The organism is Nocardioides sp. J54 (genome assembly GCF_000519005.1).
GTDB lineage: Bacteria > Actinomycetota > Actinomycetes > Propionibacteriales > Nocardioidaceae > Nocardioides.
The window spans coordinates 1-40754 of sequence record NZ_JAER01000040.1 but is presented as its reverse complement, the minus strand read 5'-3'; the positions used below and the strand labels follow the sequence as shown (position 1 = coordinate 40754).

Annotated in this window: 45 protein-coding genes; 29 read left to right on the top strand and 16 right to left on the bottom strand. The window is 72.5% G+C overall.

The genetic code is table 11. The annotated features are described in order from the left end of the window. Positions 1–284, top strand: a 284-nt coding sequence (locus NOCJ54_RS30055) for an HNH endonuclease signature motif containing protein (RefSeq protein WP_028656794.1), incomplete at its 5' end; no start/stop codon positions are given. 707 nt (positions 285–991) lie between these two features. Here NOCJ54_RS30055 and NOCJ54_RS28565 read toward each other — a convergent pair. Beyond that, positions 992–1834, bottom strand: a complete 843-nt coding sequence (locus NOCJ54_RS28565) for a helix-turn-helix domain-containing protein (protein WP_051486115.1) — start codon at positions 1832–1834, stop codon at positions 992–994. 124 nt (positions 1835–1958) lie between these two features. Here NOCJ54_RS28565 and NOCJ54_RS0119235 point away from each other — a divergent pair, with 124 nt between their 5' ends. The 5 genes from NOCJ54_RS0119235 (at position 1959) to NOCJ54_RS0119215 (ending at position 8787) form a co-directional block, all read left to right on the top strand. Beyond that, positions 1959–3053, top strand: coding sequence for a TIGR03857 family LLM class F420-dependent oxidoreductase (locus NOCJ54_RS0119235; RefSeq protein WP_028656793.1), 1095 nt, complete (start codon positions 1959–1961; stop codon positions 3051–3053). Further along, entirely contained in the window at positions 3050–4117 is a 1068-nt protein-coding gene (locus NOCJ54_RS0119230) for a phosphotransferase family protein (RefSeq protein ID WP_028656792.1), read from the top strand. Before NOCJ54_RS0119235 ends, NOCJ54_RS0119230 begins: the two co-directional genes overlap by 4 nt. Positions 4118–4229: 112 nt before the next feature. Next, the gene (locus tag NOCJ54_RS0119225) at positions 4230–6476 is read left to right on the top strand and encodes a chemotaxis protein CheA (RefSeq protein WP_028656791.1); all 2247 of its coding nucleotides are present in this window, start codon (positions 4230–4232) and stop codon (positions 6474–6476) included. Beyond that, the gene (locus tag NOCJ54_RS0119220) at positions 6473–6949 is read left to right on the top strand and encodes a chemotaxis protein CheW (protein ID WP_028656790.1); all 477 of its coding nucleotides are present in this window, start codon (positions 6473–6475) and stop codon (positions 6947–6949) included. Before NOCJ54_RS0119225 ends, NOCJ54_RS0119220 begins: the two co-directional genes overlap by 4 nt. After that, a complete protein-coding gene (locus NOCJ54_RS0119215; protein WP_232221838.1) occupies positions 6946–8787 on the top strand; it encodes a methyl-accepting chemotaxis protein in 1842 nt (613 codons plus the stop codon). The genes NOCJ54_RS0119220 and NOCJ54_RS0119215 overlap by 4 nt, the downstream gene beginning before the upstream one ends. A gap of 170 nt (positions 8788–8957) precedes the next feature. Here the strand turns inward: NOCJ54_RS0119215 and NOCJ54_RS27000 are convergent, their stop codons facing one another. Next, positions 8958–9647, bottom strand: coding sequence for a response regulator (locus NOCJ54_RS27000; RefSeq protein ID WP_232221837.1), 690 nt, complete (start codon positions 9645–9647; stop codon positions 8958–8960). 114 nt (positions 9648–9761) lie between these two features. After that, complete coding sequence (locus NOCJ54_RS0119205; protein WP_028656788.1) at positions 9762–10121, bottom strand: hypothetical protein; 360 nt, start codon at positions 10119–10121, stop codon at positions 9762–9764. Positions 10122–10365: 244 nt separating this feature from the next. On the opposite strand from NOCJ54_RS0119205, the gene NOCJ54_RS26995 reads away from it, so the two are divergent. Further along, on the top strand, positions 10366–11184 hold the full coding sequence (locus NOCJ54_RS26995; protein WP_051486114.1) for a sigma-70 family RNA polymerase sigma factor: 819 nt from the start codon (positions 10366–10368) through the stop codon (positions 11182–11184). A gap of 132 nt (positions 11185–11316) precedes the next feature. On the opposite strand, the gene NOCJ54_RS0119195 is transcribed toward NOCJ54_RS26995, so the two are convergent. From NOCJ54_RS0119195 to NOCJ54_RS0119185, 3 genes are read right to left on the bottom strand one after another with little or no spacing between them, the layout of a single operon-like run. Continuing rightward, positions 11317–12498 carry an alcohol dehydrogenase catalytic domain-containing protein gene (locus NOCJ54_RS0119195; protein WP_028656787.1) on the bottom strand — a complete coding sequence of 394 codons (1182 nt, stop codon included), beginning with the start codon at positions 12496–12498 and terminating at the stop codon, positions 11317–11319. Between the two features lie 12 nt (positions 12499–12510). Continuing rightward, a complete protein-coding gene (locus tag NOCJ54_RS0119190; RefSeq protein WP_028656786.1) occupies positions 12511–12735 on the bottom strand; it encodes a CDGSH iron-sulfur domain-containing protein in 225 nt (74 codons plus the stop codon). Then, entirely contained in the window at positions 12732–13724 is a 993-nt protein-coding gene (locus NOCJ54_RS0119185) for an iron-containing redox enzyme family protein (protein WP_198020273.1), read from the bottom strand. Before NOCJ54_RS0119185 ends, NOCJ54_RS0119190 begins: the two co-directional genes overlap by 4 nt. A gap of 224 nt (positions 13725–13948) precedes the next feature. Here NOCJ54_RS0119185 and NOCJ54_RS0119180 point away from each other — a divergent pair, with 224 nt between their 5' ends. From NOCJ54_RS0119180 to NOCJ54_RS0119140, 8 genes are read left to right on the top strand one after another with little or no spacing between them, the layout of a single operon-like run. Continuing rightward, positions 13949–14605 (top strand): PAS and ANTAR domain-containing protein, encoded by a 657-nt coding sequence (locus tag NOCJ54_RS0119180; RefSeq protein ID WP_051486111.1) that lies wholly within the window; start codon positions 13949–13951, stop codon positions 14603–14605. Between the two features lie 23 nt (positions 14606–14628). Then, positions 14629–15498 (top strand): glucose 1-dehydrogenase, encoded by an 870-nt coding sequence (locus NOCJ54_RS0119175; protein WP_028656783.1) that lies wholly within the window; start codon positions 14629–14631, stop codon positions 15496–15498. Positions 15499–15545: 47 nt separating this feature from the next. Next, a complete protein-coding gene (locus tag NOCJ54_RS0119170) occupies positions 15546–15881 on the top strand; it encodes a hypothetical protein (RefSeq protein ID WP_028656782.1) in 336 nt (111 codons plus the stop codon). After that, the gene (locus NOCJ54_RS0119165) at positions 15878–16360 is read left to right on the top strand and encodes a DUF6328 family protein (RefSeq protein ID WP_051486109.1); all 483 of its coding nucleotides are present in this window, start codon (positions 15878–15880) and stop codon (positions 16358–16360) included. The genes NOCJ54_RS0119170 and NOCJ54_RS0119165 overlap by 4 nt, the downstream gene beginning before the upstream one ends. After that, positions 16357–16812: a hypothetical protein gene (locus NOCJ54_RS0119160; RefSeq protein ID WP_145725358.1), complete on the top strand. Its 456-nt coding sequence runs from the start codon at positions 16357–16359 to the stop codon at positions 16810–16812. The genes NOCJ54_RS0119165 and NOCJ54_RS0119160 overlap by 4 nt, the downstream gene beginning before the upstream one ends. A gap of 15 nt (positions 16813–16827) precedes the next feature. Next, on the top strand, positions 16828–18060 hold the full coding sequence (locus NOCJ54_RS0119155) for an NRAMP family divalent metal transporter (RefSeq protein WP_028656779.1): 1233 nt from the start codon (positions 16828–16830) through the stop codon (positions 18058–18060). Beyond that, complete coding sequence (locus NOCJ54_RS28560; RefSeq protein WP_051486107.1) at positions 18060–18749, top strand: hypothetical protein; 690 nt, start codon at positions 18060–18062, stop codon at positions 18747–18749. The genes NOCJ54_RS0119155 and NOCJ54_RS28560 overlap by 1 nt, the downstream gene beginning before the upstream one ends. A gap of 39 nt (positions 18750–18788) precedes the next feature. Further along, entirely contained in the window at positions 18789–19058 is a 270-nt protein-coding gene (locus NOCJ54_RS0119140) for a DUF7218 family protein (protein WP_028656778.1), read from the top strand. Positions 19059–19206: 148 nt separating this feature from the next. On the opposite strand, the gene NOCJ54_RS26985 is transcribed toward NOCJ54_RS0119140, so the two are convergent. Then, positions 19207–20985, bottom strand: coding sequence for a dolichyl-phosphate-mannose--protein mannosyltransferase (locus NOCJ54_RS26985; RefSeq protein ID WP_051486104.1), 1779 nt, complete (start codon positions 20983–20985; stop codon positions 19207–19209). A gap of 38 nt (positions 20986–21023) precedes the next feature. On the opposite strand from NOCJ54_RS26985, the gene rsmI reads away from it, so the two are divergent. The 8 genes from rsmI to NOCJ54_RS0119090 all read left to right on the top strand — a co-directional run bounded on the left by rsmI (position 21024) and on the right by NOCJ54_RS0119090 (position 29354). Continuing rightward, the gene (gene rsmI / locus NOCJ54_RS0119130; RefSeq protein ID WP_028656777.1) at positions 21024–21860 is read left to right on the top strand and encodes a 16S rRNA (cytidine(1402)-2'-O)-methyltransferase; all 837 of its coding nucleotides are present in this window, start codon (positions 21024–21026) and stop codon (positions 21858–21860) included. A 1-nt stretch (position 21861) separates the two neighbouring features. Further along, complete coding sequence (locus NOCJ54_RS0119125; protein ID WP_028656776.1) at positions 21862–22737, top strand: alpha/beta fold hydrolase; 876 nt, start codon at positions 21862–21864, stop codon at positions 22735–22737. Beyond that, positions 22734–23579, top strand: coding sequence for a TatD family hydrolase (locus NOCJ54_RS0119120; RefSeq protein ID WP_028656775.1), 846 nt, complete (start codon positions 22734–22736; stop codon positions 23577–23579). Before NOCJ54_RS0119125 ends, NOCJ54_RS0119120 begins: the two co-directional genes overlap by 4 nt. Before the next feature lie 276 nt (positions 23580–23855). Continuing rightward, entirely contained in the window at positions 23856–25016 is a 1161-nt protein-coding gene (locus tag NOCJ54_RS30565; protein ID WP_269634549.1) for a resuscitation-promoting factor, read from the top strand. 167 nt (positions 25017–25183) lie between these two features. Next, positions 25184–26062, top strand: coding sequence for a 16S rRNA (adenine(1518)-N(6)/adenine(1519)-N(6))-dimethyltransferase RsmA (rsmA, locus tag NOCJ54_RS0119105; RefSeq protein WP_028656774.1), 879 nt, complete (start codon positions 25184–25186; stop codon positions 26060–26062). Next, the gene (locus tag NOCJ54_RS0119100) at positions 26055–26972 is read left to right on the top strand and encodes a 4-(cytidine 5'-diphospho)-2-C-methyl-D-erythritol kinase (RefSeq protein ID WP_028656773.1); all 918 of its coding nucleotides are present in this window, start codon (positions 26055–26057) and stop codon (positions 26970–26972) included. The genes rsmA and NOCJ54_RS0119100 overlap by 8 nt, the downstream gene beginning before the upstream one ends. Further along, on the top strand, positions 26965–28806 hold the full coding sequence (locus tag NOCJ54_RS0119095) for an ABC-F family ATP-binding cassette domain-containing protein (protein WP_028656772.1): 1842 nt from the start codon (positions 26965–26967) through the stop codon (positions 28804–28806). Before NOCJ54_RS0119100 ends, NOCJ54_RS0119095 begins: the two co-directional genes overlap by 8 nt. Before the next feature lie 2 nt (positions 28807–28808). Next, on the top strand, positions 28809–29354 hold the full coding sequence (locus NOCJ54_RS0119090) for a hypothetical protein (RefSeq protein WP_028656771.1): 546 nt from the start codon (positions 28809–28811) through the stop codon (positions 29352–29354). Here the strand turns inward: NOCJ54_RS0119090 and NOCJ54_RS0119085 are convergent. After that, complete coding sequence (locus NOCJ54_RS0119085) at positions 29351–29845, bottom strand: MarR family winged helix-turn-helix transcriptional regulator (protein WP_028656770.1); 495 nt, start codon at positions 29843–29845, stop codon at positions 29351–29353. The genes NOCJ54_RS0119090 and NOCJ54_RS0119085 overlap by 4 nt on opposite strands. A 65-nt stretch (positions 29846–29910) precedes the next feature. Here NOCJ54_RS0119085 and NOCJ54_RS0119080 point away from each other — a divergent pair, with 65 nt between their 5' ends. The 3 genes from NOCJ54_RS0119080 to NOCJ54_RS0119070 are packed head-to-tail and all read left to right on the top strand — an operon-like array spanning position 29911 to position 32118. After that, positions 29911–30822, top strand: coding sequence for an alpha/beta fold hydrolase (locus NOCJ54_RS0119080; RefSeq protein WP_028656769.1), 912 nt, complete (start codon positions 29911–29913; stop codon positions 30820–30822). Continuing rightward, positions 30819–31598, top strand: a complete 780-nt coding sequence (locus tag NOCJ54_RS0119075; protein WP_028656768.1) for a methyltransferase domain-containing protein — start codon at positions 30819–30821, stop codon at positions 31596–31598. Before NOCJ54_RS0119080 ends, NOCJ54_RS0119075 begins: the two co-directional genes overlap by 4 nt. Before the next feature lie 43 nt (positions 31599–31641). After that, entirely contained in the window at positions 31642–32118 is a 477-nt protein-coding gene (locus NOCJ54_RS0119070) for a hotdog fold domain-containing protein (protein WP_028656767.1), read from the top strand. 12 nt (positions 32119–32130) lie between these two features. Here NOCJ54_RS0119070 and NOCJ54_RS26975 read toward each other — a convergent pair whose 3' ends face one another. From NOCJ54_RS26975 to NOCJ54_RS0119050, 4 genes are all read right to left on the bottom strand, one after another. Then, complete coding sequence (locus NOCJ54_RS26975) at positions 32131–33009, bottom strand: amino acid ABC transporter permease (RefSeq protein ID WP_051486101.1); 879 nt, start codon at positions 33007–33009, stop codon at positions 32131–32133. Further along, the gene (locus tag NOCJ54_RS0119060) at positions 33009–33698 is read right to left on the bottom strand and encodes an amino acid ABC transporter permease (RefSeq protein WP_051486099.1); all 690 of its coding nucleotides are present in this window, start codon (positions 33696–33698) and stop codon (positions 33009–33011) included. Before NOCJ54_RS0119060 ends, NOCJ54_RS26975 begins: the two co-directional genes overlap by 1 nt. 69 nt (positions 33699–33767) lie before the next feature. Beyond that, positions 33768–34658, bottom strand: a complete 891-nt coding sequence (locus NOCJ54_RS0119055) for a glutamate ABC transporter substrate-binding protein (protein ID WP_028656765.1) — start codon at positions 34656–34658, stop codon at positions 33768–33770. A gap of 35 nt (positions 34659–34693) precedes the next feature. Then, positions 34694–35479, bottom strand: coding sequence for an amino acid ABC transporter ATP-binding protein (locus tag NOCJ54_RS0119050; protein WP_028656764.1), 786 nt, complete (start codon positions 35477–35479; stop codon positions 34694–34696). A gap of 120 nt (positions 35480–35599) precedes the next feature. Between NOCJ54_RS0119050 and miaB the strand changes: the two genes are divergently transcribed. Next, entirely contained in the window at positions 35600–37096 is a 1497-nt protein-coding gene (miaB, locus tag NOCJ54_RS0119045; protein WP_028656763.1) for a tRNA (N6-isopentenyl adenosine(37)-C2)-methylthiotransferase MiaB, read from the top strand. A gap of 112 nt (positions 37097–37208) precedes the next feature. Further along, positions 37209–37859: a peptidase E gene (locus NOCJ54_RS0119040; protein WP_232221836.1), complete on the top strand. Its 651-nt coding sequence runs from the start codon at positions 37209–37211 to the stop codon at positions 37857–37859. Between the two features lie 14 nt (positions 37860–37873). On the opposite strand, the gene NOCJ54_RS0119035 is transcribed toward NOCJ54_RS0119040, so the two are convergent. From NOCJ54_RS0119035 to NOCJ54_RS0119025, 3 genes are all read right to left on the bottom strand, one after another. Next, on the bottom strand, positions 37874–38122 hold the full coding sequence (locus tag NOCJ54_RS0119035) for a hypothetical protein (protein ID WP_145725345.1): 249 nt from the start codon (positions 38120–38122) through the stop codon (positions 37874–37876). 72 nt (positions 38123–38194) lie between these two features. After that, complete coding sequence (locus tag NOCJ54_RS0119030; protein WP_028656760.1) at positions 38195–38683, bottom strand: NUDIX domain-containing protein; 489 nt, start codon at positions 38681–38683, stop codon at positions 38195–38197. 11 nt (positions 38684–38694) lie between these two features. After that, a complete protein-coding gene (locus NOCJ54_RS0119025) occupies positions 38695–38898 on the bottom strand; it encodes an antitoxin (protein WP_028656759.1) in 204 nt (67 codons plus the stop codon). Positions 38899–38967: 69 nt separating this feature from the next. Between NOCJ54_RS0119025 and miaA the strand changes: the two genes are divergently transcribed. Continuing rightward, on the top strand, positions 38968–39891 hold the full coding sequence (gene miaA / locus NOCJ54_RS0119020; RefSeq protein ID WP_028656758.1) for a tRNA (adenosine(37)-N6)-dimethylallyltransferase MiaA: 924 nt from the start codon (positions 38968–38970) through the stop codon (positions 39889–39891). A gap of 617 nt (positions 39892–40508) precedes the next feature. On the opposite strand, the gene NOCJ54_RS26970 is transcribed toward miaA, so the two are convergent. After that, positions 40509–40754 (bottom strand): HNH endonuclease (locus tag NOCJ54_RS26970; protein ID WP_198020272.1); only part of this gene is annotated, 246 nt, incomplete at its 5' end.

Here is a 40754-nt window from a genome sequence, read left to right as displayed (position 1 = left end):
TGCGTGACCACACCTGCCGCTTCCCCGGCTGCACCGTCAAGGCGACCCGCTGCGACCTCGACCACACCATCGAGCACAACCGCGGCGGCCCGACCTGTCCGTGCAACCTCGTCCCGCTCTGCCGACGCCACCACCGGGCCAAGACCTTCAGCCTCTGGCGCTACGTGACCGTCCAGCCCGGCCACTACCTCTGGCTCTCCCCCAACGGCCGCCACTTCCTGGTCAGCCCCAAGGGCACCAAGGTCCTCGCCACCTCGCGCCGCCTCGACCCCGACGACTACTAGCCACCACGCCCCACACCCCGCCTGACGGCGGGGTCACAGGCATGTCCGCTGCCGCTATTCGAGGTGCGAGGCGCCCCAGCGGCCCCGGTGCGCCGGACTGTGCCGGACACAGTCCGCCTCAAGGGCCCGGTGGTTTCGAGGCTCGGCCGCGGGCGGCCTCGCACCTCAACCACCGGGAGTCGGCGACGTTCCAAGACGTCATGCGAATCGTGGCCTGGAGCCCACGATCCGTATGACCTTCCACGAAGGCGGCGGCCGCGCAGCGGCGGCGCGGACGCAGTCCGTGCCGCCGCTGCGCCGGAAAGCCGACCGGCAGGGCCCCGGGGTCAAGGATCGCGAAGCGACCGCGTAGCGGCGGAGCGAAGCGACGTCCTTGACGCCGGGGGCCGGTCGGCTACGGTGCGCGGCCGCCGATACCAACCACGACAGCGATCAACTGCCGCTGGTTGAGGTGCGAGGCGCCCCAGCGCCGACCTCCCGCCGCTGGTTGAGGTGCGAGGCGCCCCAGCGCCGAGCCTCGAAACCAGTGGCCCCGGTGCACCGGACTGTGCCCACCGCAGTCCGCCTGACACGCCCGGAGGTTGCGAGGCTCCTCGCTGGCGCTCGTCGCACCTCAACCACCGGGAGTCAGGCGAAGCGAACCTCGAGCCTTGCCGCCAGGCGAACGCCACCGCCGACGGGCGACGCGCTCGCGCAGTCGAGGACAGTCACCCCACCACGGCCTTCGCCGCCTGGCGCACCATGCTCGCGGCCCGCCTCACCTCCGCGCCGGTGAGGTCGCGCAGCGGGTGGACGACGAGGGCGGTGCGGACGGTGCCGTCGGGGCCGGGGACGGGGGCGGCGACGGAGGTGACCGGCTGGCTGGCGGCGTCGTGGGTCTCCATGCTGGTCCGGACGACCTCGGCGAGCAGCTCCCCGGCGAGCTCGTGGACGGCGGCAGGGAAGTCGCCCTCGTGGGTGGCCTGCACCAGCGACGAGACGTGCTCGACGACCGGGCTCATCCGCTCGACGAGGAAGCCGTCGGCGCGGGCCTGGTCGAGGTGGGCGCCGTAGGAGGCGACGGCGGCCTCGGTGAGGCGGCCGCGGCGCAGCCAGCCCCTGCGCTCGTCGGGCTCGGCCCAGGCGGCGAAGAGGGTGCCGAAGGGGGCGGCATAGGGGAGGCGCTGGCCGCGCATGACGGTGAGGTCGTCGGGGTCGACGCTGGAGACGTAGAGGACGTCGTCGACGAGCTCGACCACCGAGGCCGGCCAGCCGGTGGCGCTGGCGAGGCCGGCGGCGGCGCGCACGCCGAGGCGGGTGCCGGTGCGCTGCTCGGCGACGGCGGCGGCCACCGGGCCGAGGGCGGGGCCGAGGGCGAGGTGGCCGGTGTCAGGGGAGCGGACCAGCCAGCCGCGGGCGGCGAGGGTGTGCACGATCGCGTGGGTGGTCGCGCGGGAGAGGCCGAGCTCGCGGGCGACGTCGGCGGCACGCAGCGGCCGGTCGCGGCGGGCGGCGACGAGCTCGAGGACGTCGACGACCCGGGTGGTCGGTGGTGAGGGACTCGCGGTCACCGGCGCTCCGTTCGACGTCCGAACCCGCCCGGGCGACGCCACGGAGGCGCGGAGCGAGTTCGAATAGTCGAATCTAGCAGCGCAAGCCGTCGATCGACGGTCGTCTGCGCCCTACGTTGCGGCCATGCACGACGCACCGCTCGCCTTCCCCGAACTCGGGTTCTACGGGCTCGCCGGCCACGCGGGTGACCCGCGCGCGCTCCTAGACGAGGTGGCCGACGCCGAGCGCCTCGGCCTCGGCTCGGTGTTCCTCTCCGAGCGCTTCAACTTCAAGGACGCCACGGTCCTCGCCGGCGCCGCGGCCGCGGCGAGCGAGCGGATCGGGATCGCGACGGCGGCGACCAACCACAACACCCGCCACCTGCTCGTGACCGCGACGGCGGCGGCGACGCTGAACCGGATGACCCGTGGCCGCTTCGCCCTCGGCCTCGGCCGCGGGTTCGACGCGCTCTTCGACGTCATGGGCGTCCCGCGGATCACCAGCGCCCAGCTCGCCGACGCGGTCGACGTGCTGCGCCGGCTCTGGCGGGGGGAGCGGTTCGACCACGACGGCCCGGCCGGTCGCTACCCCTACCTCTTCCTCATGGACGAGGACGTCGCCGAGGACGTCCCGGTCCTCATGGTCGCGATCGGGCCGCGGGCGCTCACCCTCGCCGGCGGGACCGCCGACGCGGTCGTGCTGCACACCTACCTGAGCGACGAGGCGGTCGCCCGCGCCGTGCGACGGGTGCGCGACGGGGCGGAGGCGGCCGGGCGCGACCCGGCCGACGTACGGGTCTGGGCGTGCACCGCCGTCGTGGAGGACTCGCTGCCGCACGAGCTGGTGCTGCGCAAGACCGTCGGGCGGCTCGCCACCTACCTGCAGGGGTACGGCGACCTGCTGGTCCGCACCAACGGCTGGGACCCGGCCCGGCTCCAGGCCTTCCGGGACGACCCGCTGGTCGCCGGCTTCCAGGGCGCGTTCGACGCCGACGCGAGCACCGACGACCTGGAGTACCTCGCCGAGAAGGTGATCCCGCAGCAGTGGCTCGACTGCGCGATCACCGGCTCCGCCGCCACCTGCGCCCGCCGGGTGCAGGAGCAGCTCGCCGGCACCGGCGTCGACAGCGTGATCCTGCACGGCGCCACGCCCCGGGAGCTCGAGCCCGTCCTCGCGGCGTACGGCGCCCGCCGCACCGCGCGCCCCGACCTGCCGGTCAACCCGGGGCGGGCCCGGTGAGCGCGCCGCAGCCGGTCGCGGACGTCCGCGACCTCACCCCGGCCTGGCTGACCGCTGCCCTCGGCGCCGAGGTGACCGCGGTCCACTCCGTCCCGGTCGGGACCGGCCAGATGGGCTCGTGCCACCGCCTCGCGCTGGAGGGCGACCCGGCGCTGCCGCCGACGGTGCTCGCGAAGCTGCCGACCGACGACCCGGCGTCGCGGGAGTTCCTCCACGGCTCCTACGCCATCGAGGTCACCTTCTACCGCGACCTGTGCCCGACCGTCGCCGTCCGCGTGCCGCGGGTCCACTACGCCGCGATCTCCGACGACCCGGCGCAGCGTGGCACCTTCACCCTCCTGCTCGAGGACCTCGCGCCCGCGCAGCAGGGCGACCAGATCACCGGCTGCACGCCCGCCCAGGCGCGGGCCGCGGTCGAGAACATCGCCGGCCTGCACGCGCCGCGCTGGTGCGACCGCAGCCTGCTCGACGTCCCCGGCCTCAGCGCGGTCGGTCGCGAGGACGCGGACCTCATGGACCAGCTGTTCCCGGACGCCGTGGAGACCGTGCTCGGCAAGCTCGGCGACCTGGTGGGCGCGGAGGACGCGGCGACGCTGCGCGAGGTCGCCCGGTACGGCGGCCGGTGGCTCCTCGGCGCCCCCGACCGGTTCGGCCTGGTCCACGGCGACCACCGGCCCGACAACCTGCTCGTCCACCCGGACGGGCGGCTGTGGACCGTCGACTGGCAGACCCTCGCGCTCGGCCTGCCCGCCCGCGACGTCGCGCTGCTCGTCTCCTCCGGTCTGCCCGTGGAGGAGCGTCGTCGCCACGAGCGGGCGCTGGTCGAGGCGTGGCACCGCCGCCTGGTCGACCTCGGGGTCGCGGACTACGACCCCGACGACGCCTGGGACGACTACCGCTTCGCGCTGGTGCAGACCCCGCTGCTCGCGACCTTCGGCTGCGCCTACAGCAGCGTGCGGACCGAGCGTGGCGACCGGATGTTCGCCGCGATGCTCGCCCGGGGCGGCCAGGCGCTGCGCGACCACGCGACCCTCGACCTGCTCCGGGCGCTGCCGACGTCGTGAGGCCCCGGCGTGAGCCGAAGGGGCTGGCCACCCGGGACCCGGGTCCCGACTCCGCCCGGCCGCCTCATCCCCCTCCCCGCCGGGCCGATGGGCAGCCCGGAAGGAGGGGCGGATGGACGACGACGCAGAGATCATCGCGGAGTTCCTCGTGGAGTCCCACGAGAACCTCGACCAGCTGGACCGTGACCTGGTCGAGCTGGAGCAGCAGCCGGACTCACGGGACCGGCTGTCGAGCATCTTCCGCACGATCCACACGATCAAGGGCACCAGCGGGTTCCTGGCGTTCAACCGCCTCGAGCAGCTGACCCACGTCGGCGAGACCCTGCTGTCGCGGCTGCGCGACGGCGAGGCGGTCATGACGCCGGCGATCGCCGAGGCGCTGCTGTCCATGGTCGACACCGTGCGCGCCCTCCTCGACGTGATCGAGCGCACCAGCAGCGACGCGGACCCCTCCGTCGACGTCGCCCCCGTCGTCGCCGTCATCGAAGACCTCCTGGCCGGGCGCGAGCCCTCGTCCGGCGGAGCCGCAGAGGAGCCGGTCGTGTCCCCGGCGGCCTCCTCCGCGGCCCCGCCGGACCTCGCGCCGGACCCCGCGCCGGACCCCGCGCCGGACCCCGTGCTGGCGCCGGAGCCGGCACCCGTCCCCGCGTCCCACCCCGAGCCGCACCCCGCGCCCCACCCGGAGCCCGAGGTGCACGCCGAGGACGGCGCCGAGCGCCGCTCCCGCGTCGACTCCTCCGTCCGCGTCGACGTCGACCTGCTCGACGACCTCGTCGACCTCGTCGGCGAGCTGGTGCTCACCCGCAACCAGCTCATCCAGCGCAGCCTCGCCTCCGACGACCTCGAGCTGGTGCGCGCCAGCCAGCGGCTCGACCTGGTCGCCAGCGAGCTGCAGGAGTCGGTCATGAAGACCCGCATGCAGCCCATCGGCCAGGTCTGGTCGAAGATGCCGCGCGTCGTCCGCGACCTCTCCCACCAGCTCGGCCGCGAGGTCGAGCTCGTCATGGAGGGCCACGAGACCGAGCTCGACCGCAGCCTGCTCGAGGCGGTCAAGGACCCGCTGACCCACCTGGTCCGCAACTCCCTCGACCACGGCATCGAGCCGCCCGACGTACGCGCGGCCGCCGGCAAGCCGGCCAAGGGCACGCTCAGCCTGCGCGCCTACCACGAGTCCGGCCAGGTGGTCGTCGAGATCGCCGACGACGGCAAGGGCATCGACCCGGAGAAGATCGCCGCCGTCGCCCTCGAGCGCGGGGTCGTGACCCGCGACCAGCTCGCGCGGATGGACGGCCGCGAGGTCCTCGGCCTGATCTTCCGCCCTGGGTTCTCCACCGCCTCCGCGGTCTCCAACATCTCCGGCCGCGGCGTCGGCATGGACGTGGTGCGCACCAACATCGAGCGCATCGGCGGGAGTGTCGACGTCGTCTCCGAGCCCGGGCGCGGCACGACGACGCGGGTCCGCATCCCGCTCACGCTCGCGATCATCCCGGCCCTCGTGGTCGGCGAGGGCGCCGAGCGCTACGCCATCCCGCAGGCCAACCTCGTCGAGCTGGTCCGCATCGAGGGCGAGGACCTGGAGCGCCAGGTCGAGGACCTCGCCGGCGCGCCCGTCCTCCGGCTGCGCGGCCAGCTGCTCCCGCTGGTGCCGCTGGCCGGCGTGCTCGAGGACGGCGGCCTGCCGGGAGACGAGGCGCTCACCGTCGTGGTGCTCCAGTCCGACGACGTCCGCTTCGGGCTGTGCGTGTCGACCGTGCACGACACCCAGGAGATCGTGGTCAAGCCGATCGGCCGGCAGCTCAAGGGCCTGGCGATGTACGCCGGCGCCACGATCATGGGCGACGGCCGGGTCGCGCTCATCCTGGACGTGGCCGGCATCGCCGCCACCGCCGGCGTCGGCGCGACGCAGGCCGAGGTCGTCGACCTCAAGGCCGGCGCTGCCGACGACCGCACCGCACTGCTGGTGCTCGAGGTCGCCGACGGCCGCCGTGCAGCCCTCCCGCTCGCGGCGGTCGCCCGGCTCGAGGAGTTCGAGCGCGACCGCATCGAGCGCAGTGGCACCGCGGAGGTCGTGCAGTACCGTGACGGGATCCTGCCGCTGGTGCGGCTGGCGTCCGCGATCGGGCTGCCGGACACCAGCGACCGCAGCGACCAGGTCAGCGTCGTCGTCCACGAGACGGGTGCCACCGGGGGAGCCGTCGGGATCGTCATCGACAAGGTCCTCGACGTGGTCGAGGTCGAGGTCAGCGCGAGCCAGGTCGGACGTCGCGCCGGCGTCACCGGCAGCGCCGTCGTCCAGGACCGGGTCACCGACCTGGTCGACCTCGCCGCCGTAGTCGCCCGGTCAGGAGTGTCCGCATGAGCGCCGTCGCCACCGTCCCGACCACCGAGCAGTACTGCACCTTCTGGGTGTCCGGGCTGTTCTTCGGCGTCGCCGTCGAGGAGGTGCAGGAGGTCCTGCGCCTCCAGCCGATGACGCCGGTGCCCCGTGCCGACGAGGCCGTCACCGGGCTGATCAACCTGCGCGGCCAGATCGTCACCGCCGTCGACATGCGGGTCCGGCTCGGCCTGCCGCCGCGCGCCGACGACGAGGACCCGATGAACGTGATCGTCCGCAGCCGCGGGGAGGTCGTCAGCCTCCTGGTCGACGACATCGGCGACGTCATCGACACCGCCGGCGTGGACGCCCAGCCGGCCCCCTCGAACATGCCCCGGGAGGTGCAGGACGTGCTGCGCGGGGTCTGCCCCCTCCCCGACGCCATCCTGCTCGTCCTCGACGCCGACCGCGCCGTCGACGTGGCGACCGCACCCGACACCACCGGAGGAACCCCGTGACCGAGACCCTGGACGCCCCGGTGAACGGCACCGGGCCCGCCAAGACCACCCGACCGCGCACCAAGGCTGCCCCCAAGCCGGCGACCAAGCCGGCGGCCAAGCCGGCGGCCAAGCCGGCAGCGGCCGACGCGTCGGCGATCGCGCTGTCGATGATGGAGAACAGCCCGACGAACATGATGTTCGCCGACCGCGACTTCGTCATCCGCTACATGAACCCGGCCTCGCTCGAGACCCTGCGCCGCCTCGAGGAACACCTGCCGGTCCGCGCCGACGACATCGTCGGCTCCAGCCTCGACGTCTTCCACAAGTCGCCGGCGTACCAGCGCCAGATCCTCGCCGACCAGGCGAACCTGCCGCGCCGCGCCAACATCAAGGTCGGCCCCGAGATCCTCGACCTGCTCGTCTCGCCGATCACCGACGCCTCCGGCGAGTACGTCGGCGCGATGGCCACCTGGGAGGTCGTCACCGAGAAGGTGCGGATGGCCGAGGAGGTCGCCCGGGTGACCTCGATGATGGAGAACAGCCCGACGAACATGATGTTCGCCGACCGCGACTTCGTCATCCGCTACATGAACCCGGCCTCGCTGGACACCCTGCGCAAGCTCGAGTCCGTCCTGCCGGTGCGCGCCGACGAGGTCGTCGGCTCCAGCCTCGACGTCTTCCACAAGAACCCCGCCTACCAGCGCGGCCTGCTCGAGACCGCCGACCACCTGCCGCGCCGCGCGAACATCCAGGTCGGCGGCGAGGTGCTCGACCTGCTGGTCAGCGCGATCACCGACGCCGACGGTCAGTACATCGGCGCGATGGCGACCTGGGAGGTCGTCACCGAGCGCCTCCGCCTCGAGGCGGACAAGAAGGCCCGTGACGAGGCCGAGCGCGAGGCGGCGGCCGACCTGGCCGCCAAGGTCGAGCAGATCCTCGACGTCGTCTCCGCCGCCGCGGCCGGCGACCTGACCCGCGAGCTCGACATCGAGGGCGACGACGCCGTCGGCCGGGTGGCCGCCGCGCTGCGCACCCTCATCGCGACCCTGCGCTCCAGCATGGGCGACATCGGCGGCACCGCCGAGACGCTCACCGCCGCCGCGGACCAGCTCACCTCGCTGGCCCAGGGCATGGGCGAGGGCGCCACGACCACCTCCGACCGCGCCGCCTCGGCCTCGAGCGCCAGCGTGCAGGTCTCCGCGTCCATCCAGACCGTCGCCACGGCGGCGGAGGAGATGACCGCCTCGATCCGCGAGATCGCCAAGAACGCCACCGAGGCCGCGACCGTCGCCACCGACGCCGTGTCCGTCGCCTCCGAGGCGCAGGGGACCGTCGCGTCCCTCGGCGAGTCCTCGGCCGAGATCGGCCAGGTCATCAAGGTGATCACCTCGATCGCCCAGCAGACCAACCTGCTCGCCCTCAACGCGACCATCGAGGCCGCCCGCGCCGGCGACGCCGGCAAGGGCTTCGCCGTGGTGGCCAACGAGGTCAAGGAGCTCGCCAAGGAGACCGCCAAGGCGACCGAGGAGATCGGCCAGAAGATCGAGGCGATCCAGTCCGACACCCAGGGCGCGGTCTCCGCGATCAGCCGGATCGCCAACGTCATCGCGCGGATCAACGACATCCAGTCGACGATCGCCTCGGCGGTCGAGGAGCAGACCGCGACGACCAACGAGATCGCCCGGTCGGTGACCGAGGCGGCCGCCGGGGCCAACGGCATCGCCGAGGACGTCACCCAGGTCGCGACCGCCGCCGACCACACCCGCGAGGGAGCCCAGGACACGCTCGCGTCGGCGACCGAGCTGACCGGCATGGCCGGGCAGCTGCGCGGCCTGGTCGGCCGGTTCACCCTCTGACGGGCGGCCGGGCGGCCTCCAGCAGCACACGACGAACCCCGCCGGGCCCGCCCGGCGGGGTCCTGTCGTCCCCGGACCGGGGAAGAGGCTGGAAAGGGAAGGACCCCGCCGGTGTGGGACGGGCGGGGTCCTTCGCTGGGGGCGTCCGGGTGGGGACCGGACGCCCGGGGTCAGCCGACGCGGCGCTCGGCGAGCGGCGGGGCGGTCGTGCCCTCGCCCCCGCGGAGCCGTACGGCGAGCAGGGCGGCCTGGGTGCGGTGCTGCAGGCCGAGACGGGAGAGCAGACCGGTGACGTGGTTCTTGACCGTCTTCTCGGCGAGGAAGAGCTCCTCGGCGATCTGGCGGTTGGTCATGCCCTCGGCGATGAGGAAGAAGATCTTGCGCTGCTGCGGGGTCAGCTCGCAGATGACGTCGAGTGAGCGGCGCTGCATCTCCATCTGCTCCACCACGCGGCTGGCGACGGTGGGGTCGATGAGCGAGTGGCCGCCGGCGACCAGCTTGATCCCGCTGATCAGCGAGTTGCCCTCGATCCGCTTGAGCACGTAGCCCGACGCGCCGGCCAGGATCGCCGCGGAGATGGCGTCCGGGTCGTCGTACGTGGTGAGGATCAGGCCCTTGATGTCGGGGTCGACCGAGCGCATCTCGCGGCAGATGTCGACGCCGCTGCCGTCGCCGAGGTGGGCGTCGAGGATCGCGACGTCCGGGCGCAGCTCCAGGATCTCGCGCAGGGCGACGGTGGCGCTGCCCGACTGCCCGACGACCTCGATGGTGTCGTCGGTCTCGAGGAGGCTGGCGACGCCACGTCGGACGACTTCGTGGTCGTCGACGAGGTACACGCGGATCGGGTTCGACTCAGTCACGCGGACGAGTCTGGTGGTCCGGAGGGGCCGGCACGCACCATTCGGGACAGGTCCGGCCGAGGGTCTTGGGACCATGGCCCGAACGGGCCAGCAGGCGCTGGCCGATCGGAGGAATCAGCGGGCGCGCAGCTCGGCCAGCGCGGTGTGCACGTCCCGCTCGCTGCGCCGCAGCTGCTCGAGCAGTGCGACGATCTCGCCCGTCGTCAGGTGGTCGTCACCGGTCGAGGGGGCCAGCCACTCTCGCGCCTCGCCGGCGGTCATCCGTCCGCCGATCTCGAGGCGGTACGACGTGTCCTCGAGCTCGAAGGAGACGTCGGCCACGACCGCGCGGAAGTGCTCGTCGGCCACGGGGTCGTGGACCAGCACGAGCTCACCGGGCTCGAGGCCGCGGGAGAGCTCCTGGGCGCGGTGGCCGACAGCGAGCGAACGGCTGCGCCGCGTGAACGGGCTGAGCGCCACCACGATCTGCTCCACGGGACCTCCCTCGACGGCCCGGCTCGGTCACCGGGCTCCGTGTTCTCGACAGGGTCAACCGACGGCCGGACAGGGGGTTATGGCCGGCGCAGTCCTCTTCACACTGGCCCCCTGTGACCAGGCGACTAGTTCTTTTGGGTGGTACGACGTGTTTGAGGTGTTGTACGGTGGGTAAGTAGCGCGACAGATGTTCGACACGCGGCCAAGCCCACCGCCGCACCGCTCCTACCCACAGGAGTTGTCCATGTCCGCCATCACCCTTGAAGTACCCACCATCCCGTCGGCTCACTCGGAGCTGGCACTGCCTTCGGACGAGCGGAAGGCCCGCACCGCGGAGCTGCTCGCCGAGGCCCGTCTGACCGACGGTGAGGAGCGCCGTGCGATCCTCGAGCAGGTCATCGTCATCAACATCCCGGTCGCCCGCACGCTGGCCGCCCGCTACCGCAACCGCGGGCAGGCCCAGGACGAGCTCGAGCAGGTCGCGTGCCTCGCGCTGACCCGTGCCGTCCACGGGTTCGACCCGGAGCTCGGTGACGACCTCCTCGTGTTCGCGGTGCCGACCATCCTCGGGGAGCTGAAGCGTCACTTCCGCTCCGCGAGCTGGGTCGTCCGGCCCCCGCGCCGGGTCCAGGAGATCCGCCCGCGGATCGCCGTCATGGAGGCCGAGCTCACCCAGGAGCTGGGTCGTCCGCCGTCGGTCGAGGAGCTGGCCGAGGCCGTCGACGCCCCGGTCGCCGAGGTCGAGGAGGCTCTCTCCTGCGGTGACCTCGCGCACGCGTCGTCCCTCGACGAGCCCGTCTCGGAGACCGGCAGCAGCCTCGCCGAGCTGCTGCCCACCACCGAGGCCGGCTTCGAGCACAGCGAGGCCGTCGCCCTGCTCGGCCCCGCCTGCCGTCAGCTCAAGGAGCGTGACCGGGCCATCCTCCGGATGCGCTTCTACGAGCAGATGACCCAGCAGCAGATCGCCGACGAGCTGGGCGTCACCCAGGTGCAGGTGTCGCGTCTCCTGCAGCGCATCTTCACCGACCTCCGCAAGAGCGTCGGCCAGGCCAACGCCGCCTGACGAAGCACTGATCGACGGCCCACGCGGCTGGCCCGCCCGACAAACGTCGGGTGGCCCGGCCGGTGGGCCGTCGTCGTGTGCCCTGCCCCGCGCCCCGGACGGTCACGGACGGTCACGGACGGTCACGGGCGGTCACGGGCGGAAGAGCACCTTGACCATGCCGTCCCGCTTGTCGCGGAAGTCGCGGTAGGCCCGGGGTGCGTCGTCCAGCGGCAGGTGGTGCGTCGCGAAGCCCTCGACGCCGAGGTGGTCCTCGTCCTGGAGCAGGAGCTCGAGGATCTCGTCGCTCCAGCGGCGGACGTTGGCCTGCCCCATCCGCAGGTGGACCTGCTTGTCGAAGAGCTCCATCAACGGCATCGGGTCCATCGCGCCGCCGTAGACGCCGACGACGGAGATGGTGCCGCCGCGGCGCACGGCGTCGATCGCGAAGTGCAGGGCGGCCAGCCGGTCCACGCCCGCCGAGCGCACGAGCGGTTCGGACACCCGGTCGGGCAGGAGCGCGACGACCTTGGCCATGCCCTCGGCGACCGGCGACCCGTGCGCCTCCATGCCGACGGCGTCGATGACGGCGTCGGCGCCGCGGCCCCGGGTCAGCTCGCGGACCTGCTGCAGCGCCGGTGCCTCGTCGGTGAGGGACACCACGTCCGGGCCGTACGACGTCGACCGGTCGATCCGCTCGGCGACCGGGTCCGCCACGATGACGCGCAGCCCGCGGTGGCGCGCGATGCGCACGCACATGTCACCGATCGGACCCGCGCCGAGCACCAGCACCGTGTCGCCGGGGTCGAGGTCGGCGTACTCCAGCGCCTGCCAGGCCGTGGGCAGCACGTCGGAGAGGAACACGAAGCGGTCGTCCGGCGGGCCGTGGGGCACCTTGATCGGCAGGGCGTTGCCGAAGGGCACGCGCAGGTACTCCGCCTGGGCGCCCGGGACCTGGCCGTAGAGCCTGCTGTAGCCGAAGAGGCTGGCCCCGGTGCCGTGCTCGTGGTTCTGGGTCGCCTCGCACTGGCTGTGCAGGCCGCGCGAGCACATCCAGCAGGACCCGCAGCTGATGGTGAACGGCACGACGACCCGGTCGCCCGGCCGCAGCGCGGTGACGCCGGGGCCGACCTCCTCGACGACGCCCATCGGCTCGTGGCCGACGACGTCACCCGGCTCCATGAACGGCGCGAGGGGGTCGTAGAGGTGGAGGTCGGAGCCGCACAGCCCGGTCGAGGTGACCTTGACGACGATGTCGTCGGGAAGTGAGAGCCGGGGGTCGGGCACCTCCTCGACGGACATCGTGCCCTTGCCCTGCCACGTCACTGCCTTCACTCGGCCCTCCTGTCAGGTGGCTCGCTCGTCCTTCTGCTTCTGCTTGCTCCTGCGCCGGGTCCGGTGGCTGTCGTCGCACCAGGGCATCCGGTCGGAGCGGTTGCACCGGCACAGGGCCACCACCGCGCGGTCGGTCGCGGTCACCTGCCCGTCGACGCCGACCACCTCGTCCGCGCCGCGCACGAGCAGTGGCCCGCCCGGGCACTCGATGACGCTGACCCGCTTCGCGGCGCTCACCCCGCGGCCCTCACGGGCTGGTGCGCGGAGCGGGCGTCGAGCCAGCTGTCGAGCTGTGCCTGCCCGGCGAGGCCGTCGAGGGTCAGGCACGCCCGCGCGCCCATGAGCACGTCGTCGGCGAGCTCGGGCTCGTCGGTGACCAGGCCCCCGCAGATGCCGTGGATCGCGAGCTGCTCGTGGACGGCGTCGGCCACCACGTGCTCCTCGTAGTACTCCGCGACCTCCGGCATGCCCAGGCGCTGCGCGCCCTTGGCGATCCGGTCGCAGGGCAGCGCGCTGGTCGCCTCGAACGCGGCGAGGTGGCCCAGCGCGGCGCCGCGCAGCCGCCGGTTGAGGGAGAACAGCGACATCACGTTGACCGAGGCCAGGGTGGCGGCGTCCGCCTCCTCGGCGTAGACCGAGACGTCGGTCGGCAGGTCGAGCGAGCGGAGCCCGGCCGCGAACAGCTCCTGGTGGAGCCGGTCGGGACGACCGGAGCCGTACTCGTCGTACTGCAGCTCGGCGAGGCCCACCTTGGCCGCGCCGTCGAGGCGCGGCAGCAGGAAGCTGTGCGGGTCGGACTCGCGCAGGTGGTGCACCGCGCGGCGCCGCAGGTAGGCGACGAACTCGTCGCGGGTCGCCTCCTGCTCGAGGAACGCCGTGGTGTCGGAGGGACCCTCGGAGACGGTCAGCCGGGTCAGCTCCCGGGTGACCTGCTCGGCCGGGGGGGCCCCGATGTGGCCGAGGCCGTCGCCGTCGTCGGCGGTGTCGGCGACGAGCTGGCGCACCGCCCGCTCGAAGACGCGCTCGATGGCGGCCCGGCTGACCAGCAGCAGCGGGTCCCACTCGGTGTCGGGGTCGACGCCGTCGAAGCCGCGGTAGTGCAGCTCGTAGAGCATCCACAGCGCCAGCTGCAGGTCCCGGTCGGCCAGGGGCATCACGATGTCGCCGACGGCGCGCTGCTCGGGGACGGGGTGGGGTCCGGTCGCCTCCGCCGTCAGGGCGCGCACCACGCCCTCGCTGAGGGGTCCACAAGGTTCTGGGAGCCGCATCGCAGTCTCTTTTCGGGGGGAGAGGGGCAGGCCGGTGTTGTGGCCGGACCCGCGGTTCGGAATGATTGGCTGCTGCAGGCAACGGGGGCCGCTGCAACTTCCTCTGGTGGACGCGGAGGTACCCCGCACTCCTGCCGGCACACGGTCCCCCCGGTGCTGCGAGCACGGGTCAGGAGGGTCACGTGAACCAGGTCGGGTCGTTGGTCGACGTCGCCGAGGAGCGGCAGACCGGCAGGTTCGTCTTCCACGTGGAGACCCGGACCTGGGAGTGGGACGACGACGTCTTCGCCATCCACGGCTACCTACCGGGCGAGGTCGAGCCCACGACCGACCTGATCATGAAGCACAAGCACGAGCAGGACCGCGAGCTCGTCGAGGACACCATCGCCGCCGCGATCGAGGACGGCGCGCCGTTCAACATCTACTACCGGATCCTCGTCGGCGACGAGATCCGCCGGGTCGTGCTCGTCGGCGAGGGCGAGTGGGACGAGGGCCACCCCGTCGGCGGGCGGGCCGACCGGCTCGTCGGCTACTACCTCGACCTGTCCCCGGAGCTCGAGGCCGAGACCCGCACGGCCGCCGACGCGGCCGTGGCAGCCTCCGCCGCGGCGCGGGACACCATCGAGCAGGCCAAGGGCATCCTCATGCTCGGCTACGGGCTCGACGCCGACGCCGCCTTCGCGATGCTCAAGTGGTGGTCGCGCAACCGCAACGTCAAGGTGCGCGAGGTCGCCGACCGGCTGATCCAGGTCGCCCGCGAGGGCCACGTCAGCCACCCCGGGCTGCGCCGCCTGCTCGACAGCCTGCTCGACGACCTCACCACCCGCCGCATCCCGTAGGCGGGCCCGGGTACCTCCCGGGCATGAGCGACTCCGACGACACCCAGTTCCCTGCCCAGCAGCAGACCCCGCCGGGCCTGACCGGCGAGATGACGCCGCAGCCGGACCACGGCGAGCAGTCGTACGTCGGGCACGGGCGCCTCGAGGGCCAGGTCGCCCTCGTCACGGGCGGCGACTCCGGCATCGGACGTGCGGTCGCGCTCGCCTACGCCCGCGAGGGGGCCGACGTGGCCTTCACCTACCTGCCCGAGGAGCAGCCGGACGCGGACGCGACGGTCGCCCTCGTCGAGGACGCCGGCCGGCGCGCGCTGCCGATGGCCCTCGACCTCACCAGCCGCGACGCGTGCGACGAGGCCGTGCAGCGCACCGTCGACGAGCTCGGCGCGCTCGACGTCCTGGTCAACAACGCGGGCTACCAGATGGCCCGCGACCACGCCGTCGACGACCTCAGCGACGAGCGGATCGACCGCACCTTCAAGACCAACCTGTACGCCCTGATGTGGGGTGTGCGGGCGGCCGTCCCGCACCTGCGCAAGCGGCCGGGCTGCATCATCAACAACGCGTCCATCCAAGCCTACGAGCCGTCGACCACGCTGCTCGACTACGCCGCGACCAAGGCCGCGATCAACAACCTCACCGTCAACCTCGCCGCCTCCCTCGGGGGCGACGGGATCCGGGTCAACGCGGTCGCGCCGGGACCGATCTGGACGCCGCTCCAGCCGGCGACCCAGGAGCCGGAGAAGGTCGAGAAGTTCGGCGCCGACACACCACTCGGCCGGGCCGGCCAGCCCGCCGAGGTGGCCCCGGCGTTCGTCTTCCTCGCCTCGCCCGGCGACGCGTCGTACGTCTCCGGCACGGTGCTCGGCGTCACCGGCGGCAAGCCCGTCTTCTGAGCACCTTCCGAACGGATGCGGGCGGGGGCCACGGGTACCGCGACGACATGTCCAGCGAATCCGAGAAGAACCAGGAATCCGGCCAGGTGTCGGAGGTCGCCAGCCACAAGTCGGCAGGCCAGGTGACCCCGGGCGACGCGGTCGCCGGGCACCCCGCCGACGACACCGTCCAGGAGGGCTCCGCCGGCCCGGACGCCCTCACCGGGGACGAGGACCCCGACGCCGTCGCCCACCGCCCGAAGGATCCTGATCCGGAGGCCATCGTCGACGAGGAGGACCGCGACCCGGAGGCGATCGTCGACGAGGCGGACACTGCGGACCTGGTGGACGACGACGACGGCGCGTACCCCCGCGTGCAGGACGTGGAGGAGGACCGGGCGTGAGGACGCCCCCGTCGCTGCGCAACCACCAGCAGCGACGACCCCCGCAGCAGCTCAACCGCAACCTCAACGAGCTGCTGCAGGAGCTCCGGGTCATGCAGACCGGTGTCCAGATCCTCACCGGCTTCCTGCTGACCATCCCGTTCACCCAGCGCTTCGAGTCGCTGACCGACACGCAGCGCACGTTGTACCTCTGCATCCTGATCGTCGCCGTGCTCACCACCTTCGCGATCGTCGCGCCGGTCTGCTACCACCGCCTGCTCTTCCGGCAGGGGGAGCGTGAGTGGATCGTCCGCGCCGCGCACCGGTGCTGCCTCGGCGGGATCCTCGGTCTGGGCGTGCTCTCGGCGGGCTCCGTGTACCTCGTCTTCGACGTGGTGATCACGGCGACCGCCGCCCTGATCGCCGCGGCGGCGGTCGCGCTGGCCTTCATCTCGTTGTGGGCCGCGGTTCCGTTCATCTTCCGGGACCGCGAGCGATGATGTCGGCCTGGCGTACGACCGCCGTCGTGGTCTGCTTCCTCGCCTGGGTCCTTGCGGTGGCGTCGGGCTGCTCCCTCGTGGGACAGCCCGACGTCGCTGCGTGGGACCAGAAGGCGCGGCAGGCCGTCACCGACGCTGCCAGCGAGGTCGCGACCGCCCGACTCGCGGTGGAGACGGCCCGCGACGACCGGACCTGGTCGTCGTACACGACGGTGGTGGTGGCGCAGGCCGAGGAGGCGATGGGCACCGTGCAGGACGACGTCTCCCGCCTCCAGGTGCCTCCGGGGCGCGCGCAGGACGCGGACGACCTCGAGGCCCTCCTCGACGCCGCCTCGAGCGCCGTGCAGGACGCCCGGCAGCACGCCGTTGCTGGCGAGCACGACGACCGCGACCTGCTCGACCGGCTCGACCGCGTGGGGGAGCGCCTCACCCGGGCCGAGACCCGGTGGTGAGTCGGTGGTGACCCGGTGAAGCGCTACTTCGCCGTCCTGCTCGGCGTCCTGACGGCCATCGGGGGCTTCGTCGACATCGGCGACCTCGTCACCAACGCCCAGGTCGGCGCCCGGTTCGGCCTCTCGCTGGCGTGGGTCGTGGTGGTCGGCGTCATCGGCATCTGCGTCTTCGCCGAGATGTCGGGCCGGATCGCCGCGGTCAGCGGGCGAGCGACCTTCGACCTCGTCCGCGAGCGACTCGGCCCGCGGATGGGCTTCCTCAACCTCGTCGGCTCGATGCTGGTCACCTTGCTCACCTTCATCGCCGAGATCGGCGGCATCGCGCTCGCGCTGCAGCTGGTGAGCTCGGTCAACCACGTGCTGCTCGTGCCGTTCGTGGCCGCGCTGGTGTGGATCGTGCTCTGGCGCGCGAAGTTCTCCGCGATCGAGAACGTCCTCGGCCTGCTGGGCCTCACGCTGATCGGCTTCGCCGTGGCGTTGTGGCAGCTCGGCCCGGACTGGGGCGAGCTCGCCGCGGGCTTGTCGCCGGCGGAGAAGCCCGGCGCGGAGAGCTGGGCGGCCTACGCCTACTTCGCGGTCGCGCTCTTCGGAGCCGCGATGACGCCGTACGAGGTGTTCTTCTTCTCCAGCGGCGGCGTGGAGGAGCGCTGGACGCCGAAGGACCTCGGCGTGATGCGGGCGAACGTGCTCATCGGCTTCCCCCTCGGCGGCCTGCTGTCGATCTCGATCGCCGCCTGCGCGACCGTGGTCCTGATGCCCGAGGGCATCGCCGTCGAGACGCTCGGCCAGGTCGGGCTCCCCGTCGCGGTCGCGCTCGGCAAGGTCGGGCTCGCCGTCGTCGTGCTCGGCTTCTTCGCCGCCACCTTCGGCGCCGCCTGCGAGACCGGGCTGTCCACCGGCTACAGCCTGGCGCAGTACTTCGGCTTCCAGTGGGGCAAGTACGTGCGCACCCGCGAGGCCGCCGGCTTCCACGTCATCCTGCTGGTCGTGACCGTGCTGGCGGCCGGGGTGCTGCTCACCGGGGTCGACCCGATCATGGTCACCGAGATGTCGGTGATCTTCTCCGCGGTCGCGCTGCCGCTGACCTACTTCCCGATCCTCGTGGTGGCCAACGACCCCGACTACCTCGGCGAGCACCGCAACGGTCGTTTCGCCAACCTGCTGGGGATGGTCTACCTGGTGATCATCGTCGTCGCCGCACTCGCGGCGGTGCCGCTGATCATCGCGACCTCGATGGGACAGGGCTGATGAGGGACTCCTACGACGCCGCGCTGCACCTGCTGGACCGGCAGGTCCTCGACTGCGACGAGCGGCTGGTGTGCAAGGTCGACGACGTCGAGCTCACGGTCGCCGCCGACGGGTCGCTGGTGCCGACCGGCCTGCTGGCGGGCCTGCCCGCCCTCCTCCCGCGCTTCGGGCCGCGCCTCGGCGCCGTGATGGCCCGCACCCACGCCAGCGTCCACGACGTCGTCGCCGGCGGCGACGCCCCGGACGTGGTGGAGATGGATCTGGTCGACGAGATCGCCAGCGCCGTCCACCTCACCGTGCCGGGCGCCGGCCTGCTCCGCCCCCGCGAGGAGGTCGACGCGGCCGCACCCGAGCGGGTCCGGCTCGGCCAGCTGCTCGGCATGCCGGTCACCGCGCCGCCCGAGGTGGGCCTGCACCGGAGCAGCCGCCTGCTCGACGTACGCATCACCCGGGTGGCCGACGGTCGCGGCTCGGTCGTCGACGCCCTGGTCGTCGGTCCCGGCCGCCCCGGCGCCCTGCTCGGCTACGACCGCCGCAGCGAGTCCGGCCCCTGGCTGCTCGCCGACGCGGTGCGCTGGCTGCACCGCCACGCGCGCGTCGTGGAGGTCGGCCCGGAGGTCGAGGTGGACCGCGACCGCGGCGAGGTGCGGGTCGGCCCCGGCGCGTCTGTCAGCCCGCTGCTCGGGTAGCGACAGGGTGACCCAGCACGGACCACGAGAGGAGCTGCCATGCCCGGCAAGGACCACGGTCCCGGGATCAAGAACCCCGACATGTACGAGGAGCTGCGTGAGGACGGCGCCAGCAAGGAGAAGGCCGCCCGCATCTCCAACGCCGCCGACAACGAGGGTGCCTCCGAGGTCGGCCGCCGCGGCGGCAAGGCCGGCGACTACGAGGACTGGACCGTCGACGAGCTCCAGGACCGCGCCGCCGAGCTCGACATCGAGGGCCGCTCGAAGATGAACAAGGACGAGCTCATCGACGCCCTGCGCAACCACTGATCCACCACGACGAGGTGCGCCTCATGGTTCCGCGAGGTGCGCCTTGTGGCTGCCTGAGGTGCGCCTCGTGGTCGGGGTAGCGCCGGACATGACCCGCACGTCGCGCCGCCACAACCCGCACCTCGTCGTGGTGCGCTTGCAGGCCGGGCTAGACCCAGCGGGTGAACCAGATGCGGTCGAGCCACTCGCTGTGGGTGAGCAGCTGGTTGGTCCAGATGGGCCAGAACCAGGCGAAGTTGACGAGGGTGAGGATGACGAAGGCGCCGCCGACCACGACGCCGACGGTACGGCGCGCCGAGGGCAGGCGGGACGGGCCGATGAGGTGGCCGATCGCGAGGGTGGTGGCGATGACGGTGAACGGCAGCACCGCGATCGCGTAGAAGATGAAGATCGGGCGGTCGTCGTACTGCATCCACGGCAGCCAGGTGGACAGGGCGCCGACGACGGCGAGGCCGTAGCGCCAGTCGCGGGCGCCGACCCACATCACGGCGGAGAAGAGCAGGGCGACCAGGCCGCCCCACCACAGCACCGGGGTCGGCAGCAGGAGCACCTGCTTGATGCAGTCGCTGCCGGCGGGGGCGCCGCAGCCCTGCTCGCCGGGCGGGATGTCGTTGGTGACGGCCACACCCACCGGGCGGTTGATCAGCAGCCAGCTCGACGGCTTCGACTCGTAGAAGTGCTCGGAGCAGTTGAGGAAGTGGGTGTGGAAGGTGAAGACGTCCTGGTGGTAGTACCAGAGCGAGCGCAGCGACTGCCAGGCCTCGCCCAGGCCGTCGGCGTCCTTCTCGGTCGCGGTCGGCCACTTCTTCGTGTCGTCGAGGTCGGTGGCGACGTAGGAGTCGTCGTCGTCCGCGCAGTGGCCCTGGCCGGTGTACTGGCGGTACTGCGTGGAGCTGAGGTGCTCCTCGTACTCGTTCGCGTGCGCCAGCCAGCCTCCCCACGTCGCGACGTAGACGAGGCCGGCGACGACGACGAGGTGCACGAAGGCGGGTACGCCGTCGGCGACGGCGCCCTTGAGCACGGCGAACCGGATGCCGAGCATCCGCCGGGCACCGGCGCTCCAGAGCCAGCACAGCACGCCGAAGGCGGCCAGCGGGTAGAGCGCGGTCCACTTGGTGCCGATCGCCAGGCCGAAGCAGATGCCGCCGGCGAGCAGCCACGGGCGGAGCAGGACCCGCCCGCCCCAGCCGGGCAGGGTGCCGTCCTCCCGCAGGGCGGCGCGGGCGGCGAGGCGGCGGCGCAACCAGTCCCGGTCGGCGACGATGCAGTGCACCCCGCACAGCAGGAAGAGCGCGAGGAAGATGTCGAGCAGGGCGAGCCGCGACAGCACGAAGTGCAGGCCGTCGAGCATCAGCAGCGTGCCAGCGACGCAGCCGAGCAGCGTCGACCCGGTCAGGCGTCGTACCAGCCGGCAGATGACGAGGACCATCAGCGCGCCCGCGACCGCGGCGGAGATCCGCCAGCCGAACGGGTCCATGCCGAACGCCTTCTCGCCGAGCGCGATCAGCCACTTCCCGACGTCGGGGTGCACCGCGAGCGAGGGCTCACCGGTCCACACGTCCTGCGTGTGCCCGGCGAGGATGTCGGCGTTGATGTCGGTCTTGGTGTTGCCGTCGACGTCGTCCAGGTAGGTCTGGATGTAGCCGTTGTTGAGCAGCGACCACGCGTCCTTGGCGTAGTAGGTCTCGTCGAAGGCGAAGCGCTTCGGGTCGCCGAGCCCGACCAGGCGCAGGCCGAGCGCCAGCAGGGTGATCGCGATAGGGCCGAGCCAGCCGACGAGCCGCTGGCGGGCGCGGAGGTGGCGCAGGGGGCCGAGCGCGCGGTCGATCGCGTGGGGCACCCGGCGTCCTGCCGCCGTGGACGAGAGGGTCGTGAGGCTGCGCGGGCCAGCGGACGTGCGGCGGCCCTCCTCCTCGACGACGGTCACGGTCGGGAAGCCTACGCAACCGTGCGAGGATCCTCACCGTGACCGGAGTCCTCGTCCTCGCAGGCACCCCGATCGGCCAGGTCGGCGACGCCCCGCCCCGCCTCGCCGAGGAGCTGGCGGCCGCCGACGTCGTGGCGGCGGAGGACACCCGCCGGTTGCGGCGGCTCACCACCGACCTCGGCATCGAGCTCCGCGGACGCGTCGTGTCCTACTTCGAGGGCAACGAGTCCGCACGCACCCCGACCCTGGTCGAGGCGCTCGTCGCGGGGGAGCGGGTCGTGCTGGTCACCGACGCCGGCATGCCCAGCGTGAGCGACCCGGGCTACCGCCTCGTCGCCGCCGCCGTCGAGCAGGGCATCCGGGTCACGGCGGTGCCGGGGCCGTCCGCGGTGCTCACCGCGCTCGCGGTGTCCGGCCTGCCGGTCGACCGGTTCTGCTTCGAGGGCTTCCTGCCCCGCAAGGCCGGCGAGCGCGCCCGGCGCCTGGCCGACCTCGGTGCCGAGCAGCGCACGATGGTGTTCTTCGAGGCACCGCACCGCACCGAGGCCGCGCTCGCCGCGATGCGCGACGCGTTCGGCGCCGACCGTGCCGCCGTCGTGTGCCGTGAGCTGACCAAGACCCACGAGGAGGTACGACGCGGCCCGCTCGCCGAGCTCGTCGACTGGGCCGCGGAAGGGGTGCGCGGCGAGGTGACCATCGTCGTCTCCGGCGCCGAGCCGGCGGCCGCCCTGTCCAGCGACCCCGCCAGCCTGCGCGCCGCCGTCGCCGAGCTCGAGGAGTCCGGGATGCGGCGCAAGGATGCGATCGCGGCGGTCGCCGTACAGGCTGGGGTGCCGAAGCGCGACGTCTACCAGGTGGTGCACATCGATGACTGAGATGACTGACCCGACCGACCCGACCGCGACCGGGAGGCTGACCAGCCTGGTCCGCGGCACCCTCACCTTCGACGTGTACGACGAGGGCCCGGTCGACGGCGAGCCCGTGCTGCTGCTCCACGGCTTCCCGGAGCGGTCCACCTGCTGGCGGCTGGTCGCGCCGCAGCTGCACGCCGCGGGCTACCGCACGGTGGCGATGGACCAGCGCGGCTACTCCCGTGGCGCACGGCCGCCCGGTCGTCGTGCGTACCGGATGCGCGAGCTGCTCGCCGACGTCCTCGCGCTCGCCGAGGCGGTCGCCCCGCAGGGGAAGGTGCACGTCGTGGGCCACGACTGGGGCGCGATCCCGGCGTGGCTGCTCGCCGCGCACCACCCCGACCGGGTGGCGACGCTGACCGCGGTGTCCGTCCCGCACCCGCTGGTGTTCATGAAGGCGATGGTCCGCAGCACCCAGCTGCTCCACTCCTGGTACATGCTGGCCTTCCAGCTGCCCCTGCTGCCGGAGCGCCTGCTGGGCTCCCGCGCCGCCGACCGGCTCGTCGCCTCCTTCGGGATGACCGAGCAGGACGCGGAGCGGTTCCGCGCCGAGGTCGTCGCCGACGGGGCGCTCCCCACGGCGCTCAACTGGTACCGCGCCATGGCTCTGGAGGACCCGCGCCTGCTGCGCCGGACCGTCACCGTGCCGACCACGATGGTCTGGAGCGACGGCGACGTCGCCGTCGACCGGTGGGGCCCCGCCCACACCGACGCCTGGGTCGACGCGCCCTTCCGGTTCGTCGAGCTGCAGGGGGTCTCGCACTGGGTCCCCACCCACGCGCCGGACCGCCTCGTCGCCGCGATCCTCGCCCGCGTCCGCCCGACCCCCGCCGCGTCGTGAGCGACCAGCGCCCGCCGGTCCCGGAGCCGCTGCCGCACCCGGTCGTCGACAACCACTGCCACCTCGACATCGGTCGGGGCGACGAGCCGTGGCCGGTGACCGAGGCGCTCGCTGCAGCGGCCGCCGTGGGCGTCCCGCGGATCGTGCAGATCGGTTGCGACCTGCCCGGCGCCCGCTGGGCGGTCGCCGCGGCCGCGGACCACCACGCCCTGGTCGCCGGCGTCGCCCTGCACCCCAACGAGGCGCCGCGCATCCTCGCCGACGGTGGGCGCGCCGCGCTCGAGGCCGCGTTGGAGGAGATCGAGGACCTCGCCGGCGCCCACGAGAAGGTGCGCGCGGTGGGGGAGACCGGCCTCGACGCCTTCCGCACGGGGGAGGACGGCCGCGCCGTGCAGGTCGAGTCCTTCGCGCGGCACATCGACATCGCGAAGCGGCTCGACAAGACCCTCGTCATCCACGACCGCGACACCCACGACGAGGTGCTGGAGGTGCTCGACGCCGAGGGCACCCCGCAGCGGTGGGTGATGCACTGCTTCTCCGGGGACGCGGACTTCGCCCGTGCCTGCCTCGACCGCGGCGCCTTCCTGTCCTTCGCCGGCACGGTCACCTTCAAGAACGCCGAGCCCCTGCGCGAGGCCCTGCGCGTGGTCCCGCGCGACCGACTGCTGGTGGAGACCGACGCCCCCTACCTGACCCCGGTGCCGCACCGCGGCCGCACGAACGCGTCGTACCTCGTGCCGCTCACGGTGCGGGCGATGGCCGCCGAGCGCGGCGACGACCTCGGTGAGCTCTGCGCCGCCATCGACACCAACACCGAGACGGCCTTCGGCGGCACCTGGTAGGCCGGCCCGAGCGGCAGGAGATCGCTTGCAGGGCGCCAGCAGGATGCTTGCAAGAGCAAGCGGAAGGACGTGAGACGAGTCACGTCCACCGCCTGAAGAGGGCTCTCAGGAGTTGCATCGACCTCCGGACCTTGTTCTGGTAGACGGGTCGGCCGGGATCGGGGGAGCACCTTCCCGACCAGTCCGCACGGAGTCCGGAGCCTGTTCTGACGCAGGCCTGGGGGGCCCGGACGCGACTGGTCACCGAGGCCCGGGGAGTACGAAGTTCGGAGAATCGTGCCAGTTGCGCGCCCTCACCTCGCCCAGTCCCTCAAGGGGATCGTCCACAAGCTGACCCAGAGCCGGGTCGCCCTCGTCGCCACCGTCGTCGGGGTCCTCCTCGCCGTCTCCACGGTGACCTGGGGCTACTCGTCCCTCTCTGACGAGGTCACGCTCGCCGTCGACGGCAAGGAGCGCACCGTCAGCACGTTCGGCGGCACCGTCCGCGACGTGCTCGAGGACGAGGGCGTCGAGGTCTCCGACCGCGACCTCGTCCAGCCCGGCCTCGACGAGCAGGTCGAGGACGGCGACCGCATCGCCGTCCGGTACAGCCGCCCCGTCGAGCTGACGGTCGACGGCAAGACGTCGACCCACTGGGTGACCGCCCTGGACGTCAACGGTGCGCTCGACCAGATCGGCGTTCTGTACGCCGACAGCCGGCTCTCCACCAGCCGTAGCGCCAGCATCGACCGTGGCGGCGCCGAGATCGAGGTCGTCACCCCGAAGACGCTCGTCCTGAAGCTGGCCGGCAAGAAGCCCGTGCGCAAGACCGTCCCCGCTCTGACCGTCGAGGAGGCCCTCGAGCTGGCCGGCGTCGAGCTGGACGCCCTCGACCGCGTCCGCCCCGGCCGCAAGGCCAGGGTGAAGGACGGCGACCGGGTGGTCTACGTCGACATCGAGCACCGCAAGCGCCGGGTCAAGGCCGAGACCATCCCGGCCGCGACCCGCGAGGTCCCCGACGACTCCATGAACAAGGGCGAGGCCAAGGTCGTCACCGAGGGCGTCGACGGCGTCCGCGACGTGACCTACCGCGTGGTCGTCCGCAACGGTGACGTCGTGCGCCGCGTCGTCCTCAAGGAGGACGTGAAGAAGGCGCCGCGCACCGAGGTCGTCCACGTGGGCACCAGGGAGGTCGCGCCGAACTTCGCCGGCGGCAACTCCGTCTGGGACCGCCTCGCGCAGTGCGAGTCCGGCGGCAACTGGGCGATCAACACGGGCAACGGCTACTACGGCGGCCTGCAGTTCAACCTCGGCACCTGGCAGGCGTACGGCGGCACCGGCTACCCGCACCAGGCCTCGCGCGAGACCCAGATCGCCATCGCGACCAAGCTCCGCGACGCCTCCGGCGGGTACGGCGCCTGGCCGCACTGCTCCGCCCAGCTGGGCCTGCCCCGCTGACGGTCCCCGCGACCGACGCTCCCGGTCATCCGCTCACGGCGAGCGGGTCAGCCGGCGAACACGACCCACGCACCGTCGTGCAGGGCGACGTCGCCGAGCTCGACCCGCTCGCCGTCGGCCTCGACCACGACGCCGGTCCGGTTCCCCCGGGCCCTAGGCTGATGGGCATGACCGAGACCTCCCTGCCGCGCCTCCTCGGTCCGGCGGAGGTCCGCGAACTCGCCGCGCGCCTCGACCTGCGCCCGACCAAGCAGCGCGGTCAGAACTTCGTCATCGACGCCAACACCGTGCGCCGCATCGTGCGCGAGTCCGGAGTGGTCGACGGCGAGGTCGTCGTCGAGGTCGGCCCGGGCCTCGGCTCGCTGACCCTCGCCCTCCTCGAGGCCGGCGCGACGGTCACCGCGATCGAGGTCGACCCGCTGCTCGCCGGCGAGCTGCCCACCACGATCGCCGCCTACGCGCCCGCGCAGGCCGACCGGTTCCAGGTCGTGCTCGCGGACGCGATGACGGTCGACGTCGTACCCGGCCCGCCGCCGCAGGCGCTCGTCGCGAACCTGCCCTACAACGTCTCCGTCCCGGTCCTGCTGCACCTGATGGCGCTGCTGCCGTCGCTGGAGCACGGCCTGGTGATGGTGCAGGCCGAGGTCGCCGACCGGCTCGCGGCCCCGCCCGGGTCGAAGGTCTACGGCGTCCCCTCGGCCAAGGCCGCCTGGTTCGCCGACGTGCGCCGCGCCGGTGCCATCGGCCGCAACGTCTTCTGGCCCGCCCCGAACGTCGACTCGGGTCTCGTCGCGTGGACCCGCCGCGAGCCGCCCACGGACCGGGTCACCCGCGAGGAGGTGTTCGCGGTCATCGACGCAGCCTTCGCGCAGCGGCGCAAGGCGCTGCGCGGCGCGCTGCGCACCCTCGCCGGGGGCTCCGAGCCCGCCGAGGCCGCGCTGCGGGCCGCCGGGATCGACCCGCTCACCCGCGGCGAGATGCTCGGCATCGACGAGTTCGTCGCCCTCACCGTCGCGCTGCGGGAGCAGGCAGGCGCCGATGAGTGAGGCGCGCGTCGAGCCGAACGCCCGGGTCACCGTCCGGGCGCCGGCCAAGATCAACCTGCACCTCGGGGTCGGCAGCCCCCGTGCGGACGGCTTCCACCCGCTGGCCACCGTCTACCAGGCCGTGGGGCTGTACGACGACGTCACGGTCACCGAGGCCCCCGACTGGTCCGTCGGCCTGACCTCCCCGGTCGACGGCGTGCCCCTCGACGACGACAACATCGCCATCCGGTCCGGCCGCGCGCTCGTCGCGCACCACGGCCTGGACCTGGCGGCGCGGATCACCATCGCCAAGGGCATCCCCGTGATGGGCGGGATGGCGGGCGGCTCCGCTGACGCCGCAGCGACCCTGCTCGCGCTCGACCGGCTCTGGGACCTGCAGACCAGCGACGAGGACCTGCTGCGCATCGCCGGCGAGCTGGGCAGCGACGTCCCCTTCGCGCTCGTCGGCGGCACCGCCCTGGGCACCGGCCGCGGCGAGGTCGTCACCCCCGTCCCGGACAGCACCTCGGTGTGGTGGGTCGTCGTCCTCTCCGACCAGGGCCTGTCGACGCCGGAGGTCTACCGGCGCTTCGACCTGCTCGCCCCGGACGCGGAGGCCGAGCCGTCGCTCCCGCAGGCGCTGCTCGATGCCCTCGCCGAGGGCTACACCGACGAGGTCGGCGCCCTGCTGCACAACGACCTGTGGGCCGCGGCCCGCGACCTGCGCCCCGACCTCGTCGACGTCGAGGCCCAGCTGCGGGTCCTCGGCCCCGACGGCGTCCTGCTGTCCGGGTCCGGGCCGACCCTGCTGATGCTGCACGACGACGTCGAGGAGGCGCGCAACGCCGTGGCGGAGCTGACCGAGCGTGGCCTGCGGTGCACGATCGCACCGGGACCGGTCGCCGGAGCGCACGTGGTGACCTATGCCTGAGCCCGGGACGGGACGGAGCCTGCTCAACCTCGAGCGGGTCTCGAAGTCCTACGGCATCCGGCCGCTGCTCACCGACGTCTCGCTCGGCGTGTCCGCCGGCGAGCGGATCGGCATCGTCGGCCGCAACGGCGACGGCAAGACCACGCTGCTGCGGATCATGACCGGCGCCGAGGAGCCCGACGAGGGTCGCGTCTCCCGCCAGCGGGGGCTCCTGCTCGGTGTGCTCGCGCAGCACGACGACTTCGAGGACAGCCACACCGTCCGCGAGGTCGTGCTGCAAGGCATGGCCGACCACGAGTGGGCGGCCGACTCCCGGCTGCGGGAGATCGTCGACGTGCTGCTCGCCGGCATCGACCTCGACCGCGCCGTCGCCGGCCTCTCCGGCGGCGAGCGCCGCCGCTGCGCCCTGGCCGGGCTGCTGCTCGGCGAGCACGACCTGATCATCCTCGACGAGCCGACCAACCACCTCGACGTCGAGGCGGTGGCCTGGCTGGCTTCGCACCTCGCCGCCCGCTCCTCCGCGCTCGTCGTGGTCACCCACGACCGGTGGTTCCTCGACGCCGTCTGCCAGCAGACCTGGGAGGTCCACGACGGCGTCGTCGACAGCTACGAGGGCGGGTACGCCGCCTTCGTGCTCGCGAAGGCCGAGCGGCAGCGGCAGGCGGCCGCCTCCGAGGCCCGCCGGCAGAACCTCGTCCGCAAGGAGCTGGCCTGGCTGCGCCGCGGCGCCCCCGCCCGCACGTCCAAGCCGAAGTTCCGCATCGACGCCGCCAACGCGCTGATCGAGGACGTCCCCCCGCCGCGCGACCGGCTCGAGCTCCAGCGCTTCGCGGCCCAGCGCCTCGGCAAGGACGTCATCGACGTCGAGGACGTCGACTTCTCCCGTGGCCCGCGGCAGCTGCTGAAGCAGGCCACCTGGCGCCTGGGCCCCGGCGACCGCGTCGGACTGGTCGGGGTCAACGGCGCCGGAAAGACCTCCGTCCTGTGCCTGCTCGCCGGTGAGGCCGCCCCGCAGGCCGGCACGGTGCGCCACGGCCGCACCGTCGCGCTCCAGCACCTCTCGCAGAGTGTGGAGTTCGAGGACCCCGAGTCGCGGGTGCTCGCCACCGTCGAGTCGATCCGCCGCGTCACCCGCACCGCCGACGGCGAGATCAGCGCGACCTCGATGCTCGAGCGCTTCGGCTTCACCGGGGACAAGCTCACCGCCCGTCTCGGCGACCTCTCCGGCGGCGAGCGGCGCCGCTTCCAGCTCCTGAGGCTGCTGCTCACCGAGCCGAACGTGCTGCTCCTCGACGAGCCCACCAACGACCTCGACATCGAGACCCTCAACGTGCTCGAGGACTTCCTGGACGGGTGGCCCGGCACCCTGGTCGTGGTCTCGCACGACCGCTACTTCCTCGAGCGGGTCACCGACTCCGTGTGGGCCCTGCTCGGAGACGGCCAGATCTCGATGCTGCCGCGCGGGGTCGACGAGTACCTCGAGCGCCGGGCCGCGGCCATGCACCTCGACGTCGCGAAGCCCGCGCCGGCCACCCCGGCCGCGCCCGTGCCCGGCCCGCCGTCCGCGGACGCCGCCCCCGCCACCACCCCCGCCACCACTCCGAAGGCCAAGCCCGGCTCGGCCGAGGAGCGGGCGGCGCGCAAGACGGTGGCGCGGCTCGACAAGGTCCTCGCCCGGCTCGCCGCGCGCGAGGCGGAGCTGACCGAGCAGCTGGCGGCGCACGCCTCCGACCCGGGGAAGCTCACCGAGATCTCCGAGGCGCTGGGAGCGCTGCACGAGGAGAAGGAGGCCGCCGAGATGGAGTGGCTCGAGGCCGCGGAGCTGCTGCACTGACGATGGGGCGTTCTCGGGACCTCGGCTGGGTCGGTGCGCTCGACCCGCGTGGCCTGCGCACGACCGGCCAGCGGCTCGCGGCCGCCGTGGTCGTGCTCGGCCTCGTCACCGCGCTCGGCAGCTGGGTGCTCGGCCACGTCGCCAACGACCGCAGGTACGACGCCCTCGACCTCTGCGACCAGCCGAGCCCGACCGCCGACGACTGCCTCTCCGCCGTGCCCGGCGAGCTCGACCGGCGGCGGACCCGCTCGGGCGACGGGTACCGGACCCGGATCCACTTCGTGCCGGCCGACGACGGCTTCGGCAGCGCCTACACCGGCAAGAAGCGGGGTCCCGACGGCGTCGTCGCCGGTCTCTACCTCGCTGGCGACTACGTCGGGCTGCTCCGCAGTGACGACCGCCGCACCTACCGCAGCTCCTTCGCCGACATCCCGCGGCACTACCTCGTCGCCGGCGTGCTCGGGCTCGTCTGCTTCGGCGCGGGCCTGCCGCTGCTGGGGTGGCAGCTGCGCCGCCACCCACGGGGCGAGAGCGCCCAGCCGGGCTAGTCCTGGCCGGCGAAGGGCACCAGCAGGCGCCGGAGCAGGTCGGCCAGCTCCTTCTGGTCCGACGGCGACAGCCCGGCCAGCAGCTCCCGCTCGGCGTCGAGCAGCGCGCCGAACGCGCCGTCGACGGCGTCCTTGCCCTCAGGCGTCAGGCGCACCAGCACGCCCCGCCGGTCCGACGGGTCCGGGTGGCGCTCGACGAGGCCCCGCGTCGCCAGCCGGTCGACGCGGTTGGTCATCGTCCCGCTGGTCACCAGCGTCTCGCGCAGCAGGCGGCCGGGGGAGAGCTCGTAGGGCGCGCCCGCCCGCCGCAGCGCGGCGAGCACGTCGAACTCCCAGAGCTCGATGTCGTGCGCCATGAAGGCCTGCCGCCGGGCGCGGTCGACGTGGTGGGCCAGCCGGGAGATCCGGCTGAACACGGCGACCGGGCCGAGGTCGAGGTCGTGGCGCTCGCGCGCCCAGGCCTCCACCAGGTCGTCCACCTCGTCCCGCATGTGCTCACCGTAGCGGATGCGTCGAGAATCTTGATGTCAAGATAGGCGGCGCGTAGGGTCGAGCCGTGGACCAGCGCACCGACACCCTCGAGCGGATCACCCTGGCCAGCCTCAGCTGGGGCGACGTGGGCGACCTCGACCGGCCGCTCGCCGTGCTGCTGCACGGCTTCCCGGATACCGCGCACACCTGGCGCCACCTCGGTCCCGTGCTGGCCGAGGAGGGCTATCGCGTCGTCGCGCCGTTCACCCGCGGCTACGCGCCCAGCGACCTGCCCGCCGACGGCAGCTACCACGTGCCGGCGCTCATGGACGACGCGATCGCGCTGCACCGCCACCTCCGCGGCGACGACCGCGCGCTGCTCGTCGGCCACGACTGGGGCGCCATCACCGCCAACGGCATCGCCGCGGCCGCGGCGAACCCGTTCGGCGACGTCGTGGCGCTGGCCGTCCCGCCGATCCCGGCGATGCACCCGGGCGCGGACGACTGGACCCGCTGGCTGCGGATCCTGTCGCGGCAGGCGACCTTCAGCTGGTACACCGTCTTCAACCAGCTGCCCGGCCTGCCCGAGCGCACCTTCGACCGGTTCGTCGCGCACCTGTGGCACCGCTGGTCGCCCGGCTACGACGCGCGCGAGGACCTCGCCCACCTCGCGGCCGCCCTGCCGGACGACGCCCACCGGTCCGCCGCGATCGGCTACTACCGCGCGCAGCCGCGCACCTGGCGCCTCCCGGCCGCCTACCAGTCGCACGCACGTGACTGGGTCAGCGAGCCACGACTGCCGCTGCTGTTCCTGCAGGGCGCCGACGACGGCTGCCTCGACCCGCGCTGGGCCGCCCGGACCGCCAGCCGGCTGCCCGCCGGCAGCCGGGTCGCGGTCGTGGAGGGAGCAGGTCACTTCCTCCAGCTCGAGCGACCCGACGTGGTCAACGCCCGGATCCTCGAGCACCTCCACGAGCGGGCGGCGGACCGCTCGTGACGACGTGGGACCCGGACCGCTACCTCGCCTTCGCGGGGGAGCGCGGGCGCCCGTTCGTCGACCTCGTCGCGCGCGTCGACGCCACCGGGCCGCGGGTGGTCGTCGACCTCGGTTGTGGACCTGGCAACCTCACCTCCCTCCTCGCTGACCGCTGGCCGGCTGCTGCGGTCACCGGCATCGACTCCAGTGCCGACATGGTGCGCGCGGCCACCGACAGTCCGGCCGCCGAGCGCGTCGTCTTCCACAGGGCCGACCTGCGCGACTGGCTGCGCGGCGCCGAGCCCGGCTCCGTTGACGTGCTGGTGTCCAACGCGACCCTGCAGTGGGTCCCCGACCACCTCGACCTGCTGCCCGACCTGGTCCGCGCCGTCGCCCCCGGCGGCTGGCTGGCCTTCCAGGTGCCGGGCAACCACGTCGCCCCGAGCCACACCCTGCTGGCGGAGCTGGCCGCCGAGCCGCCGTACGACGCCCACACCGCCGGCGCCGCCCGGGTCTCCGCCCACGACGCCGCGACCTACCTGCGGGCCCTGCAGCCGCTCGGGTGCGAGGTCGACGCCTGGGAGACGACCTACCTCCACGTCCTGCACGGCGAGGACCCGGTCTTCACCTGGGTCTCCGGCACCGGGGCCCGCCCGGTGCTCCAGGGCCTGCCCACGGACCTCCGCCCGCGGTTCGAGGCGGAGTACAAGTCACGGCTGCGGGCGGCGTACCCCGACGACGGCCACGGCGTGGTCTTCCCCTTCCGGCGCACCTTCGTCGTCGCCCGGGTGCGCTGAGACACCCTTGCCGCAGTTGTTACCGACCAGTAATGTCGCCGCCATGACCCAGGTGCAGAACCTCTGGAAGACCACGACCGGCCTGCCCGTCGTCGGCGGCACGATCGGCAAGCGGGTCTTCTCGCTCGCGTTCGCGCAGAAGGCGCCCTACTTCGCCAGCATCCACCCGCGCGTGACCGAGCTCCGGCCCAACTACGCCGAGGTCGTGATCCCCAAGCGACGCAGCGTGCAGAACCACCTCGGCACCGTGCACGCCATCGCGCTGTGCAACGGCCTCGAGATGGCGATGGGCGGTCTCGCCGAGTCCACCATCCCCAGCGGCAAGCGCTGGATCCCCAAGGGCATGACGGTCTCCTACACCGCCAAGGCCACCAGCAGCATCACCTGCATCGCCGAGACCGACCAGGAGCAGTGGGACACCGCGGACGGCGACCTGCCGGTCCGCGTCCGCGGCGTCCGCGAGGACGGCACGGTCGTGATCGAGGGCGTCATCAACCTCTGGGTGACCAGCAAGAAGTGAGCCCGGCCGGGGTCAGCGCGCGGCGCGGTCCTCGTCGATGCCGGCGGCGACCTTGACGACGTCGATCTTCTTCTCCCCGACGAACCGCCTCTGCACCCACGTGGCCAGCCAGGTCAGGAGCAGGTTGAGGGTGACGTAGAGGATCGCGACCACGATCGCGGTCGGGACCTGGTTGTGCAGCTCCTTGTAGATCTGCTGGCCGACCTTGGTGAGGCCGGGGGCTGCGACCGCGTAGCCGAGGCTGGTGTCCTTCAGCGCCACCACCATCTGGCTGATGATCGCGGGCAGCATCACCTTCACCGCCTGGGGCAGCTGGATGATCGTCATCACCTGGGTCTTGCGCATGCCGATGGCGTACGCCGCCTCCGCCTGCCCCTTCGGGACCGCCTGCACGCCCGCGCGGACGACCTCGGCGAGGACGGCGCCGTTGTAGCAGGTGAGCGCGATGACGACGGCGAAGAAGCCGCCGGCCTGGTCGATCCACAGGAAGCCGGCGCGCGACGAGATGAACCACATGAAGAACACGAAGATCATCAGCAGCAGCACGGGCATGGCGCGGAAGAACTCCACGACCACCCACGCGGGCCAGCGGATCCAGCGATGGTCGGACATCTTGGCGACGCCGAAGAGGAACCCGAAGATGACGGCGCCGATGATCGCGAAGACGGCCATCGTGACCGTGACGACCAGGCCGTCGACGAGCAGGGCCCGGACGTAGTCCGGCGTGACGAAGGCTTCCCACAGGTCGTACTCGAACTGGCCGTCGTCGTAGAGCTTCCACGCGGCGAACGCGAGCGCGGCGACGATTGCCGCCGACGCGACGATGCTGTAGATGCGGTGGCGGACCCGGGTCCGCGGCCCGGGCGCGTCGAAGAGAACACTCGCGGCCATCAGGCGATCCTCCAGCGTCGTTCGAGGGCGAGCGAGATCATCGACACGATCTCGACCAGCACGATGTAGCCGACGGCGAAGCAGAGGAAGATCCCGATCCGCTGGCTGCTGTAGTCGTTGGTGAGCCCGCGCATGGTGGCGGTGGCTTCGGCGAGGAAGAAGACGCCGGCGACGGAGGTGTTCTTCAGCATCGCGATCAGCGCGCTGGCGACCGGCGGGACGGAGGCCCGGACCGCCTGCGGGAGGATCACCTCACGCATGACGCCGAGGAACGGCAACCCGATCGCCCGCGCTGCCTCGGCCTGGCCCATCGGGACGGCGTTGACGCCCGAGCGCAGGCCTTCGCAGACGAAGCAGGCGGTGTAGAGGCTCAGGGCGACGAAGGCGGTCGCAAACGCCGAGGTGAAGTCGAAGGTGCCGATGTGCACCTGGACCCACTTGAAGTTGATCCCGATGATCGGGGCCGCGAAGTGGAAGAAGATGAAGATGAGCACGAGTGGCGTGTTGCGCACCAACGTCACGTAGACCGAGCCGAGGACGCGCAGCACGGCGATCGGTCCGACCCGCATCGCCACGAGGATCGTGCCGAGGATCAACGAGGCCACGGCCGTCACCAGGAACAGGAAGAGCGTGTAGCCGAACGCCTTGAAGAACTCGTCGAGGTTGTCGAGGATCGCTTCCAACGACATCCCCCTCTCCGTCGAGGGAGCCGGGGACCCGCTGGTGGGCAGGCCCCCGGCTCCGGGGTCAGGCGTGGGTCACTGGCAGGCGTCCAGCTCCGGCGGCTCCGGAGTCTCGACGCCCGAGGGCCCGAGGGTCAGCTCGAAGGCCTCGGCCCACGATCCGTCGTCGAACGCCTTCTCCAGGACGCCGTTGATCCACTCGCACATCTCCGGGTGGTCCTTGCTGTAGCCGACGCCGATGCGCTCCTCGGAGAACTCGTCGCCGACGACCTTGAGCTGGCCCTCGTTCTGCGCGGCGAGGCCGGCGAGGATCGAGCCGTCGGTCGACATCGCGGCGTAGGTGCCGTCGAGGACCTTCTCCGCACACTCGGAGTAGGAGTCGGCGCCGACACCCTTGGCGCCCTTGGCCTTGACGTTCTCCAGCGACGTGGAGCCGGTCACCGAGCAGACCTCCTTGCCCTTGAGGTCCTCGATGCCCGCGACGTCGCTGTCCTCCTTCACGAGGATCTGCTGGCCGGTGACCATGTAGGGCCCGGTCTGGCCGACGACCTTGCGGCGGTCGTCGGTGATCGAGTACGACGCCAGGACGACGTCGACCTTGCCCGACTCGAGGTAGGGCTCGCGGTTGTCGGAGATCGTCTCCTCCCACGTCACGTTGCTCGACGCGGGGTCGATGCACAGGTCCGCGACGAGCAGCTTGGCGACCTCGACGTCGAAGCCGCTCGGCACGTCGTCGGTGGCGCCCTTGAACCCGAGGCCGGGCTGGTCGTACTTCACGCCCACGGTGATCTTGCCCGCCTCGGCGAGCTCGGCCATGCGGGTGCCCTCGTCGAACTTGCCGTCACAGTCGTCGGCGGCCTCGACGTCGCGTCCCTCGCTGTCGTTGCCCGCGTCACCGCAGGCCGCCAGCCCGGCAGCAATTGCGATCCCTGCGGCACCTGCCGCGAAGGCTTTCCTGAGTCGCATCCTTCTTTCCTCTCCTAGCCGAGTTGGTCGAACAGTCAGTGCTTGAGGATCTTGCCGAGGAAGTCCTTGGCGCGATCGCTCTGCGGGTTGGTGAAGAAGCTCTCCGGATCGGCCGTCTCGACGATCTGGCCGTCGGCCATGAACACCACCCGGTTGGCGGCCGTGCGGGCGAAGCCCATCTCGTGGGTCACCACGATCATCGTCATCCCGCGCTGCGCGAGACGGACCATGACGTCGAGGACCTCCTTGATCATCTCCGGGTCCAGCGCAGAGGTCGGCTCGTCGAAGAGCATCACCTTCGGCTCCATGGCCAGGGCGCGGGCGATCGCGACCCGCTGCTGCTGGCCGCCGGAGAGCTGGGCGGGGTACTTGGCCGCCTGGTGGGCGACGCCGACGCGTTCGAGGAGGTCCTTCGCCAGGGCCTCGGCGTCGGCCTTCGGCATCTTGCGGACCTTGATCGGCCCGAGCGTGACGTTCTCGAGGATCGTCTTGTGGGCGAAGAGGTTAAAGCTCTGGAACACCATGCCGACGTCGGCACGGTGTGCGGCGAGCGCCTTGCCCTCCTGCGGCAGCTCCTTGCCGTCGACGAGGATCTGGCCCTCGTCGACGGTCTCGAGCCGGTTGATGGTGCGGCACAGCGTGGACTTGCCGGAACCCGACGGGCCGATCACGACCACGACCTCACCCCGCGTGACGGTGAGGTCGATGTCCTGGAGGACGTGGAGGTCGCCGTACCACTTCTGGACGCCGTGCAGCTCCACGAGAGGCTCGCCGGGGCGAACCTTGCCGAGATCAACCGCTGCATCGTCGGAGACGGTCATGCGTCCGGACGCTAGCGCGTGATCCACGCCACCGGCTAGAGCGACGGGCCGCCGAGACCAATTCGTGACGGCATCGAGATTCGGGGGGTGCGCGCCGCCCGCCGTACCCTTGAGGACGCCATGACGACCGCAGCGCAGCCCCGGACCTACGAGGTCCGCACCTACGGGTGCCAGATGAACGTGCACGACTCCGAGCGCCTCTCCGGGCTGCTCGAGGACGCGGGCTACCTGCCTGCCCCCGAGGGGGAGCAGGCCGACGTCGTCGTCTTCAACACCTGCGCGGTGCGGGAGAACGCGGACAACCGCCTCTACGGCAACCTCGGCCACCTTGCGCCGGTCAAGGCGAAGCGGCCCGGCATGCAGATCGCCGTCGGCGGCTGCATGGCGCAGAAGGACCGCGACACGGTCGTGAAGAAGGCCCCGTGGGTCGACGTCGTCTTCGGCACCCACAACATCGGCTCCCTGCCGGCGCTGCTCGACCGGGCGCGGGTCCAGCAGGAGGCGCAGGTCGAGATCCTGGAGTCGCTCGACGTCTTCCCCTCGACGCTGCCCACCAAGCGCGAGTCCGCCTACGCCGCCTGGGTGTCGGTCAGCGTCGGCTGCAACAACACCTGCACCTTCTGCATCGTCCCGAGCCTGCGCGGCAAGGAGAAGGACCGGCGCCCCGGCGAGATCCTCGCCGAGATCGAGGCGCTCGTCGCCGAGGGCGTCTCCGAGGTCACCCTGCTCGGCCAGAACGTCAACGCGTACGGCGTGGAGTTCGGCGACCGGCAGGCCTTCTCCAAGCTGCTGCGGGCCTGCGGCGAGATCGAGGGCCTCGAGCGGGTGCGCTTCACCAGCCCCCACCCGGCCGAGTTCACCGACGACGTCATCGAGGCGATGGCCGAGACCCCGAACGTGATGCCGAGCCTGCACATGCCGCTGCAGTCGGGATCCTCGAAGGTCCTCAAGGACATGCGCCGCTCCTACCGCCAGAAGAAGTTCCTCGGCATCATCGAGCGCGTGCGCGCCGCGATCCCCGACGCCGCCATCACCACCGACATCATCGTCGGCTTCCCCGGTGAGACCGAGGAGGACTTCCAGGAGACGCTGAAGGTCGTCCGCGAGGCGCGCTTCTCCGGGGCGTTCACCTTCCAGTACTCCAAGCGCCCCGGCACGCCGGCCGCCACCCTGCCCGACCAGGTCGACCAGGCCGTGGTGACCGACCGCTACAACCGCCTCGTCGAGCTGGTCAACGAGATCACGTGGGACGAGAACAAGCGGCTGGTCGGGCGTGAGCTCGAGCTGATGGTCGCCGAGGGCGAGGGCCGCAAGGACGCCGCCACCATGCGGCTCTCCGGCCGCGCGCCCGACAACCGGCTGGTGCACTTCGAGGCCGACTTCTCCCAGGTCGAGGGCGCACCGCGCCCCGGCGACATGGTCACCGTCCAGGTCACCTACGCCGCGCCGCACCACCTCGTCGCCGACGGCCCGGTGCGTTCGCTGCGCCGCACCCGCTCGGGCGACGCGTGGGAGCGCCGCACCGCCGAGCCGCCCGCCACCGGACCGGCCGTCGGGCTCGGGATGCCGTCCGTCGGCGTACCCGCGCCGCTGCCGGAGGCTCCCGCCTGCCGTTGAGCCGGAGGCCTCCGCTGGGCTAGGTTCGTGGCCGATGCCAGCGGAACGAACGATTCTCGCAACCTCGGGCGGCATCCTTCCGGGCGTACGAACGCGCTGGAGCGTCGGCCCGTTGACCCGTCATGCCATCGACCTCGCCGGTGTGGACGGTCGCACGCCCCGCGTCTGCTTCATCGGCACCGCCTGCGGTGACGCCCCGGCGGTGATCCGGGACTTCTACGACATGGCGCAGGAGGCCGGCTTCCACGGCAGCCACCTGCAGCTCTTCCCGATGCCCAACATCGAGGACGTGCGCGGGCACCTGCTCGAGCAGGACGTCATCTGGGTCTGGGGCGGCAGCGTCGCCGGGCTGCTCGCGATGTGGGAGCTGCACGGCGTCGACGCCGCCCTGCGCGAGGCCTGGGAGGCCGGTGTCGTGCTCACCGGGGTCTCCGCCGGCTCGCTGTGCTGGCACGTCGGCGGGACGACCGACTCCTTCGGCCCCGACCTGCGCCCGTTCACCAACGGGCTCGGCCTGCTGCCCTGGTCCAACGGGGTCCACTACGACTCCGAGGAGCAGCGCCGCCCGCTCTTCCACAAGCTCGTCGGCGACGGCGTGCTGCCGTCCGGCTACGCCACCGACGACGGCGTCGGCGTGCTCTACCGCGGGACCGAGGTCGCCGGCGCGTTCACCGAGGTCGACGGCAAGGGCGCCTACTTCGTCGAGCGCTCCGCCGACGGCGGGGTCGTGGAGACCCGCCTCGACGTCGTACGGCTGCGCTAACCGGGCCTGACGGCTCAGGCCGGGGACTCGGACTCCGGCGGGACCTCCGGGTCGCCGCGGGTGGCCGCGGTGTCGGTGTCCTCCTCCTCGACGGCCGCCTCCGGGATCTCGTCGGTCGCCGGGTTGTGCATGGGGTTCGGGTCGCGTCCCACGGTGCTGCGCGGCCCGTCGCCCCCGACGCCCTCGATGCTGTTCGGCCCGCCGGGTGCCGGCTCGGGCGGCTCCACCTTCGGCTCGGGCTGCGGTGGCAGGTCAGCGTTCATGTCCATCCCCTCCCAGTGTCTCGGGAACACTCGGTAGGGCGGTATCCGCGCGGCGCGGTTTGATCCGGAGGCTCAGAAGCCGAAGTGCGTCAGCGGCGCCAGGTTGCCGGTGCGCAGCCCGTCGAGGACGATTCGCTCGTGCGGCACGACGGGGTCGGGCAGGTCGTCGAGCGCGAACCACCGCAGGTCCGCGCACTTGGCCGCCTCGACGATCCGCGGCTCTCCCGACCAGGAGCGGGCGGTGAAGAAGAAGTCGATGCGCTCGTCGATCGGCAGGTCGCGCGCCGTGCGCTGCATGGCGGTGACGAACGACAGGTCGAGGTCGCTGACCGCGACCTCCTCGAGCGCCTCGCGCCGCGCCGCCTGCTCGGCGGTCTCGCCGCGCTCGACGTGGCCGGCGGCCGCGGCAGCCCAGTGCCCGTCCATGTAGCCGGTGCCCTGCCTCAGCTGCAGCAGCACCTCGGTGCCGGAGCCCCCGGTCGCCTCGCGGAGGAGGAAGACGTAGGAGGCGGGGACGACGACGAAGCGGGTCTTCCCGGTCGCCGGGTCATGGACGGACACGCGGGTGGGACTCAGCGGATGTCGTCGTTCTTGCCGTCGAGGCTGTCGAGGGCGTCCTTCGCCTTCTCGACGCCGGTGTCGATCTTGTCGTCGAACTTGCCGCCGGTCTTCTTCGACGCGACGTCGGCAGCCTTGTCGAGGCCGTCGCCGATCTTGTCGCCGTGCTTGTCGACGGCGTCCGTCAGCTTGTCCTTGGCGTTGTCCAGAAAGCCCACGAGAACCCCCAAAGGTCGAAGGTGGCGACCCGCTCCGGGCCGTCGGAGCAACCTTGCCACACTGTCTCCATGCCGCAGCGCCCGTCCCCGATCCCGGTCGTGGCCATCGTCGGGCCCACCGCCAGCGGCAAGACCTCCCTCTCCCTCGACCTCGCCGAGGCCCTCGGGGGAGAGGTCGTCAACACCGACGCGATGCAGGTCTACCGCGGCATGGACATCGGTACGGCGAAGCTGCCCGTCTCCGAACGACGCGGCATCCCGCACCACCTGCTCGACACCCTGTCCGTGCGCGACCCCGCGACCGTCGCCGAGTTCCAGGGCTGGGCCCGCGCCGCGATCGCCGACATCCGCGACCGCGGCTGCGTCCCGGTCCTCGTCGGCGGCTCCGCGCTCTACACCCGCGCGATCCTCGACCGCTTCGACTTCCCCGGCACCGACCCCGACCTGCGCGCCCGCTACGAGGCCGAGCTCGCCGACGTCGGCCCCGCCGCCCTCCACGCCCGCCTCCGCGAGCTCGACCCCGACGCCGCCGACCGGATCGAGCCCGCCAACGGCCGCCGCATCGTGCGCGCCCTCGAGGTCATCGAGCTCACCGGCCGCCCGTTCAGCGCCACCCTCCCCGTGCAGGAGTACGTCGACCCCGCCACCGTGCAGGTCGGCGTCGAGATCCCGCGCGACGTCCTCGAGCAGCGCATCGCCACCCGCGTCCACGCCATGTTCGACGCCGGCCTCCTCGACGAGGTCGACCGCCTGCTCGCCGACGGCCTCGCCGAGGGGCGCACCGCCTCCCTCGCCATCGGCTACCGCCAGGCCATGGCCGTGTTGGCCGGCCATATGAGCGTCGAGGAGGCGCAGGAGCGGACGATCATCGCCACTCGCAAGTTCGCCCGCCGCCAGATGGCCTGGTGGAAGGACGACCCCCGGATCACCTGGGTGGCGTACGACGACCCGGACCGGGTGGCGAAGGCGCTCAGCGTGGTGCGCGAAGGCTGAGCCCCGTTGCCGGATGCTGCCTCCGGGCGTGTCGGGCGGATCTTGGTGGGCACAGTCGGTGCGCTGGTGCCGCTGGTTTCGCGGCTCGGCGCTGGGGCGCCTCGCACCTCAACCAGCGGCGTGAGTGTTGCTTCGTGGTTGGTGTCGGCGGCCGCGCACCGTAGCCGACCGGTCCCCGGCGTCAAGGACGTCGCTGCGCTCCGCCGCTACGCGGCGCCTTCGGCGTCCTTGACTGCGGGGCCCTGCCGGTCGGCCGCCTTCCTCGGGACGTCATACGAATCGTGGGCTCCAGGCCACGATTCGCATGACGTCTAGGAGCGCTGCTGTCTCCCGGCGGTTGAGGTGCGACGAGCGCCAGCGAGGAGCCTCGAAACCTCCGGGCCTTGATGGCGAACTGTGGTGCCACAGTCGGGTGCATCGGTGCCACTGGTTTCGAGGCTCGGCGCTGGGGCGCCTCGCACCTCAACCAGCGGCGGGAGGTCGGCGCTGGGGCGCCTCGCACCTCAACCAGCGGCGGGAGGTCGGTGCTGGGGCGCCTCGCACCTCGACCGGTGGCAGTCCTGGAGGGTCAGGCATGCCGATGACCCCGCCGGTGGGCGGGGTGTGGGGCTCGGTGGCTAGTAGTCGTCCGGATCAACGCGGCGCGGGGTGTCGAGGACCTTCGTGCCCTTCGGGCCGACCAGGAAGTGCCGGTCGTTCGGTGATTTCCACAGGTAGTGGCCGGGCTGGATGGTGACGTAGCGCCAGAGGCTGAAGGTCTTGGCCCGGTGGTGGCGCCGGCACAAGGGCACGAGGTTGCACGGACACGTCGGGCCACCGCGAGCATGCTCGATCGTGTGGTCGAGGTCGCAACGGCTCGCCCT

What these genes read in the sequence shown, in the direction of transcription:
- NOCJ54_RS0119070 (WP_028656767.1), top strand. Translation starts at nt 31,642, where the DNA reads ATGACCCAGGTGCAGAACCTCTGGAAGACCACGACCGGCCTGCCCGTC.
- NOCJ54_RS0119235 (WP_028656793.1), top strand. Translation starts at nt 1,959, where the DNA reads ATGCACGACGCACCGCTCGCCTTCCCCGAACTCGGGTTCTACGGGCTC.
- NOCJ54_RS0119225 (WP_028656791.1), top strand. Translation starts at nt 4,230, where the DNA reads ATGGACGACGACGCAGAGATCATCGCGGAGTTCCTCGTGGAGTCCCAC.
- NOCJ54_RS0119060 (WP_051486099.1), bottom strand. Translation starts at nt 33,698, where the DNA reads ATGTCGTTGGAAGCGATCCTCGACAACCTCGACGAGTTCTTCAAGGCG.
- NOCJ54_RS28560 (WP_051486107.1), top strand. Translation starts at nt 18,060, where the DNA reads ATGAGGGACTCCTACGACGCCGCGCTGCACCTGCTGGACCGGCAGGTC.
- miaA (WP_028656758.1), top strand. Translation starts at nt 38,968, where the DNA reads ATGCCGCAGCGCCCGTCCCCGATCCCGGTCGTGGCCATCGTCGGGCCC.
- NOCJ54_RS0119055 (WP_028656765.1), bottom strand. Translation starts at nt 34,658, where the DNA reads ATGCGACTCAGGAAAGCCTTCGCGGCAGGTGCCGCAGGGATCGCAATT.
- NOCJ54_RS0119100 (WP_028656773.1), top strand. Translation starts at nt 26,055, where the DNA reads ATGAGTGAGGCGCGCGTCGAGCCGAACGCCCGGGTCACCGTCCGGGCG.
- NOCJ54_RS0119090 (WP_028656771.1), top strand. Translation starts at nt 28,809, where the DNA reads ATGGGGCGTTCTCGGGACCTCGGCTGGGTCGGTGCGCTCGACCCGCGT.
- miaB (WP_028656763.1), top strand. Translation starts at nt 35,600, where the DNA reads ATGACGACCGCAGCGCAGCCCCGGACCTACGAGGTCCGCACCTACGGG.
- NOCJ54_RS26995 (WP_051486114.1), top strand. Translation starts at nt 10,366, where the DNA reads ATGTCCGCCATCACCCTTGAAGTACCCACCATCCCGTCGGCTCACTCG.
- NOCJ54_RS26975 (WP_051486101.1), bottom strand. Translation starts at nt 33,009, where the DNA reads ATGGCCGCGAGTGTTCTCTTCGACGCGCCCGGGCCGCGGACCCGGGTC.
- NOCJ54_RS0119035 (WP_145725345.1), bottom strand. Translation starts at nt 38,122, where the DNA reads ATGAACGCTGACCTGCCACCGCAGCCCGAGCCGAAGGTGGAGCCGCCC.
- NOCJ54_RS0119170 (WP_028656782.1), top strand. Translation starts at nt 15,546, where the DNA reads ATGTCCAGCGAATCCGAGAAGAACCAGGAATCCGGCCAGGTGTCGGAG.
- NOCJ54_RS0119160 (WP_145725358.1), top strand. Translation starts at nt 16,357, where the DNA reads ATGATGTCGGCCTGGCGTACGACCGCCGTCGTGGTCTGCTTCCTCGCC.
- NOCJ54_RS0119050 (WP_028656764.1), bottom strand. Translation starts at nt 35,479, where the DNA reads ATGACCGTCTCCGACGATGCAGCGGTTGATCTCGGCAAGGTTCGCCCC.
- NOCJ54_RS0119220 (WP_028656790.1), top strand. Translation starts at nt 6,473, where the DNA reads ATGAGCGCCGTCGCCACCGTCCCGACCACCGAGCAGTACTGCACCTTC.
- NOCJ54_RS0119095 (WP_028656772.1), top strand. Translation starts at nt 26,965, where the DNA reads ATGCCTGAGCCCGGGACGGGACGGAGCCTGCTCAACCTCGAGCGGGTC.
- rsmA (WP_028656774.1), top strand. Translation starts at nt 25,184, where the DNA reads ATGACCGAGACCTCCCTGCCGCGCCTCCTCGGTCCGGCGGAGGTCCGC.
- NOCJ54_RS0119125 (WP_028656776.1), top strand. Translation starts at nt 21,862, where the DNA reads ATGACTGACCCGACCGACCCGACCGCGACCGGGAGGCTGACCAGCCTG.
- NOCJ54_RS0119175 (WP_028656783.1), top strand. Translation starts at nt 14,629, where the DNA reads ATGAGCGACTCCGACGACACCCAGTTCCCTGCCCAGCAGCAGACCCCG.
- NOCJ54_RS0119085 (WP_028656770.1), bottom strand. Translation starts at nt 29,845, where the DNA reads ATGCGGGACGAGGTGGACGACCTGGTGGAGGCCTGGGCGCGCGAGCGC.
- NOCJ54_RS0119140 (WP_028656778.1), top strand. Translation starts at nt 18,789, where the DNA reads ATGCCCGGCAAGGACCACGGTCCCGGGATCAAGAACCCCGACATGTAC.